The sequence below is a fragment of the Nocardiopsis sp. RV163 genome (assembly GCF_001029525.1).
Lineage (GTDB): Bacteria > Actinomycetota > Actinomycetes > Streptosporangiales > Streptosporangiaceae > Nocardiopsis > Nocardiopsis dassonvillei.
Genome location: NZ_LEKI01000034.1, coordinates 1 through 40,607 on the forward strand (window position 1 = coordinate 1; position 40,607 = coordinate 40,607).

Genomic DNA, 40,607 nt, shown 5'->3' on the forward strand with positions numbered 1-40,607 from the left:
GGGGCACGAGCAGCTCGTAGTAGGTCGGGGGCAGGTCGACCTCCTCCTGGAGGTCCTGCTCCACGCGCTGGTCCAGCAGGCGGAAGGCCAGGGCGGCGGCGCCCAGCCCGGCGGCGCCAGCCCCGGAGGCCGCGTCGGCGACCGCGACCAGCGCGGCCAGCCCGACCGCTCCGCCGATCTGCTGGGAGGTGGACACCGCGGACGAGCCCACGCCCTGTTCGCCGTCGTCCACGGCCGCCCCGGCGGCGGCGAACACGATCGGGTAGGCGGTCCCGGCGGTGACGCCGAGCAGTACGACGGCCGGGAGCATCGCCCGGTAGGAGTCGGCCGCGACGGCGGCGGCGAAGAGCACAGCGGTGAGACCGGCCCCGGCGGTGCCCGCGAACAGGGCGCGGCGCACGCCCCAGCGGTTGAGCAGCGGGAACGGCAGCAGGGCGGAGCCGAGCAGGACGGCTCCGGTGCTCTGCCACGAGGCCCAGCCCACGCTCTGCCCCTGGGAGGTGCCGAGGACCAGCGGGAGCGATCCGGCGGTGACCGCCGCCGCGCCCGGGGCGTCGAACCCGGTCGGGCTGGGACGCCGCCACGCTGGCCTTCCGCCTGCTGGACCAGCGCGTGGAGCAGGACCTCCAGGAGGAGGTCGACCTGCCCCCGACCTACTACGAGCTGCTCGTGCCCCTGTCCGAGGCCGACCACCGGTCGCTGCGGATGAGCGACCTGGCCGAGCTCACCCGCACCCGGCCCAGCCGCGTCTCGCACGCGGTCAGGAAGATCTCCGGGGCCGGTCTGGTGGAGCGCGTGCACTGCGAGCAGGACCGCCGAAGCTGGTTCGCCGTGCTCACCGACGCCGGACAGCGGATGCTCGACGAGGCGGGGGCGCGGCACGTGCGGAGCATGCGGGACAACCTGTTCGACGTGCTCAGCGCGCGGCAGCAGGCGCAGCTGCTCGACATCGGCCGGACCCTGCTCGCCCGGCTCGCCCCGGAGAGCGTCCCGGCCGGGGAGGAGGCCCCCACCCGCCAGGAGATCCGCGAGCGGGGCTGAACGGGGCGGACGGCGGGTTCGTCCCGACCCCGTGAGACCACCGCGACCGTCCCCGCGCACAGCCCCCCGCGCCGCCCGGGGACGGCTCCCCGGACGGCGCGGCGCCCCCACGGCGGACCGGCTGCGGCCCGAACGCGGGAGTCAGCGGTACGGTCAGGACGCGGGGTCGACCGTACGGTCAGGACGCGTCGGCGTAGGCGTGCGCGTAGGCCAGGACGTCGGCGACGTACTCGTCGGACTGGTTGTACTCCAGGATCGCCGCCTCCCATTCCGCGGCGACGGTCAGGTCCCGCTCCCCAGCGCACAGGTACCGGGCCGCGGCGAGCGCGGCGTCGTCGATGTTGTGCGGGTCGGGGTCGCCGCCGGACGGGGAGTCGCCCCAGCGCTCCCAGGTGTGCGGGATGAACTGCATCGGGCCGATCGCCCGGTCCCACTCGGTGTCGCCGTCGTAGCGGCCGCCGTCGGTGTCCGGAATGGCCCGGGTCCGGTTGGTGCCGTCCAGCGGGATGCCGATGATGTCGACGGTGGTGTTGCCGTCGCCGCCGATCTCGCCCCCTGCGTAGGTGCCGTGGTGCGACTCGATGTAGCCGATCCCGGCCAGGGTGGGCCAGGAGAGCTGGCAGGAGGGCTGGTCCCGGGCGACCGTCAGCTGCGCGCCCGCGTACCCCTCCAGGGCGCGGCGCGGGATGCCGGTCGCCTCCGCCACCTGGTCGAGCCACTCTGCGCTGGGCCGCTCCTCGACGGCGGGGGTCTGGCGCTCGTCGGCGCCCGCCTCCTCGGGGGCGGGATCGCCCTCCGCCGGGGCCACGTCCGCGGGCTCCGGCGGACCCGTGAGCTCGTCGTGGGGCGGGGTCTGGATCGTGCCCGCCGGGGGCTCGACGCCCGAGGCGCTGGGCGGCGGCCACTCGTTGAACGCGTCGGAGACCCGGTTGACCAGGACGACCACTCCGCCGGTCAGCAGCAGGCACACCGCCAGCGTCACGCAGACGGCGGCCAGCGGGCCACGACTCCGGCACCCCTCGGCCCCGGACGCGCGTCGTTCACCCATGGGCTCTCCACATCGTCAAGGAAACGTCAATTCCACATCACGCCGGAACCAAAGTACGCGACCGGCGGCGCCCCGCGCCCGGCGCCCTCGGGCACGGGGGGCGCCGCGCGGCGGGGCCTCGCACGCGAAGGGCCGCGCCGGCCGGGGCCGACGCGGCCCTTTCGGGTCCGTGTCCTGGGCGAACACACCCCTCTAGTGCGGGTTGACCACGACCTCGACCCGCTGGAACTCCTTGAGGTCGGTGTAGCCGGAGGTGGCCATCGTGCGACGAAGAGCACCCATGAGGTTCATGGAACCGTCGCTGGTGGAGGCCGGGCCGTGCAGGATCGACTTCAGGTCGCCGATCGTGCCGACGTGGAGGCGCTCGCCGCGAGGCAACTCGTTGTGGTGCGCCTCGCTGCCCCAGTGGTAGCCGCCGCCGGGCGCCTCGGTGGCGCGTGCGAGCGGCGAGCCCACCATGACCGCGTCGGCGCCGCAGGCCAGGGCCTTGGCGATGTCGCCGCTGCCGGTCATGCCGCCGTCGGCGATGACGTGCACGTACCGGCCGCCGGACTCGTCCAGGTAGTCGCGGCGGGCCGCGGCCACGTCGCCGATGGCGCTGGCCATCGGCACGGCCACGCCCAGCACGGAGCGGGTGGTGTGGCCCGATCCGCCGCCGAAGCCGACCAGCACGCCCGCGGCGCCGGTGCGCATCAGGTGCAGCGCCGCCGTGTAGGTTGCGCAGCCGCCGACCACGACCGGCACGTCCAGCTCGTGGATGAACTGCTTGAGGTTGAGCGGCTCGGCGCGGCCGGACACGTGCTCGGCCGACACCGTGGTGCCGCGGATCACGAAGATGTCCACGCCCGCGTCCACGACCGCCTTGTGGTACTGGGCGGTGCGCTGCGGCGACAGCCGGGCGGCGGTGACCAGGCCCGCGTCGCGGATCTCCTCGATCCGGCGGCCGATCAGCTCCTCCTGGATGGGCGCCGCGTAGATCTCCTGGAGCCGCTGGGTGGCGGCGACGTCGTCGAGCTCGCGGATCTCCTGGAGCAGCGGCTCCGGGTCCTCGTAGCGGGTCCAGAGCCCTTCGAGGTCGAGCACGCCGAGGCCGCCCTGCTCGCCCACGGCCACGACGGTCCGGGGCGAGGACACGCTGTCCATGGGGCTGACCACGAGCGGAGTCTCGAACCGGTAGGCGTCGATCTGCCAGGCGATGGACACCTCCTCCGGGTCCCGCGTCCGCCGGGCGGGCACGATCCCGATCTCGTCGAGCTCGTAGGCCCGGCGTCCGTTCTTGCCCAGCCCGATCTCCACCTGAGCCAACGTTTCGATCCCCTCTGACGTGCCTCGCCGGACGGTCTACCGGCGCGTTTCCTGCCGCCGTGAGTCTATCGACCCCGGAGGCGGGCGGAGCCGGGCCGCCCGGCCACCGCGTCAGCGGGCGTTGTAGTTGGGCGCCTCGACCGTCATCTTGATGTCGTGCGGGTGGCTCTCGCGCAGACCGGCGCTGGTGATGCGCATCAACTGGCCGCGCTCGCGCAGTTCGGACACAGTGCGGGTCCCGGCGTACCACATGGACTGGTGCAGACCGCCGACGAGCTGGTGGGCGACCGCCTGGAGCGGGCCGCGGAAGGGCACCTGGCCCTCGATGCCCTCGGGGACCAGCTTGTCCTCGGCGGCCACTTCGGCCTGCGCGTAGCGGTCCTTGGAGAAGGAGCGGCCGCGCATGGCGCCGAGCGATCCCATACCGCGGTAGGCCTTGAACTGCTTGCCGTTGATGAAGATCAGCTCGCCGGGGCTCTCCTCCACGCCCGCGAGCAGGCTGCCGAGCATCACGGTGCTGGCCCCGGCCGCGATGGCCTTGGCGATCTCGCCGGAGTACTGGAGCCCGCCGTCGGCGATGAGCGGGACGCCCGCCGGGCCGCACGCCTTGCCGGCCTCCAGGATGGCGGTGAGCTGCGGTGCGCCCACACCGGCCACGACCCGCGTGGTGCAGATGGAGCCCGGGCCCACGCCGACCTTGACGGCGTCGGCTCCGGCGTCGATGAGCAGCTGCGCCCCGGCGCGGGTGGCGATGTTGCCCGCGACGATGTCGGCGCGCGAGTTGGCCTTGAGCTTGGCGATCATGTCCGCGAGCCCCGAGGAGTGGCCGTGGGCGGTGTCCACGACGATGAAGTCGACGCCCGCCTCCACGAGCCGCTTGGCGCGCTCCTCGGCCTCGGCGCCCACGCCCACGGCGCCGCCGACGACGAGGCGGCCGTCGGCGTCCTTGGTGGCGTCGGGGTACTGCTCGCTCTTGATGAAGTCCTTGACGGTGATCAGGCCGCGCAGCCGGTTCTGGCCGTCGACCAGCGGCAGCTTCTCTACCTTGTGCCTGCGCAGCAGGTCGAAGGCCTGCTCGCGGCTGACGCCGACGGGAGCGGTGACCAGGTTCTCCGTGGTCATCACGTCGCGGACCAGACGGCCGCGGTCGCTCTCGAAGCGCATGTCCCGGTTGGTGACGATGCCGACCAGGGTCCCGGCGCCGTCGGTGACGGGCACGCCGGAGATCCGGTAGTGGGCGCACAGGCGCTCGACCTCGGCGAGGGTGTCCTCGGGCTGACAGGTGACCGGGTCGGTGACCATGCCCGCCTCGGAGCGCTTGACCAGGTCGACCTGGCTGGCCTGGTCCTCGACGGAGAGGTTGCGGTGCAGGACGCCCGCGCCGCCCTGGCGGGCCATCGCCACGGCCATGCGGGCCTCGGTGACGGTGTCCATCGCCGCGGAGAGCAGCGGGATGCGCAGGGTGAGATTGCGGGACAGGCGGGTGGTGGTGTCGACCTCGCCCGGCTGGAGATCGGAGTAGGCCGGGACCAGCAGGACGTCGTCGTAGGTCAGCCCGGGGGGAAGGAGTTTGTCCCCGTAGTCGCTGTACTCCTGGCTCTGGCCCATGACACAACCTCCGCTTTCCCGGCACACCTGCGCGGTCTCGCCCTCGCGTGTCGTCTCATCCTAGGTCGTGGTCCCGTGCGCCCCCGGTGGAACGGGGTGTTTGACCCGTCACCACGGGCCGAAAGTGACCAGCCTCACGGTTTGCACGGCCCCCTCCGCGCCCCCGCTCCGCACGCGGGACCTCCTGCGGCCCGGGGGTTCCGGGATCCTCCCCCGCCTCCGCCGCACCCGGGAGAGGGGAGACGGCGGTCGGAGCCGTTCCGGGACGCCGCCGTGGCCCCGGGGGCGGTCGCCGCGCACCGGGTCACATGAGGTGGTCACCCCATGACCCGATCCGTGGAGCGCACCCCCGGAAAACGGGCGCCCCTAGGGGCGGAGGTGGCCCGACGGCCCGAGGGCGCGGCAGTAGCCGCGTACGCGGGGGCGGTCGGGGCACCGGCGGCGGCCGGGCCGGGGGCGTCCGGAGTGCTCAGGGGACGAGGCGGTTCGCCACGGCCACCTGCCGAAGCCGAGCAATAGCTCGGTGCTGGGCAACCCGTACCGCTCCCGCCGACATTCCAAGGACATGTCCCGTCTCATCCGCCGTAAGTCCTGCGATCACCCTCATGACCAGCAGTTTTCGCTGTTGTTCGGGCAGCTCGTCGAGAAGCTCCCGGGCCCGTTGGGCCTCGATCGCCCGCACGGCCGCCTCCTCGGGCCCCGGGCCCTCGTCGGGGCGCTCGGGCACGGAGTCGGTGGGCACCGTCTCGACCCTGCCCGCGCCGCGCAGGGTGTCGGCCACCTTGTGGGCCGCTATGCCGAACACGAAGGCCGCGAAGGGGCGGCCGCGGTCCTGGTAGCGCGGTATCGCCGAGAGCAGGGCGATGCACACCTCCTGGGCCACGTCGTCGGAGTAGTGGGCCAGCCCCGAGACCCTGGCCAGGCGGGCACGGCAGTACCTGACCACCATGGGGCGGACCTCTCGCAGCAGAGAGTCCATCGCCCCGTCGTCCCCCCGGACCGCCAGCGATCCCAGATGGTTCAACCCCGTGTGGTCCCGCTGCCCCCGGGCGCCTGCATCCGTCACCGTCACGCTAGGAATGATGCCCCCACCGCCGGACTGAACCACTCGGATCGGCAACTACAGAATGGTCACGTTTCGGAAAAATCACCCGAAAACATCTGCGTCGCCGGGGGAAACCTGTGACGTGCGTGATAGTGAGCGGGGGGCGGAGCAAGCGCTCCGCCCCCCGAAGGCCCCCGGCCCCGCGGGCCCTGACGGCCCGGGCGCCGGGCCGCCGTGCCTAGTGGCTGTGGCCGTGCCCGTCGTCCTCCTCGTCCTCGGGCTTGTCCGCCACCAGAACCTCGGTGGTCAGCAGCATGCCCGCGATGGAGGCGGCGTTCTGCACTGCGGAGCGGGACACCTTGACCGGGTCGAGGATGCCCTGCGAGGTCAGGTCGCCGTAGGTGCCGGTCGCGGCGTTGTAGCCGTGGCCGACCTCCAGCTCCGACACGCGGTGGGTGACCACGTAGCCCTCGGCGCCCGCGTTCTCCGCGATCCACCGGGCGGGCTCGACCAGGGCGCGGCGCACGATCGCCGCACCGGTGGCCTCGTCGCCCTCCAGGCCGAGGCCGTCCGAGTCCAGCACCTTGGAGGCGTGCACCAGGGAGGCGCCGCCACCGGCGACGATGCCCTCCTCGATGGCCGCGCGGGTCGCCGAGATGGCGTCCTCCAGGCGGTGCTTCTTCTCCTTGAGCTCCACCTCGGTGGCGGCGCCCACGCGCAGGACGGAGACGCCGCCCGCGAGCTTGGCCAGACGCTCCTGGAGCTTCTCGCGGTCCCAGTCGGAGTCGCTCGCCTCGATCTCCTTGCGGATCTGGCGGACGCGGTCCTCGACCTCGGACTGCTCCCCGGCGCCGTCCACGATGGTGGTGGCGTCCTTGGTGATCGTGACGCGGCGGGCACCGCCCAGCACGTCGAGGTCCACGTTCTCCAGGGTCAGGCCGACCTCCTCGGCGACGACCTGGCCGCCGGTGAGGACCGCGATGTCCTGGAGCATGGCCTTGCGGCGCTCGCCGAAGCCGGGCGCCTTGACCGCGGCGACGTTGAGGGTGCCGCGGATCTTGTTGAGCACCAGGGCGCCCAGCGCGTCACCGTCGATGTCCTCGGCGATGATGAGCAGGGGCTTCTTGCTCTGGACGACCTTCTCCAGCACGGGCAGCAGGTCGTTGAGGCTGCTGATCTTGCCCTGGTTGATCAGGATCAGCGCGTCCTCCAGCACCGCCTCCTGGCGGTCGCCGTCGGTGACGAAGTAGGGCGAGACGTAGCCCTTGTCGAACTGGAGGCCCTCGGTGAAGTCCAGGTCCAGACCGAAGGTCGGGGCCTCCTCAACCGTGATGACGCCGTCCTTGCCGACCTTGTCGAACGCCTCGGCGATCAGGTCGCCGATCTGGGCGTCCTGGGCGGAGTTGGTGGCGACGTAGGCGATGTCCTCGCGCTCCTCGACGGGGCGGGCGCGCTCCAGGAGGACCTCCGACACCTTGGCGGCCGCGGCGTCGATGCCCTTCTTCAGGGACATCGGGGAGGCGCCGGCGGCCACGCTGCGCAGACCCTCGCGGACGAGCGCCTGGGCCAGGACGGTCGCGGTGGTGGTTCCGTCACCGGCGGCGTCGTTGGTCTTGGTGGCGACCTCCTTGACCAGCTGGGCGCCCAGGTTCTCGTAGGGGTCGTCCAGCTCGACCTCACGGGCGACGGTCACGCCGTCGTTCGTGATGGTGGGGGCGCCGAACTTCTTGTCGATGACGACGTTGCGACCGCGCGGGCCGAGCGTCACCTTGACGGCGTTGGCGAGGCGGTCGACGCCCCGCTCGAGGGCGCGACGGGCGTCGTCCTCGAACTCCAGGATCTTCGGCATGTGGGTGCTTCCTCTTCAGGCCGGTCGAAAGAGAGCATCCCGCCCGCCCGGCTGTGCGCCGACCGGTGCGGGATGCGGATGGCTCCGGGCCCGTCGGAGCGGGCCCCGCGGAGGCCTACTTCTCGACGACGGCGAGAAGGTCGCGGGCGGAGAGCACCAGGTACTCCTCGCCGTCGTACTTGACCTCGGTGCCGCCGTACTTGCTGTACAGGACGACGTCGCCGACCTTCACGTCCAGCGGGATGCGGTTCTCGCCCTCGTCGTCCCAGCGGCCCGGGCCCACGGCCAGGACCTCGCCCTCCTGGGGCTTCTCCTTGGCGGTGTCCGGGATGACCAGACCGGAAGCGGTGGTCTGCTCGGCCTCCAGCGTCCGGACCACGACGCGGTCCTCGAGCGGCTTCAGCACGGTCTTGGTGGCGGTCGACACGGTGTGACCTCCCCCTTCAAGGTTTCGGTGTACTGATTTCGGCCCGCACTGGTGCACGGACCGGCTACGAAAAAGGGGCGACCACGGCGGCCTGTCGTCGCGGGTGCCAGACCGGCCTCGTCGCGGTTAGCACTCTACCCCCGAGAGTGCCAGAATGGAAATGTGACCGTGACACCGGTCGGGAAGTCCCGCGAGGGGCTCCCCCGCCGGGGCGGGGCGCGGTCGCGCCCGCACACCGCTCCTTCGACGCCCGGGGGGAACCCATGCGCCTGCCCGCCTTCGAGGCCCTGCTCACCGACGCGGGCCGGGAGGTCCTGGCGGGGGTGGACCCGAAGGCCGCCGCCGGGGACCAGCTCGCCGCGGCCTCGCTGCTGCGCGGTGACCCGCGCGTGGCCGCCCTCGACCCCGGTCTACCCGTCTCCGAGCTGGTAAACGCCGTCCTGACCCAGGTCTCCCTGCGCGAACGCGGAAAGGCCAAGTTCGGCGAACTCGCGCGGCGGATGTTCTTCACGCCCGACGGGCTGGAGCAGTCCACCCGGCGCGTGGTGGCCGACTACCGCGCGGAGCGCATGGCCGGGGCGTCCGGATCGCCCGGACCGCAGGGACGGGGTCCGGACGGCGCCACCGCGGGCGACCTGTGCTGCGGGGTCGGCGCGGACCTGCTGGCCCTGGCCGCGCGCGGCGTTCCGGTCGAGGGCGTGGACGCCGACCCCCTCACCGTCGCGGTGGCCCGCGCCAACATCGCCGCCCTGGGCCTGTCCGGGCTGGCCCGGGTCCGCGAGGGCGACGCCTCCGCGGCCGCGCCCGGCCGGTACCCGCTGCTGTTCTGCGACCCCGCCCGGCGGGGCGGGCGCGGCCGGGTGTTCGACCCCTCGGCCTACTCCCCGCCGTGGGGCACGGCCGTGGACCTGGCAGAGGGGGCGGAGGCGGCCTGCCTCAAGGCCGCGCCGGGCATCCCGCACGAGGCGCTGCCCGGGAACGCGGCGGCCGAGTGGATCTCGGTGGACGGGGAGCTGAAGGAGACCGCCCTGTGGTTCGGCGCGCTGGCCGACGGGCCGCGGCGCCGGGCGACGGTGCTGCACGAGCGCGAGGGGCTGCTCGCCCGCGAGGGCGCGGTGGCGCACCTGGACGCCGACCCCGGCCTGGGCCCGGCGCCGGTGGCGGCGGCCCGGCGCTATCTGTACGACCCGGACCCGGCCGTGGTGCGCTCGCACCTGGTGGCGGAGGCGGCGGCGCGGGTGGACGGCGCCCTGCTGGACGAGCGGATCGCCTACTTCACGGCGGACGGGGCGGTGCTCTCGCCGCTGTGGCGGGTGCTGGAGGTGGTGGAGGTGCTGCCGTTCTCGCTGAAGCGGCTGCGCTCGGCGGTGCGCGGCCTCGGGGCGGGGACGGTGACCGTCAAGAAGCGGGGCTCGGCGGTGGACACCGAGAAGCTGCGCCGGGACCTGCGCGCCTCGGGTCCGGAGTCGGTGACGGTCGTGCTCACCCGGATCGGCGAGCGGCCCTTCTGCCTGCTGTGCCGTGAGGTCGACGCCCCGGCCCGGGGGTAGGGGTCCGTTCCGGAGGAGCGCGCGCCGGCGCTGCCAGGCCCGGTCGCCCACGGAGCCGGTCGTCCACAGGCCCGGCGCGGGGCTGGCGGGCCCCGGCGGCTCCGCCCTAGGCTGGAATCCGGGGGCGCCGCGCGTCCCCGTGGGGCGGGCGCGCCGCCCCCGTATCCGAGTGTCCACCGCACCGTGACCGGCTCGCAAGGGCCCGCTCCCGCCCGTGGACAACCGTGGACGAGGTGGCTGGAGTGCACACCGGGGCCGCGGATCACGACATCGGGCCAGATCGTTACCTTCCCCACCCAGATCTTTGGCGGTCCCCTGGGGGAGGAGCGGCGCGTGTCGTTAAACTGGCGGCGCGAATTCTTTCCCTTCTCATGGATTCACCCGGAAGGCCGTGATCGTCGATCCGCCCCCCGCGGTTCAGCCGGAGCACGGGCCTTGCCTCACGTGTACACACTCAGTCACACTCCAGTCACGATGAGGCCGTATTGGTACAAAAACACCACCCACCCGGGGACCATCGAGAACCCGAGCCGTCCGGAACCCACCGTCCACTCCTCCCGGACGGGTACGGGAGCGCCAGAAGAATAAGGAGCACCTCGGTGGAACAGACCAATCACAACTTCCTCAACGGAGGAGGTCAGGCGGGGATCTCCGACCGCATGCGTGACCTGCTCTCCCAGGCCGCCCAGGAGCACGTCTCCGAGCAGAAGTCGCAGGGCGCCGTCAGCGAGGAGATGCGCCAGCGCCTGGAGGGCATGGAGTGGCTGCTCCGCGAGCTGCGCGAGCGCGAGCTCACCGCCCTCACCGAGTCGGTCGCCACGGTCAACGGCCGCGTCGACGAGTTCCTGGCCCGGCCGCCAGAGTGGGCGGAGACCCTCGCCGAGCACATCGAGGTCGTCGCCCAGCAGGTCAAGCCCCTGTCGGACCTGCCCTCCCTGCGCGCGGACACCCACCGCATCGCCGGTCACCTGGACACCGCGCTCACCCGCCTCCAGCGGATGGCCGAGACGGGCAACCGCACCTCCGAACAGGCCAACGAGCTGGGCGAGCGCCTCAACGGACTGGACGAGAGCCTCGACACCCGCCTGAACGGACTCGGCGAGACCCTCGGCGCCCGTCTGGACGGGCTGAGCGAGACGTTCGGCTCCCGTCTGGACGCCCTCGACACCGCGCTGGCCTCCCTGACCGCCAGGACCGAGGCCGTGCAGGCGTCGCTGTCCGCGCTCTCGGAGTCGGCGGAGAGCCGCCACGAGACCCTCACCGCCGCGGTCGGCGAGAGCCGCGCCGAACTGGCGGAGGCGCTCGCCGGCGGACGGACCGAAATCTCCGAGGCCCTGGCCGAGGGCCGCACCGAGCTGGCCGAGGCCGTGGCCGCGAGCCGCGAGAGCCTCACCGCCACCGTCAACGAGAGCCGTGAGGCCCTGGCAGCAGCCGACGCCCGGCTGGGCGAGACCGTCGCGGCCAGGGCCGAGGAGGCCGCCGCCAAGGCCGAGCAGGCCAACGGCGAGCTGCGCACGCTCGTGGAGGAGCGCACCGAGCGCCTGCGCACCTCGATGGAGGAGCGCACCGCCGAACAGCACGAGACGCTGCTGTCGCGCCTCCAGGAGAACACCGGAGAGCTGGGCGAGCGCACCGCCGCCCTGGCCGAGGATCTGGGCGCCCTGTCCGCCTCCTCCACCGAGCGCCATGAGGCCCTCGCCGCCAAGCTGACGGAGAGCGTCGGCTACCTCAGCACCCAGGCCGAGGAGAACAACGCCGAGACCACCGCCGCGGTCGCCGACGTCACCGGCGCGCTCGCCAAGCTCCGCGAGGACCACGAGTCCTCGCTCACCGAGCTGCGCACCCACCTGCGCCAGCGCCTGTCCGAGCTCAACGAGCAGATGGAACTGGGCCGCACCGAGTCCCGGGAGCAGGCGGAGGCCGCCTCCGAACGCCTGCGCGAGGCGGTGGCCGAGCGCACCGACGCCCTGGGCGCCCGCATCGCCGAGGACGCCGAGCGCGTCACCTCGGACTTCGCCGAGCTGCGGACGTTCGTCCAGGAGAGCGGCGACCGGCTCTCCACCGAGTCCGAGGAGCGTTCGCGGACGCTGACCGAGTCGCTCACCGAGCGGGTGGAGGCGCACCGGACGGCTCTGGACGAGCGTCTGGAGCGCCAGCGCGAGGCCCTGACCGGCAAGGTCGACACCCACCTGGCGCAGATCACCGGCAAGGTGGACCACGAGCTGGGCCGCCTCACCGACCGCTTCGACACCTTCGAGGGGCACTTCGAGGGAAGCTTCGAGGGGGTCGAGGGCAAGCTCGACCGCATCGACGGCCGCATGGACGGCGTCAACGGCCGCTTGGACGGCCTGGACGGCCGGGTCAACGGTGTCGAGGGCCAGTTCGAGGGCGTGAGCGGGCACTTCGAGGGCGTGGACGGCCGCATGGAGGCCCTCGACGACCGCTTGGAGGCGCTCAACCAGCGGCTCAACCAGCTACCGCAGACCATGGAGGTCAGCGAGCTGCACCGCCGCCTGACCGAGCTGGTGGAGCGGCCGCAGCTCGACCACACCGGCAAGCTGGACGAGATCGACGAGCACGTCACCTCGGCCGTGGCGCCGGTGCTGCGCGAGCTGAAGCAGCGCCCGGACCGGCACGAGCTGGAGGAGACCGTCACCGAGGCGGTCGAGAACTCGCACGACGACATCACCAAGCGGTTCGCCTCCCTGGAGGAGACGGTGCTGGCACTGGCCGAGGCGCTGCTGCGCCCGGGCCGGGACGGCAAGAAGAAGCGCCGCCGCGACGAGGACGAGGACGACGAGTAGCCGGTAGCGCGCGGACCGCGTAGCCGCTCCGCCCGATGGCCGCCCGGCGACCGCCCGGCGACCGCGCGGCGGACGCGGGCCTGCGGACGGAGAAGGGGCCGGGGCGCCTAGGCGGATTCTAGGGTGCCCCGGCCCCCGTTTGTCGGGTCCCTCCCCGGTACACCGTGATCTTGTACTTATAGCGAGGTTGGACGGTCGAGACTCGCTATAAGTACAAGATCACCGCGGGTCAGGACCCGGCGCGCCGCGGCACCGGCCTCCCCGCCGGGCCCGCTCAGACCGTGAAGACGATCTTGCCGAACTGCTCGCCCCCGGCCATCGCCCGGAAGCCCTCCTGGGCCCGTGCCAGGGGCAGCGACCGGTCGATCTCGGGCCGGACGCCGGTGCGCACGCACATCCGGGCCAGGGCGGCCAGCTCCTCGCGGGTGCCCATGGTGGAGCCCAGGACCCGCAACTGGAGGAAGAACACCCGGTTGAGTTCGGCCGGAGGCGCGTCACCGCTGGTCGCGCCGCAGGTGATGACGGCACCGCCCGGCTTCAGCGAGCGCAGCGAGTGCGCCCACGTGGCCTGGCCGACCGAGTCGAAGACGGCGTCGACCTTCTCCGGCAGGCGCTCACCGGTGGGCAGCGCCGCGTGCGCGCCCAGCGAGAGGGCCCTGGTCCGCTTCTCCCCGCTGCGGCTGGTGGCGTAGACCCGGTGGCCCACCTGCGACGCCAGCCGGATGAGCGCCCCGGCCACACCTCCCCCTGCGCCCTGGACGAGCACCGTGGAGCCCGGCCGCAGGTCGGCCTTGCCGAAGAGCATGCTGTAGGCGGTCAGCCACGCGGTGGGCAGGCAGGCGGCCTCCTCGAAGGACAGCTCCTCCGGCTTGGGCACCAGGTTGGCGCGGGGCACCAGGACCTTCTCTGCGAAGGTGCCGTTGTGGATCTCCGAGAGCAGCGACCGGCGGGGGTCGCGCGTCTCGTCCCCTCCCCCGGCGGCCGGGTCGCCGACGACGCCGTGCACGATGACCTCGTTGCCGTCCTCGTCCACCCCGGCCGCGTCGCAGCCGAGGATCATGGGCAGGCGCTGCTCGCTGAGCCCGACGCCGCGCAGGCTCCACAGGTCGTGGTGGTTGAGGGACGCGGCCCTGACGTCGACGGTCGTCCACCCCTCGCGGGGCTCGGGGTCGGGGCGTTCGCCCGCCTCCAGGGCGGAGACGGGGTCGTCGGGCGCGAAGCGTGCTGCGGTGATAGCGAACATACCCCGAAGCCAACCACGGAGACCGAATCCGGTTCCACCCCCGGGGGCCGAAACGCGCGGGGAGCGGACCGGCCGCTACGGGTCGGTCGGCTCCCCGCCCGCCTCGAAGCGCTCCCGGTACCTGCGCTGCGCCTCCTCCATCACGGCCTGGGAGAGGTAGGTGACCGGCCGCACCCCGCCCAGGAGCGGTTCGTGGTCCGGGCCCGCCGCGGCCCTGCCCGCCACCGTCCCGGCGTTCGTCATCGCCACGGTCATGCGCGTGGCCCCGGGGCCCGAGACGGTCGCGATCGCCACCACCGCACCGATCGTGGCCCAGCTCATCGCGGAGGCCGGAACGTACCGGCCCGAGATCGCGCTCGCGGTCATCGCGATCGCGGCGGTCGGGACGGTGCTCTCGCACGTCGACGACCCCGGCTTCTGGCTGACGAACCGCTGCCTGGACGTCGACGTCAAGACCACGCCCAAGCGCTGGACCGTGACGGGGGCCCACGGGGTCCGTCGCGTTCCTGATCGCCGCCATCGGCGCGGCCCTGGCCCTGGCCGGGCGGGGGGGCGGCAACGCGACCGCCCCGGCCCCGAAGCGTTCGCGGGCCGGGGCGGTCGCGTGTCGGGCTACACCGCCAGCGGGGAGCTGACCGGCAGGGAGGTGTCCGTGGCCAGGTCCAGCGCGGACGCGGGCAGGCCCGCCGCCACGACCTCGGCTCCCAGGGCGGCGATCATCGCGCCGTTGTCGGTGCACAGGCGCGGGCGCGGGACGCGCAGTTCGACGCCCGCCTCCCGGCAGCGCTGCTCGGCCAGCGCGCGCAGCGCCGAGTTCGCCGCCACACCCCCGCTGATGACCAGCGTGGTCACGCCGTGCTCCACGCAGGCGTCCACGGCCTTGCGGGTGAGCACGTCCACCACCGACTCCTGGAAGGCGGCGGCGATGTCGGCGACCACCAGGGGCTCGCCCCGGCGGTCGGTGTCCTCCACGTGGCGGGCCACGGCGGTCTTCAGGCCCGAGAACGAGAAGTCGTAGGTGCCGTCGCCCCACTTGCCGCGCGGGAAGCGGATCGCCCCGGGGTCGCCCCGCTGCGCCGCCTTGTCGATGGGCGGACCGCCCGGGTAGGGCAGGTCGAGCAGGCGTGCCACCTTGTCGTAGGCTTCGCCGGCGGCGTCGTCGACGGTGTCGCCGAGCGAGACCACCTCGGTGGCCAGGTCGTTGACCAGCAGCAGCGAGGTGTGGCCACCCGACACCAGCAGGGCGATCGAGGGCTTGGGCAGCGGGCCGTGCTCCAGTTGGTCCACGGCCACGTGGCCCACCAGGTGGTTCACACCGTAGAGCGGCTTGCCCAGGGCCATCGCGTACGCCTTGGCGGCGGACACGCCCACGAGCAGGGCGCCCGCCAGGCCCGGGCCCGCGGTGACGGCGACGGCGTCCACGTCCGACAGCTTGGCCCCGGCCTGGTCCAGCGCCCGGTGCACGGTCGGGGTCATCGCCTCCAGGTGCGCGCGGCTGGCCACCTCGGGGACCACGCCGCCGAACCGGACGTGCTGGTCCACGCTGGAGGCCACGGCGTCGCCGAGCAGCTCGCAGCCGCGCACCAGGGCCACGCCGGTCTCGTCGCAGGACGTCTCGATCCCCATGACCAGCGGCAGGTCACTCATGGTTCCCCTCCTCGGCGACGCGCCGCATGACGAGCGCGTCCGCCCCGTTGTAGTAGCCGCGCCGCACACCGATCTGCACGAAGCCGAACCGGCCGTAGAGCCTCTGTGCGCGCGGGTTGTCCGAGCGCACCTCCAGGAACACGTGGGTGACGCCGCGCCGCGCCGCCTCGGTGAGGAGTTCGGTGAGCAGCGCGCTGCCCACGCCCCGGCCCCAGACCTGCTCGGACACGGCCATGGTCTGCACGTCGCCCTCGGGCGGGACGGCGCGCAGCCCCGCGTAGCCGACGACGGCGTCCCCGGACACCGCGACCAGGTAGTGGCGCGTGGGCTCGGCCAGCTCGTCCCTGAGCATGCCCTCGCTCCAGGCGTCGAGGGGGAACAGGGCGTGTTCGAGGTCCATGACGGCCGCGACGTCGTCGGAGGTCATCGCGCGCAGGTCCACGCCGTCGGGACCGGGCGGCGGGGTCACCTCACCCACTGGCGCACCTTCTTCGGGGCACCGGGCTCCACCGCGTCCGGGCGGCGCAGGTAGAGGGGATCGGGCGCGGGCAGTTCCTCGCCTCGGCCGAGGCGCAGCAGGGCCAGCTCCGCCATGGCGGCGGCGTCCGGGTGCAGCGGGTCCGGCGCGGCCGAACCGGCGCCGAGCACGTCGGCGTACATGCGGGCGCCGTCGCCGACCAGAGCGAGCCCGCCGGTGTCCACCTCGGCGGGGCGGTCGACGCGCACCTCGCCCACGCGGGTGAGCCGGTCGTCGTAGCGGGCCCAGAACACCTCCTTGCGGCGGGCGTCGGTCATCGCGGCGAAGGGCTCGGTCCGGCCGGTGGCGAAGGCCAGCGCGTCCAGGGTGGTGACACCGTGGCAGGGGACGCCCAGGGCGTCGGCCAGGGCGTGCGCGGTGGCCAGCCCGACCCGCAGGCCGGTGTAGGGCCCGGGGCCGATGCCGACGGCGATGCGGTCGAGGTCGGCCAGGACGATCCCGGCCTCCTCGGTGATCCGGGAGATCGTGGGGCCGAGCAGTTCGCCGTGGCGGCGGGCGTCCACGGAACCGGCGCTGGCGCGCAGCGTGAAGGAGCCGTCGGCGCCGGTCTCGCCGATGGCGGCGGTGACCGCCGGGGTGGCGGTGTCGAAGGCCAGGAGGAGCACGGGTGACCGCCTATCGGGGCCCGGCGGCGGTGCCGGGCAGGTCGGCGCCGGCCCACCGGGCGCCGACGGCGCGCAGGTGGACGGAGCGGGTGTCGTCGGGGTGGCGTTCGATGCGGATCTCCAACCGGTCGTCGGAGAGCCCCTCCGCCACGCCCTCGCCCCACTCCACCACGGTGACGGAGTCGGGGAGGGTCATGTCCAGGTCGATGTCGTCGATCTCGTCGGGCCCGCCGAGCCGGTAGGCGTCCACGTGGACGAGGTCGGGGCCTCCGGTCAGGGAGGGGTGGATCCGGGAGATGACGAAGGTCGGGGAGGTGACCGATCCGCGCACGCCAAGGCCCTCGCCCAGACCCTTGGTGAGGGTGGTCTTCCCCGCGCCGAGCGGCCCGGACAGGATCAGCAGGTCGCCGGGTCGGACGAGGGCGGCGAGGTCGCGGCCGAGGGTGCGCATGGCGTCGTCGGTGTCCGCGGTGACCTCGCGGACGGTGGCCGCACCTGGAGTGGTTGCTGTCGCGTCTGTCATCAGCTTCGCTGCTCGTGGTCTGGGTGGATGGTGGATCGCGGCGCGCCGGGTCGGGGCGTGTGCGGGCGGGGACGGCTGGAGCGCCCCCTTCCACCCAGGTTAGGCCGGATGGAGGAGGTCTGTGACCGGATCGCGGTGACCGGTCGGACTCCCGCCGCCGCTCAGGCCTCCCCGCCGACGTACTCGCGCGGGACCCGGGGCCCCACCCGGGTGACGATCTCGTACGGGATGGTGTCCAGGATCCGGGCCCAGTCCTCGGCGGTCGGGGTGTCCGGGTGGTCCCCGGGGTCGCCGAAGAGCACCGCGTACTCGTCGGCCTCCACGGCGTCGTCGCCGACGTCCACGACGAACTGGTCCATGCAGACTGTTCCCGCGATGGCGCGGCGGCGTCCGCCCAGGAGGACGGGCCCCCGGTTGGTGGCGGCGCGGGGGACCCCGTCGGCGTAGCCCAGCGGCACCAGGGCCAGGGTGGTCTCCCCGTCGGTCACGTAGCGGTGGCCGTAGGAGACTCCGCTGCCCTCGGGGACGCGCTTGGTGAGGGCGAGCCGGGAGCGCAGCGTCATCGCGGGGCGCAGCCCCGTCCCCGTGAGGCCGGGGATCGGGGACAGGCCGTAGCTGGCGATCCCGCCCCGGACGAGGTCGAAGCGGGCCTCGGGGAGGGTGAGCAGCGCGGCCGAGTTGGCGATGTGCCGGACCTCGGGGGTCAGGCCGACCTTGTCCGCGGTCTCCAGGGCCTCGTGGAAGCGGGAGAGCTGGCGCGCGACGGAGGGGTGGCCCGGCTCGTCGGCGCAGGCGAAGTGCGACCACACGCCCGTGACGCGCAGGTGCCCCTCGTCCTCGGCGCGGGCGGCGGCCTCGGTCAGGGCGCCCCAGTCGGTGGGGCCGGCGCCGCCGCGGTTGAGACCGGTGTCGGCCTTGAGCTGCACACGGGCGGTGCGGCCGAGGCGGCGGGCCTCGGAGATCACGGTGTCCAGGACCGCGCGGTCGCTCACCCCGAGGTCGACGTCGGCCTCGACGGCCTCCGCGACCGGCTCGCCGGGCGGGATGATCCAGGCCAGGACGGGCAGGGTCAGTCCGGCGCGGCGCAGCCGGAGTGCCTCGTCGATGAAGGCCGTGCCCAGCCAGGTCGCGCCGCCCGCGATCAGGGCGCGGGCGGCCGGGAGCATGCCGTGCCCGTAGCCGTCGGCCTTGACCACACCCATGAGCGGGGTGCCCCCTGCGGACTCGCGGAGCACCCGCGCGTTGTGGGAGATCGCGTCGAGGTCGACGCGAGCGTGCGCGAAGTGAGACATGTACTCAGTGTTCCACGTGCGCGGGACCGGAGCGGAGCGGCGCCGGAACACGCCCGGGAGGGCGTGTCCGTTTTCCCCGGCGCCCCAAGGCCTCCCGCGTGACCAGGCACGACGCGGGTTTTCTCGATCACCCGTAGTACACGGGTGGATGCGGGGTAGGGGATCGGCCCAGAGGCACAGTATCTGGGGGTACTGGCATGACCGAGATAGGTAGCGAACGACCCGTCAACACCACGAGGCTGTGGTACGGGGGGATGGCCACCGCCGTGGTGGCGGCGCTGGTGGTCTTCGCGGGCGCCCTGGTGTTCCGTGGGGTGTTCGGAGTTCCGGTGCTCGCACCGGAGGACGCGGGGGCGCTGGGCGACGCGAGCACGGTGGTCTACGCGCTGATGGCCGCCGTGGCGGCGCTGCTGGCCACGGGGCTGATGCACATGCTGCTGCTCAGCGCCCCGCGGGCGATGAAGTTCTTCGGGTGGATCCTGGGGCTGGTCACGGCGATCGCGGCCGTCGCCCCGTTCAGCGAGCCCGTGGACGCGTCGAGCCAGGTCGGCACGTCCGTGATCAACCTGGTCACGGGCATCGCGATCATCACCCTGCTGCGGAGCGTGGGGCGCGCGTCCGCGCTGAGCGGCCGGGCCCCGGGTGAGGCCCGGACGGCGTACACGGCGCACGAGGCGACCGTGAGGCCGGTCGGGGAACCCGGGCCGGAGCCCGGGGGCGAGACGCGGGCCGTGGATACCGGGGAGCCGGTGCAGGGCGAGGAGCCCGCCTTGCGGCACGAGGGCATCCTGCCCGACGTGAAGCAGGGCGAGTACCGCAGGAAGCAGGTCCGCGCCCAGGAGATGGACACGGAGGCGGAGGAGGCCGGGCCGGACCGGCACGGCCGCCAGGCTCCGGGAGACCGGTAGGCCGGGTGACCGTCAGGCCGGGAGCGGCCGACGCACAGTCGGGTCGGCCCGTTGTACGGCCCCGGCGGGCGACCGGACCGGGTGGCCCGTGACACCGGGCGCCGACCCGAGGCGCACGAGGGGGCGGAGCCGAGCGGCTCCGCCCCCTTCAGCGTGGCCTGGGCCAGGCTGGGAGGCGGGCCCGGCGGGGGCGGGAGCCGACGCGGGGAAGCACCGCCAAGCGGGTCGCATGACCGCGTCAGGCCCGAAAACGCCACCCGACCCGCACGACTCATCATCCGAACTTTTGCGGCAAAAAAGGAGGACAATTCCCATCGGGGCGGAGCGGTAGCGCACACAAGAGACCACCGGAGAAAACAGAGGAGGGCGTTTCGGGGCGCGCGCGCACGGGAAAAAAGAAAACAGGAAAGGCGGGGAAAGAAAAGGGAAACGCCGGATCCGCCCTCCGTGGGCTCCGCGCCCGCCCGCGCGCCTCGAAGTCCGGAAACCCCGCCCCTTCTGCCGTTTCTCAGCACTCCCCACTCCCCCGAGGCCCCGGAAGACGCTGTCGGCCAGCGGGTCGGCGCCCGTGCGCGGCACGACCGCGGCGAGCCGTCCGGCGTCGGCCGCCCTCCGGGGCCGCGAAGCGGAGATCCGGCCGCGTCCCCGCCCTCCAGGACCGGCCGGATCTCCTTTTCCGCAAAAGGCCGAAAAGGGACACCAAGGGCTCCGGCGCCTCCGCCCGGGAATCTGCGTCCCGACCGCCGCGCGGCAGAACCGACGGGCGTCCGCGCCCTGGCGGGGCGTCCGCGCTCCAACGCCCCGCGCCCCGAGGCGGCTCAGCCGTTGATCAGCGCGTCGGCGTGCTCGGGGCTCAGGCAGTGCTCGATCACCATGACCGCCGCGCCGATCACGCCCGCGCTCTCACCCGCCACGGACGAGACGATGCTCAGGTGCTCGGTGGCCAGCGGCAGCGACCGCTGGTAGATGATCTCCCGCACCCCGGCGAGCAGGTGGTCCCCGGCCAGGGCGAGCGCGCCGCCGATGACGATGACCGACGGGTTGAACATGTTCACCGACGCGGCGAGCACCTCGCCGATGTCGCGGCCCGCCTGGCGCAGCGCGCGCAGGGCGGGCACCGACCCGTTGCGGGAGAGCTCGACCACTGCGCGGGCGCCGCTCGCGGGAACCCCCTCGGCGGTGAGCGCGGCGGCCAGGGCGGCGCCGCTGGCCACGGCCTCCAGGCAGCCGGTGTTGCCGCAGCGGCAGGGCCGCTCGTCGCCGCTGGGGACGTGGATGTGCCCCATGTCCCCGGCCGCGCCCTGCGCGCCCCGGTAGACGCTGCCCTCGCTGACGATGCCGCAGCCGATGCCCGTGGCGACCTTGACGAACATCAGGTGGCTGGCCTCGGGCCAGGCCGTGTGGTGCTCCCCGATCGCCATGATGTTGACGTCGTTGTCCACCAGGACCGGCACGTCGAGCCGGTCGTGGACGTAGCCGGGCACGTCGAAGTTGTCCCACCCCGGCATGATCGGCGGGTTCACCGCGCGCCCGGTGGTGTGCTGGACGGGGCCGGGCAGGCCGATGCCCAGGCCGAGCAGTTCGTCCACACGCCGGTCCGCGCCCTCCAACAGCCCCCGGCCCCGCTCCACTACCCAGTCCAGGACGTGCTCGGGGCCCAGGGCGATGTCCAGGTCCGCGCGCTCCTCGGCGAGCACGGTCCCCGACATGTCGGTGAGGGCCAGGCGGGCGTGGGTGGCTCCCAGGTCGGCGCCCAGGACCACGCGGGCGTCCGGCTGGAACGAGAAGGTCGTGGGCGGCCTGCCCCCGGTGGAGACGGCCTCGCCGGCGGGTCCGATGAGCCCGCTGGCGAGCAGGGCGTCCACGCGCTGGGTGACGGTCGAGCGGGCCAGACCGGTGACCGATGCCAGCTCCGAGCGGGTGCGCGGTCGGCCGTCGCGCAGTAGTCGGAGCAGGGTGCCCGCACCGGGCGCGGCGGTCGGAGCGACGGCCGTACCGGGTCGTCCCTCCGTGTGGGTCAGCGCGTCTTCCGTCATGCGAACAGTGAAGCACAGGATCTATTGACTGTCCGTCATCCGTCTATTGCAGATAGATCCTACGACTTTTGCTTGACGATCGACAGAAGTCCCGCGTACCGTTCGGTGCATGTCAGTGAGTAAGGTCACAAGCCTGGGTGAGGCGGCCGACCCCGGGTCGACCGCCCCCAACGCCTACCGCGCCGCGGTGATCGGCACCGGCTTCATGGGACGGGTCCATTCCCACGCCGTCCGCGCCGCGGGAGGCGAGGTCGTCGGGGTCGCGGGCTCCTCCCAAGGCAAGGCCGAGCGGTTCCGCACCGCGCACGGCCTCGCCCGGGCCCACGCCGACGCCCTCGAACTCGTCCGCAGCGACGACGTGGACGTGGTCCACGTGTGCACGCCCAACCACCTGCACGCGCCGCTGAGCCTGGCCGCCCTGGCCGCGGGCAAGCACGTCGTGTGCGAGAAACCCCTGGCCACCGACGCCGACACGGCCCGCGAACTGGTCCGGGCCGCGGAGGAGGCCGACCGGGTCGCCGTCGTCCCCTTCGCCTACCGCTTCCACCCGATGGCCCGCGAGGCGCGCGCCCGCGTGGCCTCGGGCTCCATCGGCCGCGTCAGCCTCGCCCACGGCGGCTACCTCCAGGACTGGCTCCTGTACCCCGACGAGGACAACTGGCGGGTGGACCCCGAACTGGGCGGCCCCACCCGCGCTTTCGGGGACATCGGCTCGCACTGGTGCGACATGCTGGAGTTCGTCACCGGCGACCGCATCACCTCGGTCAGCGCCCAGACCTCACGGGTCAACGACACCCGCGCCGGGCGCTCGGTGGCCACCGAGGACCTGGTGGCCTTCCAGTTCTCCACCACGGGGGGCGTGGTCGGCAGCGCCGTCATCAGCCAGGTCTCCCCCGGCCGCAAGAACCGGCTCGTGCTGGAGGTCTCCGGCACCGAGGGCACCCTGCTGTTCGACCAGGAGCGGCCCGAGACCCTCTGGGCGGGCGGCCGGGGCCGCACCTGCACCATCAGCCGCGACGACCCGGAGCTGAGTGCCGACGCCGCGCGCCTGTCCACGACCCCCGTCGGCCACCCGCAGGGCTACCAGGACTGCTTCAACGCGCTCGTGGCCGACACCGGGGCCGCCATCGCCGGGCGGGCCCCCGAGGGCCTGCCGGTGTTCGCCGACGGCCTGCGCGCCGCCGTGCTGGCCGAGGCCGTCCTGACCTCGGCGCGGGAACGCCGCTGGGTCGACGTGCCGGAGGTGGACGGGGCATGAGCGGCCCGCCCCTGCTCCGCATGAGCGGCATCACCAAGTCCTTCCTGGGCGTGCGCGTCCTGCACGGGATCGACCTGGAACTCCACCCCGGCGAGCTGCACGCCCTGGTCGGTGAGAACGGGGCGGGCAAGTCCACCCTGATGAAGGTGCTGGCCGGGGTGCACCGGGCGGACGGGGGCACAATCGAGCTGGAGGGCGGTGCCGTCTCCTTCGAGCACCCCGTCCAGGCCCAGCGCGCGGGCGTGACCACGGTCTTCCAGGAGTTCAACCTCCTACCCGACCGCACCGTCGCCGAGAACGTCTTCCTCGGCCGCGAGATCCGCCGCCGCGGCCTGGTGGACGGCCGGGCCATGGAGCGGGCCACCGCCGAACTGCTCGCCGAACTCGGCCTGGAGGGCATCGACCCCCGGGCCCGGGTGCGGTCGCTGTCGGTGGCCGAGCAGCAGATCGTGGAGATCGTCAAGGCGCTCTCGCACGACGCGCGCATCATCTCCATGGACGAGCCGACCGCCGCGCTGGCCGACCACGAGGTGGAGGTCCTCTACCGGATCATCGGGCGCCTGCGCGAACGCGGCGTGGCGGTGCTGTACGTGTCGCACCGCATGCGGGAGATCTTCGACCTGGCCGACACCATCACCGTGCTCAAGGACGGCCACCTCGTGGACACCGTCCCCGCCGGTGGGATCGGTCCGGCCGAGCTGGTCCGCAAGATGGTCGGACGCCCGGTCTCGGCGGTCTTCCCCGAGCCCGTGGAGCCGCACGGCGAGCATGTGGGACGGGTGCAGCTGTCGGTCACCGGAGGCGGCAACACCCAGCTGGACGGGATCGGGTTCGAGGTGCGCGGCGGCGAGGTCCTGGGCCTGGGCGGGCTCCAGGGCAGCGGGCGCACCGAGGTGGCCCACGCCCTCTTCGGCGTCGATCGCTTCACCCGGGGCGAGGTCCGCGTGGACGGACGCCGGGTGGACCCGCGCTCGCCGCGCACGGCGGTGCGCGCGGGCCTGGTGCTGGTCACCGAGGACCGCAAGGCGCAGGGGCTGGCGCTGAACCAGTCGGTGGCGGCCAACGGCCGCCTGGTCCTGGACGCGGTCTGGCCACTGGGCTCGGCGCGCGGGGCCCGGCGGCTGCCCGGCATCCTCTCCTCCCTGGAGCTGGTGGCGCGCGGCGGCCAGGACCAGGAGGTCCGGTACCTGTCCGGCGGCAACCAGCAGAAGGTCGTGCTGGCCAAGTGGCTGGCCGCCGAACCCGGCGTGATGGTGCTCGACGAGCCCACGCGCGGCATCGACGTGGGCGCCAAGCAGGCCGTCTACCGGCTCATGCGCGAGCTGGCCGCGGCCGGGGTGGCGATCGTGCTCATCTCCTCCGAGCTGCCCGAGCTGATCGGCATGTCCGACCGGCTGGTCGTCCTGCGGGACGGCCGGGTCGCGGGCGAGCTGCCCGGCGGGGCCGCCGAGGAGGCGGTCATGGCGATGGCCACCGGATCGCCGCACCCGGGCGGGGCCGCCGCGCCGGTCCCCGAGGAGGGCCCGGACGCCGGATCGGCCTCCGAGCGGGACCCGGCCGCCGCTCGACCGCGCCCGGGCGGTCCCAACCCACCGGCCTCCGAGGGCGGCCCGGCCGCCGGGGCCGACAACGGAGGCTCCCCCGCACGGCACGAGGAGGCCGCCCCGTGACACGCCCACCGACCTCCCCCTTCCGGAGCCTGCGCGCCCGGACGGGCACCACCGGGCTGGTCTACCTGGCCCTGGTGCTGCTGCTCGCGGTCAGCGCGGCCTTCGTCGCCGCCCGGGGCGGCAACCTGTTCACCACCGCCAACACCGTCGACCTGCTCACCCGCAGCAGCCTGCTGGGGTTCCTGGCCATCGGGATGACCCTCGTCATCCTGTGCCGCTCCCTGGACCTGTCGGTCGGCTACGTGGCCGCCCTGTCCACCGTGGTCGCGGCCACCACCATGGCGGGCGAACCCTCCCGGATCGTGCTCGGCGTGGCCGCCGCCCTCGGCCTGGCCGCGCTGATCGGCCTGGTGAACGGGCTGGTGGTCACGGGACTGCGGGTCAACCCCTTCATCGCCACCCTGGGCATGGGGCTGGTGATCAAGGGCTACCTGGACACGAACTTCCAGGGCCCGGCCGGGGCGGTGCCCGCCGCCTTCCAGGCCTTCGGCTACACCCGGATCGGCGTGCTGCCCGTCTCCACCCTGGTCATGCTGGGCGTGGCGGTGGCGGCGATGCTGTTCCTGAGCCGCACACGGATGGGCTACCACATCTACGCCGTCGGCGGCGACGCCGACGTGGCCCGGCTCTCCGGGGTCCGCTCCGGGGTGCCCACGGTCACCGCGCACGTGCTGTGCTCGGTCACCGCCGGTGTGGCCGGTCTGCTGCTGGCCGCCCGGTTCGGCACCGGCAGCGCCACCGTCTACTCCGGGGGCTACGAACTGGAGGCCATCGCGGCCGTGGTGCTGGGCGGGACCTACCTGCTCGGCGGGCGCGGCGGCGTGGCCGGGACCGTGGCGGGTGTGCTCATCCTCGCCACGCTCGACACCGTGTTCAACGTGCTGGCGGTCGACCCGTTCGTCAAGGACGTGCTGCGCGGCGTCATCGTCATCGCCGCCGTGGCCGTCTACGCCCGCGGCGGGCGCTCCGCCGTGCGGACGCGCTTCCCCTCCGGCGGCGCGCCGCCGTCCTCCCCCGTGCCGAGGCCCGCCCCGGACACCGGGACCGCCCCCGATCCGGACCCCGGGACGGGGTCCGCACCGCAACCCCTCGGAGGCCGCCGATGACCCCGACCCCCACCCAGGACGAGCGCGGCCCGGCGGGGCCGCGCGGGTCCGAGTCGCGCGGTCCGGGCCCGCTGGCGGCGCTGGCCGCGCTGGGCCGGGGCGGCACGGCGACCGTCGCGCTGCTGCTGGCGCTGATCTTCGTGGTGATCGCCACCCAGAACCCCTCCTTCTTCGAGGGGCCGCCGCTGATGGCCTTCGCCAAGAAGGCCGCGCCGCTGGTGATCCTGGCCATCGGCCAGTACCTGGTGATCGTCTCCGGGGAGTTCGACCTGTCGGTCGGGTCCCTGGTGGGCGCGCAGGTGGTGATCGCGGCCCGCCTCATCGACGGCGACGAGGCCATGACCTGGCCGGTGATCGGCCTCATGCTGGCATTCGGCCTGTTCGTGGGCCTGGTCAACGGCCTGGTGACCACGCTGCTGCGGGTGCCGTCGATCATCACCACGCTCGGCACGATGCTCATCCTGTTCGGCGCGGTGCGCTACTGGACCGGCGGAGCGCCCACCGGAGCGCTGACGGAGTCCTTCCGCGTGTTCGGGCGGCAGGGGATCGAGGGCGTGCCCGTCCTCGGCCAGATCCCGTGGGCGCTGCTCATCGCCCTGGCGCTGGCGGCGGTCGCGGTGGTGCTCATGCGCTCGCCCTACGGCCGCTCCCTCGTGGCGACGGGCGACAACGACGTCGCCGCCGCCTTCTCGGGGGTGCGGGTGTGGCGGGTGCGCACGATGGCCTTCGTCGGCTCCTCCCTCATGGCCACCGTCGCAGCCGTCCTCATCGGCGGCTACGCCGGGGTCACCGCGCAGGTCGGCGACGGGCTGGAGTTCACCGCGATCACCGCCGTGGTCCTGGGCGGGGTGGTGCTGGGCGGCGGGCGCGGCACCGTGGTCGCCGCCGTCCTGGGCGCCCTGACCGTGGAGGCACTGTTCACGCTGTTCAACCAGCTTTACCTGCCCTCGACGCTCCAGCCCACGGTGCAGGGGCTCATCATCATCGCCGCGGTGGCCTACGCAGCCCGCCGGGGCGACCTTCGACTGCCGGAGCGCCTGCGACGGCGACCGGACCATCCGACCGAGCGGCCGCTCGGCACTTCCAGGAGGTAACCATGCGCGTCCCCCGCGTGCTGCTCGCCGGCGCCGCCGGCCTGACCCTGACGCTCACGGCGTGTACGACGGACGCCCCCGCCGACGCCCCCGAGGAGGCGGGCGGCGAACTCACCCCCGACGGTGAGTGGTTCGACGAGGCCGAGTTCGAGGCGCAGCTCGCACAGCGCGAGATCGCCCCGGAGGGCCCCGGGGACCAGCCCTGGCTCCAGGCGATCGAGCCCGAGTGGATCGACACCTCGGAGTTCGCGCACGACGCGCCCGAGGACGCGACGATGTGCTTCTCCAACGCCTCGGTGTCCAACCCCTGGCGCGTCACCGGCTTCATCACCATGGAGCAGCAGGTGGAGGCGCTCCAGGAGGAGGGGCGCATCGGCGAGTTCCGGGTGTCGGACGCCGCCGACGACGACAACCAGCAGATCTCCGACATCCAGGCCTTCGTGGACTCCGGGGACTGCGACGTCATCGTCATCTCCCCCTCCACCACCGCGACCCTGACCCCGGCGGTGGAGACCGCCTGTGAGAGCGGCGTCCCGGTCGTGGTCTTCGACCGCGGCGTGAACAGCGACTGCATGGTCACGTTCATCCACCCGATCGGCGGCTACGCCTACGGCGCGGACGCGGCCGAGTTCCTGGTCGAGGAGCTGGAGCCCGGCTCGACCGTGCTGGCGCTGCGCATCCTGCCCGGCGTGGACGTGCTCGAACACCGCTGGGCGGCGGCCCAGGAGATCTTCGCCGACAGCGAACTGGAGGTGCTCGGCCACGAGTTCACCGAGGGCGACGGCGCCATGATCAAGGACCTGGTCTCCCAGCACCTCCAGCGCGGCGAGGTCGACGGCATCTGGATGGACGCCGGGGACGGCGCCGTGGCCGCACTGGAGGCCTTCGAGGACGCGGGCCAGCCCTACCCGGTGATCTCCGGGGAGGACGAGCTGAGCTTCATGCGCAAATGGCAGGAGGAGGACCTCACCGCGATCGCACCCGTCTACTCCAACTTCCAGTGGCGGACCCCGGTACTGGCCGCCGGCATGATCCTCGCCGGCGAGGAGGTCCCCTCGGAGTGGGTCCTGCCCCAGGAGCCGGTCCGCCAGGACGAGCTGGACGAGTACCTGGAGCGCAACGCGGAGATGCCGTCCCTGCACTACGCGAAGTTCGGCGGCGAGGACCTGCCGGGCTTCCCCGAGGCCTGGACGGACAGGTAGATGCGCGCGCTGGGGGTCAACACCTGGGTGTGGACGTCGCCGCTGACCGACGCCGCGCTGGAGCGGATCGCGCCACGCGTGGCGGAGTGGGGGTTCGACGTGATCGAACTCCCCGTGGAGAACGCGGGCGACTGGGACCCCCGGCGCGCCCGGACCCTGCTGGACGGGCTGGGCCTGACGGCCACCGTCGTGCTGGTCATGGGGCCGGGCCGGGAACTGGTCGCGACCGACGCGGCCACCCGCTCGGCGACGCAGGACTACCTCAGGCGGGTCGTGGACGCGGCCGCGGCGGTGGGCTCCCCCGTCGCCGCCGGTCCGGCCTACTCCTCGGTCGGCCGCACGTGGCGGATGTCCCCGCGTGAGCGGGCGGGGATCGGCGCGGAGCTGACCGAGGCGCTGGCCTCCGTGGTCGGGCACTGCTCGGGCGCGGGGGTCCGGCTGGCGGTGGAGCCGCTCAACCGGTACGAGACGAGCGTGCTCAACACGGTGGACCAGGGGCTGGAGATGCTGGCCGACCTGCCCGCGGAGCACTGCGGGCTGGCCCTGGACGTCTACCACATGAACATCGAGGAGCGGGACGTGGCGGCGGCCGTGCGGCGCGCCGCGGGCAAGGTCGCGCACGTACAGGTGTGCGCGAACGACCGGGGCACCCCCGGGGCCGACCACCTGGACTGGGGCGCGATCCTCGGCGCGCTCGACGACGCGGGGTACGGAGGACCCCTGGTGATCGAGTCGTTCACGGCGGACAATGCCAGCATCGCCACGGCGGCCTCCGTCTGGCGACCGCTGGCGGCGACCCAGGACGCGATCGCCGTCGACGGCCTGGCCTTCCTTCGCGCCCTGAGCCGACGAGAGGAGCCGCCGTGCAGGTAGGCAGCGCTCCTCGGGGCCCCCGGTCCGCGCCTGCGGGCGCGGCCGGGCCCCGCGGGGGACGGGAGCCGAACGCCGTGTCCGCACCACGGCCGCCGGTGCCCCCGGGCCAGGAGGAAACGTCCACCACCCCCGCTCGGTACCGCGCTCGCCGGAAAGCGCTGACTGAGGTAGGGCGGCTCCACCCCCACGAGGAGACGTCACCATGCCCGCTCACAAGACCCCCTCCACCGCCGGTTCCGAGTTCCCGGACCCGGTGGCGGACACCCCCGCCACCTGGTGGCTGACCGGGGTGTCGTTCGCGGTGGCCGGTGCCGCCGTCGCCTCCGCCGTGTTCCTCGGAGGTGACAGCGCGAACGGCGCCTCCGCCGCGCCGCGGGCCTCCGCGGACCACCCCGACGCGGACCAGGTCGGCTCGCTGCTCACCCACACCCGCACGGCCCACGAGGGACTAGTCCCCGTGGTGGAGGACATGGAGGAGTTCCTGCCCACCGACGGATCACACCCGCCCCTGGAGTTGACCGAGGCCTCGGTGGTCAACTCCTGGCGCACCGAGGTGCAGGCCGCCTCGGTGCACCTCGGCGAGGTACCCGAATCCGGCGGCGCCGACCGGACCGCGCACGCGGGCCTGGTGTCCTCCGTCCGGCTGCTGTCCATGTCGGTGGACACCTACGCCAAGGCCGCCCTGGTCGAGGACGAGGACCTGCGCATGGACGTCCTGCACATCGCCATGGAACTGCGCGACGAGGCGGTCGTGTCGTGGTCGGTGGCGGCCACGCACCTGGACGCGGTGAGCGTGGACGCCGGGCACGGCCACGTCCACCTGTACCTGCCCGCCGCCAACGACAGCGGCGCCCTCGCGCCCGACGGCGCCGGGGCGGACGCGGGGCCGGAGGGCGCCGGGGAGGGCCCCGGCGACGGACACGACCACTGACCACGAAACCCCCCTACTCCAGGAGGAGACGAACATGCCGCGACCAGTCACCCTGTTCACCGGGCAGTGGGCCGACCTGCCCTTCGAGGAGGTGTGCTCCCTAGCCGCCTCGTGGGGCTACGACGGCCTGGAGGTCGCCTGCTGGGGCGACCACCTCGACGTCACCCGGGCCGCCGTGGACGACGACTACGTGCGCGACCGGCTGGACACGCTCAAACGCCACGGGCTGGGCCTGTGGGCGATCTCCAACCACCTGCTGGGCCAAGCCGTCTGCGACGACCCGATCGACCACCGCCACCGCGACATCCTGCCCGCGCGGGTGTGGGGCGACGGCGAGCCCGAGGGCGTGCGTCAGCGGGCCGCCGAGGAGATGAAGGCCACCGCCCGCGCCGCCGCCAGGCTCGGAGTGTCCACCGTGGTGGGCTTCACCGGATCGGCCGTCTGGAAGTACGTGGCGATGTTCCCGCCGGTGGGCGAGGACGTCATCGAGGCCGGGTACCGCGACTTCGCCGACCGGTGGAACCCGATCCTGGACGTGTTCGACGAGGTGGGGGTGCGTTTCGCGCACGAGGTGCACCCCTCCGAGATCGCCTACGACTACTGGTCCACGCAGAGGGCGCTGGAGGCGGTGGGTCACCGCCCGGCCTTCGGCCTGAACTGGGACCCCAGCCACATGGTGTGGCAGGACATCGACCCGGTCGGGTTCCTGTGGGACTTCCGGGACCGGATCTACCACGTGGACTGCAAGGACGCCCGCAAGCGGGTGGGCAACGGCCGCAACGGGCGCCTGGGCTCCCACCTGCCGTGGGGTGATCCGCGCCGGGGCTGGGACTTCGTCTCGACCGGGCACGGCGACGTGCCCTGGGAGGACTGCTTCCGCACGCTGAACGCGATCGGCTACCAGGGGCCGATCTCGGTGGAGTGGGAGGACGCGGGCATGGACCGGCTGGTCGGGGCGGCCGAGGCGGTGGAGTTCGTGCGCTCCCACGCCTACGACCCGCCGGAGTCGTCGTTCGACTCCGCCTTCGGGTCGGACTGACCCGGCTCCGGACGCGGCGGCGGGGCGGCGCGTACCGGGGGACCCCCTCGACCGGGAGGCGGGGTCAGATCATCGGGGCGATGACCACCCGGTAGTGCCCCCCGTCGGCGGTCGAGACGTCGCAGCGGAAGTCGTTGACACGGTTGACGGAGCCGTGCACCGCGCTGTCGCCGAAGGCCGCGGTGTCCACCCCGGGCAGGTGCTTGCGGATGAAGGACACCGCCTCCTGGACGGACATGGCGGTGTCCTTCTGCTCTGGGGTGACGCGCAGTCCGTCGTCGGTCAGACGACTGATAACGACCCGGAACATGTGCTGTCTCCCTAGGGTGCCGGGGGGCGGACACCGGCATTCTGCCCCATCGCCTCCCCGGCTGGGAATCCTCCGGGCGGGCGGGGGCGCCGGCGCGGCCCGTCCGGTCAGACCTCCAGGTCCGCCTCGATGCCCTTGAGGCGGTGCCTGGCCAGGGCGAGGTTGCCCCGGGAGCGGTCCAGGGCCAGGTAGAGGAAGAGGCCCTGCCCCTTGCGGCTGGTGAGGGGACGGATGATGTGGTACTGCCCGGACAGCGTGATGAGGATGTCCTCGATCACGTCGTTGAGTCCCAACTGGTCCATGGTGCGCATCTTCGCGCGGACCACCTCGGTGTTCCCGGCGGCGGCCACGGTGAGGTCGAGGGCGTTGGTGGAGGCGAGGGTGCCCAGCGCCATCCCGCTGCTGTAGTCGACGACGGCGGCGCCCACAGCCCCCTCGATCTCCATCATCTCCTTGAGCCCGGCTTCGATGTTCGGCATGTCCTTCTCTCTCCTTGACGTGGGTCGGCGCGGCGCCCTGCGGTCGGCGATCCAGCGGCGCAGGCCGGAGGCGCCTCGGCGGGGCTGCCCACCGGTCACGCGGCCACCGGCCGGGGGCGCTCGACGGACAGCGTCCGCAGCGCGGTGAGCACGCGTTCCAGCACCTTGCGGTCCACGGACGCGACCGCCGGCGCGGCGGGTCGGGGCACGTCCCGCCGGGGCGGGCGGTCCGTGTCGTCTCGGGGAGGCGGCACCCTCGCCGTGCGCACCAGGTCGCGCAGCCGCCGCAGGGTGAAGCCGAGGCTGCCCTCCGTGCGGCCCATCCGGACCCGTACGCACAGGTCGGAGCCGTCCAGGACGGCGAACAGCACGTGGTGGTCGGTGTCGGTGACGACGACGTCCTCCACCCGCTGGTCGGCGCACAGGGGGCCCTCCCTGACGGCCCTGAGGATCGCCGCCGCGTCCGCGGCCGGATCGTCGGCGCCGACGTGGGCGAGGACGCGCCCGCGCCGCCAGTCGACGAGGCAGGCACTGCGCACCCCCGGCGTCTGGAGCATCTCCCGCAACTGCTGGTCGAAGCGCACGTCGGTCCTTTGCGAAGGCTGGGGCCGGATCTTGCGTCGGCCCGCGACGAATCAGGCTAACTGTCCTTTGCGGACATCACGAGAATAGGCGTCATGAGTTCTCACCGCAGCCTTTTCAGTGATTTATTATGTTATGCCTGACCGGAGGGGGTGGCGGAAAACCGAAAGGAGGGCGAGGAGGCTCCGACGCGTGTTTCGCCCCGCGGAGAAAGGAGAACGGCCCCGGTGTCGCACGGGGTCACCTTTTCTCCCTTTCGGGGGCTTCGGGACCTCGGACCCGGGCGGCGTCGCCACGGGGGGCGGGCGGCGCGGCCGCACGGGGAGGAGCGGAGAAGGGCTGGGCGGGACCGACCGGGGGCACGGGTCCGTGATCGGGCGAGCGCGGGACGGCGCCGGGTCAGAGCCAGACGACCTCGGAGGTCTCCAGGTCGTAGCGGGCGGGGACCACGTCCAGGCGGCCGGACTCGACCAGCTCGCGCAGGTCGGCGTCCCCCCGGAGCTGGTCGGCGATGTACTCGGCGTTGGCCCGGACGCAGGCGTCCACGAAGTCGCCGCCGTCGTCGGGGGTGGCCTCGACCACCGGCAGGATACCCTCCACCAGGTAGCCGACGTGGCCGTGCGGGACCTCTCCGGTCTCGTGGGCCTCCACGGCCGCGGTGACCGCGCCGCACGAGGAGTGCCCGAGGACGACGATGAGCGGGACCGCCAGGTGCGCGGCGGCGTAGCTGATGCTGCCCAGGACGGACTCGTCCAGGACCTGGCCCGCGGAGCGGACGGTGAACAGGTCGCCGAGCCCGCGGTCGAAGACCAGCTCGGGCGCCACACGGGAGTCACCGCAGGCCAGGACCACGGCGAAGGGGCTCTGTCCGCCCGCGACCTCCTCCCTGCGGGCGGGGCCCTCGTTGGGGTGGCGGGAGTCGTACCGGCGCCAGCGCCTGTTGCCCCGTTCGAGGAGGCGCAGCGCCTCCGCGGCGTCCCCCGGCTGGGGCGCGGGCATGGGAGCCGACCGGGCTGGGGCGGAGGCGGCGGTGACGACCGCGGCCCCGACCCCTCCGGCGAGGGAAACGCGCAGGGCGTTACGACGGGTGATGGCCATGTGGGGTCTCATCCTTGACGTCGACAAATATGGACTTTTGCCGCCAAACGAGGGCCAAATTACTCTTGCCCCATGAACCAGATCAAGGGTTTTTAACGCGCCCCTAACGCCCTTCGCGGGGCGCGCACCCTGAACGGGCGCGAAGAAATCCCTTTCCGCGCCGCTGAACTCGCACAACGCCGAACGCGGACGTTTTCCCCGATTCGCCCGGCCCTCTCCGGCCGTTACGGAAAGCGCCCTCCCGGGCGCTCCGAGCGACCGGGAGGCGGACTCGGTCCGGGGACGCCCCGGACCCGGGATAGGATGTGCCACCAACCGACCGTTCGTTAGGAAATCCTCGTGGGGTCCGGAGACGGAGGACGCGCCCGCGGCCGCCCCCGCCCACGGGGCCGCTCCCACCAGGTAGATTCGACAACCGTGTCCAGATCTTCCCCTGTCGAACCAGCGCCCTCCCGCCGCGCGGCGGCGGGACGGCGACGCTCCGGCCGCCCCGGCCACGACGCCGACTCCGTCCTGCGCGTGGCCGCGCGCGTGTTCAACGAACGCGGGTACGACGGCACGAGCATGGAGGACCTGGCGCGCGCCCTGGGCGTGACCAAGTCGGCCATCTACCACCACGTCACCGGCAAGACCGAGCTGCTGCGCCGCTCCCTGGATCTGGCCATGGACGCCCTGTTCGCGGTCACCCGCGAGGAGGCCTCGACCACCGGCCCGGCCATCGACCGCCTGGAGCACGTGCTGCGCGGCAGCGTCCGGGTGCTGGTGGACGAACTGCCCCACGTGACCCTGCTGCTGCGGGTGCGCGGCAACACCGAGGTGGAGAAGCGCGCCCTGGAGCGGCGCCGGGCGTTCGACCACCTGATCGCCGACCTGGTGCGCGAGGGCGCGGCCGACGGCGACATCCGCCCGGACGTGGACCCCGCGGTCGCGGCGCGCCTGCTGTTCGGCATGGTCAACTCGATCTCGGAGTGGTACAAACCGGACCGAGGGCTGGACTCCGACGAGATCGCCGACACCCTGGCGGGGATCGCCTTCGCGGGCCTGCGCGCCTGAGGACCGGAGAGCCCGGACGGAGCCGCCGACGACGTGTGGATCAGGCGGCGCTGAGCAGCGCCGGGACACGCGACCGCGCGCCCCGGGTCAGAACCCGAACGCGCGCCCCGCGTTGTCCGCGATGATCCCGGCGAGTTCGTCCTCGTCCACGCCCTTGACCCCAGCCAGCGTCCGCAGCGTGTGCGGGATCAGGTAGGGGGCGTTGGGGCGACCCCGGTAGGGCTTGGGGGTGAGGAAGGGCGCGTCGGTCTCCACCAGCATCAGCTCCGGCGGCGCCGCGGCGGCGGCCTCGCGCAGGGACTCGGCGCTGGCGAAGGTGACGTTGCCCGCGAAGCTCATGAAGTACCCGTGCTCGGCGCACACCTTGGCCATGGCCGCGTCGCCGGAGAAGCAGTGGAAGACGACCCTGTCAGGCGCGCCCTCCTCCTCCAGGATGCGCAGCACGTCCTCGTGGGCGTCGCGGTCGTGGATCATGACGGCCTTGCCGCGGCGCTTGGCGATGTCGATGTGGCGGCGGAAGGACTCCTCCTGGGCCCGCGCGCCCTCGGGGCCGGTGCGGAAGGTGTCCATGCCGGTCTCACCGACCGCCACCACGCGGGGCAGCGCGGCCAACTCGTCGATGGCGGCCAGTTGCGCCTCCAGCTCCGCCGTCCCGCCGGGCTCGCGGAGCTTGCCCGCCCAGTCGGTGTCGTCCACCTCCACGCCCGGGGCCCCGTCACCGTGCACGATGCGCGGCGCCTCGTTGGGGTGCAGGGCCACCGCCGCCCACACCTTGCCCGGGTGCGCGGCTGCCACCTCGGCCGCCCACCGCGAGGAGGCCAGGTCCACGCCCACCTGGACGAGCGGGGTCACCCCGACGCCCTCGGCGGCGGCGATGATCTCCTCGACCTCCGGGGTCTGCATGTCCATGTGGGTGTGGCTGTCGGCCACCGGTACGCGCAGGGGCTCGGGTACCGGAGGGGGCGTCTGGTCGTTGCGCTCCCTGACCGCTCTGCCGCTGCGCTTTCCCATGCTCACGTTCCTCCACGAAGAAGCGCCGGCGGGCGGTGCCCGCCGGCGCGGTCGTCCTTCCCTCCGCCGCGGCCGGAGCCTACCCGGCGGCGCCCTCCAGGCGGGCCAACTCCTCGTCCACGACCGACTGGTCGAGCTTGGCGAACAGCGGCTCCGGGCGCCCGAGGGGGGTGCCCACCGCGATCGGCCGTGACTCCCAGCGCGCCTCGTTGTCGGCGTAGTCCCCGGTGATGACCGGGTACTCCACCTCCTCCTCCGAGCCGCCGATCGTGTCGCGCCCCGCGTCGATGCGGGGCATGCCCGTCCAGGTGCCGGTGCCGCCGAGCATCGCGTACACCTTGTTGGCCGACTCGGGCAGGTACGGGGTGAGCAGCGTGTTGGCGTCCTGGACCAGTTGGAGGGCCACGTGCAGCACGGTGGCCATCCGCTCGGGGTCGGTCTTCTTCAGCGCCCACGGAGCCTGGTCGGAGATGTACTTGTTGGCCTCGGCCACGGTGCGCATGGCCTCCTGCAGGCCCGCCTTGAACTGGGACCGCTCCAGCCGCCCGCCCACCCGGGCGAACGCGGCCCGCGAGTCCTCCAGCACCCGGCGGTCCTCGTCGGTCAGCTCACCGGCCGCCGGGATCTCGCCCAGGTTCTTGGCCGCCATCGAGATGGAGCGGTTGACCAGGTTGCCCCAGGCCGCCACCAGCTCGTCGTTGTTGCGGCGCACGAACTCGGCCCAGGTGAAGTCGGTGTCCTGCGTCTCGGGACCGGCGGCCATGATGTAGTAGCGCAGCGCGTCGGCGGAGTAGCGCTCCAGGAAGTCGCGCACGTAGATCACCACGCGCCGCGAGGAGGAGAACTTGCGCCCCTCCATGGTGAGGAACTCGCTGGAGACCACCTCCGTGGGCACGTTCAGCTCGCCCAGCGGGCCGGGCTCGCCGCCCCGGTCGCCCTCGCCGTTGTGGCCCAGCAGGATCGCGGGCCAGACCACCGAGTGGAAGACGATGTTGTCCTTGCCCATGAAGTAGTAGGACCGGACCTCTTCGCCCTGCCACCAGCGGCGCCAGGCCTCGGGCTCACCGACGCGCCGGGCCCACTCCACCGACGCCGACAGGTAGCCGATGACCGCGTCGAACCACACGTACAGGCGCTTGTTGGCGTTGTCGCTCCAGCCCTCCAGCGGGACGGGCACGCCCCAGTTGAGGTCGCGCGTGACCGCGCGCGGCTGGAGGTCCTCCACCAGGTTCAGGGAGAACTTGAGGACGTTGGGCCGCCACTGCCCCTCCTTGCCCTTGAGCCAGGTGGTCAGGGCGTCGGCGAAGGCGGGCAGGTCGAGCATGAAGTGCTCGGTGTCCACGAACTCCGGCTTCTCGCCGTTGATCCGCGAACGGGGCGAGATGAGGTCGATCGGGTCGAGCTGGTTGCCGCAGTTGTCGCACTGGTCGCCGCGCGCGCCGTCGTAACCGCAGATGGGGCAGATGCCCTCGATGTAGCGGTCGGGCAGCGTACGGCCGGTGGACGGCGACACCGCGCCCTTGGTGGTGTGGGCGAACACGTACCCGTTCTCGTGCAGCGCGGTGAACAGCTGCTGCGCGACGGCGTAGTGGTTGCCGGTGGTGGTGCGGGTGAACAGGTCGTAGGACAGGCCCAGCCCCACCAGGTCCTCGGCGATGATCCGGTTGTAGCGGTCGGCCAGCTCGCGGGGGGTCACGCCCTCCTGGTCGGCCAGGACCTGCACCGGGGTGCCGTGCTCGTCGGTCCCGCTGACCATCAGCACGTGGTTGCCCGACATTCGCTGGAAGCGGGAGAAGACGTCGGAGGGGACTCCGAAGCCGGACACGTGACCGATGTGGCGCGGTCCGTTGGCATAGGGCCAGGCGACCGCGGTCAGGATGTGACGATTCGACGACATGACCCAAGCCTAAAGGCGGCGGCGGCCTGCCGTGCACCCCTTCTCCCCCGCTCGCGGGCCCGGCCCGGCGCGCGCCGGGCCGGGCCCGGTCTCCCCCGCGCGGTCCGCAGCACGTCCGGCCCGCGATCCGGGGCACGGTCGGCCCGGCGGTGCGACAGGGGCCGAAAGGACATTCCCCGGGGCTTGCCGCTACCCGTATGCTCTGCTGGACGAGCCGTGCACCACCGGGACGCACGGTCGGGCAGCACTTCCCTCCCGGTCCTTCCCCGAGGCGGTGGTCACCATGGTTACCGGTGCCCTACCCCGTCCTGCCCGGCACACGACCGCGCTGCTGACCAGCGTGGTCCTGCTCGTCATCCTGTCCTTCCCCGTCGCCTCCGGGGGCGGGCAGCCGGCCGGACCGCCCCTGCCGCCGCACGGCCTGCTCAGCGCCCCCGAGGGCGCTGCGGCCGAGGCGGCGGACCGGGAGCGGGTGACCCCGCGCGAACGCACGGACCTGGCCGAGAACCCGATGGTCACCGTCGGGCCGCCCGCCTCCACGTGCGACCACCGGTCGGTGCTGCGCGACCTGCCCGACACCGTGCCCAGCAGCGCACTGCGTCTGGCGGTGTGGGACCAGCCCTGGTGGCCGCTCTCTCCCCCCGCGCCCGTTCCCGTCCCGGACCTGGACGCTCCCGGGGAGCTGCCGCCGACACGGGCTCCCCCTCCCACCGCGAACACCGCCATCTGACCATCCCCGCGCGTACCCCCCTGTCTCCGGCGTGCGTCGGGATCACCCGTATTCGCAGTGAAGAGGTACCAGGTCCTTGTCCAGTCAAACGGGAGCGGGCGCGCGTTGGACACGCGCCCTCATCTCCCTTCTCGTCATCCTCGTCGCGTTCGGCGCGGCGTGGTTCATCCCGCCGCGACTGGGGCTCGACCTCAGCGGCGGCACGCAGATCGTCCTGGAGACCCAGGACGGCCCCGAGGGCACACCCGCCAACTCCGAGAACACCGACCAGGTCGTCGAGGTGCTGCGCCAGCGCATCGACCGCCTGGGCGTGTCCGAGGCGACCATGTCGCGCTCGGGCGAGAACCGGATCATCGTCGAACTGCCCGGTGTGCAGGACCCGGCGGAGGCCGCGCAGATCATCGGCCAGACCGCCCAGCTGTCCTTCCACCCGGTGCTGGGCGTGGGCCAGGCCGGCGGCCAGGGCGTGCAGGCGCCCGCCCCGGGCGACTCCGCCAACGCCCCGCAGGCCACCGCGGACGAGGCGCGCGCCCCGTCCGACGCCGCGGCCGAGGGCGGTGACGAGGCCGCCGAGGGCGGCGGGGAGATGACCCAGGAGCAGCTCGAAGAGCTCATGGCGCAGCAGGGCGGCATGGGGGGCCAGCAGCCCCCCGCCGGTCCCAGCGCGGAGAACCCCGAGGACGTCGTGATGACGCTCCCCGACGCGGACGGCACCCAGCTCCAGCTCGGCGAGACCGCCATCAAGGGCGACCAGGTGGCCAGCGCAGAGGCCGCGCTGGACAGCGTCAACCGCGCGCAGTGGACGGTCAACGTCAACTTCCGCGGCGAGGGCGCCGACCAGTGGACCGCGCTGACCGCCGACGCCGCCTGCTACGACCAGGGCGACCCGCGCCGCCGCGTGGCCATCGTGCTGGACGGGCAGATCATCTCCGCCCCGGAGGTGAACCCGGAGTTCGCCTGCGACGTGGGCATGCCCGGCAACACCACCACCATCACCAGCCCCGACTTCACCAGTGAGACCGCCAACGACCTGGCCGTGCTGATCGAGGGCGGATCGCTGCCGCTCCCGGTCACCGAGGTCCAGCGCCAGACGGTGGGCCCGACCCTGGGCGCCGAGGCCATCCAGGCCAGCGCCGTCGCCGCGCTCCTGGGCCTGGCCTTCACCACGCTCTACATCACGCTGGTCTACCGGCTGGTCGGCTTCCTGGCCGCCCTGGCCCTGGGCTTCTACACGCTCATCGCCTACGGCGCCCTGGTCGCCATCAACGCCACACTGACACTGCCGGGCCTGGCGGGCTTCGTGCTGGCGATCGGCATGGCCATCGACGCCAACGTGCTGATCTTCGAACGCACGCGCGAGGAGCACCAGCGCCAGGCGAAGGTGTACGAGGCCAACAAGTCCGCCGGGCTGCGGGACGCCACCGAGGACGAGGCCGCCAGGGCCGAGTCCGGGGCGCTCACCCGCAAGCGGCGCCGGGCGGTGCCGCCGAGCCTGGAGAAGGCGTTCGTCGTGGGCTCCCGCAAGGCGTGGAGCGCGGTCATCGACACGAACATCACCACGCTCATCGCCGCCGCCCTGCTGTTCTTCTTCGCCTCGGGCACCGTGCAGGGCTTCGGCGTGACCCTGAGCATCGGTACCCTCGTCTCGATGTTCTCCGCGCTGGTCATCGCGCGCGTGTTCGTCGAGTGGGCGGTGCGGCGCGCGGTCGTGCGAAAGCACCCGGCCGTCAGCGGCCTGAACCGCATCGGCGGCGTCCGGGCCTGGCTGGTCGCCAAGAACCCCGACCTCATGGGCCACCGCGCCAAGGGCCTGATCGTGGCGGGCCTGATCGTGGCGGCCGCGGTCGCCGCTCCGCTGATCCGCGACACCAACCTCGGTGTGGAGTTCACCGGCGGCCGCGTGCTGGAGTACGAGGTCAGCAGCGGGGAGGGCGTCTCGGTCGACGAGGCCCGCTCCGTGATCTCCGCGCTGGACTTCCCCGGCTCGGACACGGCCGTGGTCCAGGAGTCCGGTGACGGCGACATCTCGGTGCGCACCGGCAGCATCTCCGACGACGACGCGGCCCGGATCGCGGACGCCCTGAGTGAGCAGACCGGCGGCGTGGAGCTGGTCAGCGACGAGCTGATCGGCCCGAGCATGGGCGACGAGCTGCGCAACCGGGCGCTGATCGCCCTGGGCGCGGCCCTCGCGCTCCAGATGGTCTACCTGGCCTGGCGCTTCCGCTGGTCGTTCGGCGTGTCCACCATGCTGTCGCTGGCCTTCAACCTGCTCCTGGTGATCGGGCTGTTCATCTGGCTGGGCAAGCCGATCGACGGCGTGTTCCTCGCCGCGCTCCTGAGCGTCATCGGCTTCTCCGTCAACGACACGGTGGTGGTGTTCGACCGGGTGCGCGACGAGTGGGCCCGCGACGAGAAGTCGAAGTTCTCCGAGATCGCCAACCGCGCGGTGCTCAACACCCTGCCGCGTACCGTCAACACCTCCATCGGCGCGCTGATCATCCTGGTCTTCCTGACCTTCCTCGGCGGGTCCTCGCTCCAGGACTTCTCGATCGCCATGCTGGTGGGTCTGACGACGGGCGTCCTCTCGACGATCTTCGTGGCCGTCCCGCTGGCCGTCTGGCTCCAGAGGTGGGACAAGACCGACCCGCCCCACGTGGTCAAGGAGCGCAAGGCCAAGCAGAAGGTGGCCGCCAAGGCCGCACGCGAGGCCGACGACGGAGCCGTCGTCTAGGGAAGGAACACGGCCCGCCGCGCTGAACACGGCCCGCCGCGCCGCCCCCGGGTGGCGCGGCGGGCCGTGTTCAG

The 40,607-nt window shown here is 73.1% G+C and carries 36 protein-coding genes and 1 pseudogene; 16 read left to right on the forward strand and 21 right to left on the reverse strand.

Features of this window, described 5'->3' with window-relative positions; genetic code table 11:
• A partial coding sequence (locus ABD54_RS08920) for an MFS transporter (RefSeq protein WP_047868963.1) occupies positions 1-484 on the reverse strand: 484 nt, incomplete at its 3' end.
• A 128-nt stretch (positions 485-612) separates the two neighbouring features.
• Between ABD54_RS08920 and ABD54_RS08925 the strand changes: the two genes are divergently transcribed.
• Positions 613-1,041: a MarR family winged helix-turn-helix transcriptional regulator gene (locus ABD54_RS08925; RefSeq protein WP_235432016.1), complete on the forward strand. Its 429-nt coding sequence runs from the start codon at positions 613-615 to the stop codon at positions 1,039-1,041.
• A gap of 178 nt (positions 1,042-1,219) precedes the next feature.
• On the opposite strand, the gene ABD54_RS08930 is transcribed toward ABD54_RS08925, so the two are convergent.
• The 6 genes from ABD54_RS08930 to groES form a co-directional block, all read right to left on the reverse strand.
• Entirely contained in the window at positions 1,220-2,089 is an 870-nt protein-coding gene (locus ABD54_RS08930; RefSeq protein ID WP_047868965.1) for a murein transglycosylase, read from the reverse strand.
• Positions 2,090-2,281: 192 nt separating this feature from the next.
• On the reverse strand, positions 2,282-3,385 hold the full coding sequence (locus ABD54_RS08935) for a GuaB3 family IMP dehydrogenase-related protein (protein WP_047868966.1): 1,104 nt from the start codon (positions 3,383-3,385) through the stop codon (positions 2,282-2,284).
• A gap of 120 nt (positions 3,386-3,505) precedes the next feature.
• Positions 3,506-5,002, reverse strand: a complete 1,497-nt coding sequence (gene guaB, locus ABD54_RS08940) for an IMP dehydrogenase (protein ID WP_047868967.1) — start codon at positions 5,000-5,002, stop codon at positions 3,506-3,508.
• A 469-nt stretch (positions 5,003-5,471) separates the two neighbouring features.
• On the reverse strand, positions 5,472-6,068 hold the full coding sequence (locus ABD54_RS08945; RefSeq protein WP_082166748.1) for a sigma-70 family RNA polymerase sigma factor: 597 nt from the start codon (positions 6,066-6,068) through the stop codon (positions 5,472-5,474).
• 217 nt (positions 6,069-6,285) lie between these two features.
• Positions 6,286-7,896, reverse strand: coding sequence for a chaperonin GroEL (groL, locus tag ABD54_RS08950; protein ID WP_047868968.1), 1,611 nt, complete (start codon positions 7,894-7,896; stop codon positions 6,286-6,288).
• A 115-nt stretch (positions 7,897-8,011) separates the two neighbouring features.
• Positions 8,012-8,323: a co-chaperone GroES gene (gene groES / locus ABD54_RS08955; protein WP_013155030.1), complete on the reverse strand. Its 312-nt coding sequence runs from the start codon at positions 8,321-8,323 to the stop codon at positions 8,012-8,014.
• Between the two features lie 263 nt (positions 8,324-8,586).
• Here groES and ABD54_RS08960 point away from each other — a divergent pair, with 263 nt between their 5' ends.
• Positions 8,587-9,873: a class I SAM-dependent methyltransferase gene (locus ABD54_RS08960; RefSeq protein ID WP_047868969.1), complete on the forward strand. Its 1,287-nt coding sequence runs from the start codon at positions 8,587-8,589 to the stop codon at positions 9,871-9,873.
• A 599-nt stretch (positions 9,874-10,472) separates the two neighbouring features.
• The gene (locus tag ABD54_RS08965; RefSeq protein ID WP_047868970.1) at positions 10,473-12,677 is read left to right on the forward strand and encodes a hypothetical protein; all 2,205 of its coding nucleotides are present in this window, start codon (positions 10,473-10,475) and stop codon (positions 12,675-12,677) included.
• Positions 12,678-12,951: 274 nt separating this feature from the next.
• On the opposite strand, the gene ABD54_RS08970 is transcribed toward ABD54_RS08965, so the two are convergent.
• Both ABD54_RS08970 and ABD54_RS29580 read right to left on the reverse strand, forming a co-directional pair.
• Positions 12,952-13,920: a zinc-binding dehydrogenase gene (locus ABD54_RS08970; protein WP_047868971.1), complete on the reverse strand. Its 969-nt coding sequence runs from the start codon at positions 13,918-13,920 to the stop codon at positions 12,952-12,954.
• Between the two features lie 75 nt (positions 13,921-13,995).
• Positions 13,996-14,241 (reverse strand): DUF6098 family protein, encoded by a 246-nt coding sequence (locus ABD54_RS29580; RefSeq protein WP_394324537.1) that lies wholly within the window; start codon positions 14,239-14,241, stop codon positions 13,996-13,998.
• Between ABD54_RS29580 and ABD54_RS28925 the strand changes: the two are divergent.
• Positions 14,174-14,341, forward strand: a pseudogene (locus ABD54_RS28925) (GntP family permease); the annotation flags it as partial. The gene ABD54_RS29580 and the pseudogene ABD54_RS28925 overlap by 68 nt on opposite strands.
• Before the next feature lie 191 nt (positions 14,342-14,532).
• Here ABD54_RS28925 and tsaD read toward each other — a convergent pair.
• From tsaD to alr, 5 genes are all read right to left on the reverse strand, one after another.
• Positions 14,533-15,567 carry a tRNA (adenosine(37)-N6)-threonylcarbamoyltransferase complex transferase subunit TsaD gene (tsaD, locus tag ABD54_RS08980; RefSeq protein ID WP_047868973.1) on the reverse strand — a complete coding sequence of 345 codons (1,035 nt, stop codon included), beginning with the start codon at positions 15,565-15,567 and terminating at the stop codon, positions 14,533-14,535.
• Complete coding sequence (gene rimI, locus ABD54_RS08985; RefSeq protein WP_200904071.1) at positions 15,560-15,994, reverse strand: ribosomal protein S18-alanine N-acetyltransferase; 435 nt, start codon at positions 15,992-15,994, stop codon at positions 15,560-15,562. Before rimI ends, tsaD begins: the two co-directional genes overlap by 8 nt.
• 38 nt (positions 15,995-16,032) lie before the next feature.
• The gene (gene tsaB, locus ABD54_RS08990; protein WP_047868974.1) at positions 16,033-16,710 is read right to left on the reverse strand and encodes a tRNA (adenosine(37)-N6)-threonylcarbamoyltransferase complex dimerization subunit type 1 TsaB; all 678 of its coding nucleotides are present in this window, start codon (positions 16,708-16,710) and stop codon (positions 16,033-16,035) included.
• 10 nt (positions 16,711-16,720) lie between these two features.
• Positions 16,721-17,233 (reverse strand): tRNA (adenosine(37)-N6)-threonylcarbamoyltransferase complex ATPase subunit type 1 TsaE, encoded by a 513-nt coding sequence (tsaE, locus tag ABD54_RS08995; protein ID WP_047868975.1) that lies wholly within the window; start codon positions 17,231-17,233, stop codon positions 16,721-16,723.
• Positions 17,234-17,394: 161 nt separating this feature from the next.
• On the reverse strand, positions 17,395-18,525 hold the full coding sequence (gene alr, locus ABD54_RS09000) for an alanine racemase (RefSeq protein ID WP_047868976.1): 1,131 nt from the start codon (positions 18,523-18,525) through the stop codon (positions 17,395-17,397).
• Between the two features lie 197 nt (positions 18,526-18,722).
• Here alr and ABD54_RS09005 point away from each other — a divergent pair, with 197 nt between their 5' ends.
• A complete protein-coding gene (locus tag ABD54_RS09005; protein ID WP_047868977.1) occupies positions 18,723-19,433 on the forward strand; it encodes a DUF6069 family protein in 711 nt (236 codons plus the stop codon).
• Positions 19,434-20,251: 818 nt separating this feature from the next.
• Here ABD54_RS09005 and ABD54_RS09010 read toward each other — a convergent pair.
• Positions 20,252-21,469, reverse strand: a complete 1,218-nt coding sequence (locus tag ABD54_RS09010; RefSeq protein WP_047868978.1) for an ROK family transcriptional regulator — start codon at positions 21,467-21,469, stop codon at positions 20,252-20,254.
• Between the two features lie 115 nt (positions 21,470-21,584).
• Here ABD54_RS09010 and ABD54_RS09015 point away from each other — a divergent pair, with 115 nt between their 5' ends.
• From ABD54_RS09015 to ABD54_RS09050, 8 genes are all read left to right on the forward strand, one after another.
• Complete coding sequence (locus ABD54_RS09015; RefSeq protein ID WP_047868979.1) at positions 21,585-22,727, forward strand: Gfo/Idh/MocA family protein; 1,143 nt, start codon at positions 21,585-21,587, stop codon at positions 22,725-22,727.
• Positions 22,724-24,397, forward strand: coding sequence for a sugar ABC transporter ATP-binding protein (locus ABD54_RS09020; RefSeq protein ID WP_047868980.1), 1,674 nt, complete (start codon positions 22,724-22,726; stop codon positions 24,395-24,397). The genes ABD54_RS09015 and ABD54_RS09020 overlap by 4 nt, the downstream gene beginning before the upstream one ends.
• Complete coding sequence (locus ABD54_RS09025) at positions 24,394-25,503, forward strand: ABC transporter permease (protein ID WP_047868981.1); 1,110 nt, start codon at positions 24,394-24,396, stop codon at positions 25,501-25,503. The genes ABD54_RS09020 and ABD54_RS09025 overlap by 4 nt, the downstream gene beginning before the upstream one ends.
• Positions 25,500-26,597, forward strand: a complete 1,098-nt coding sequence (locus ABD54_RS09030) for an ABC transporter permease (RefSeq protein WP_082166747.1) — start codon at positions 25,500-25,502, stop codon at positions 26,595-26,597. The genes ABD54_RS09025 and ABD54_RS09030 overlap by 4 nt, the downstream gene beginning before the upstream one ends.
• Before the next feature lie 2 nt (positions 26,598-26,599).
• Positions 26,600-27,799 carry a substrate-binding domain-containing protein gene (locus ABD54_RS09035; protein WP_047868982.1) on the forward strand — a complete coding sequence of 400 codons (1,200 nt, stop codon included), beginning with the start codon at positions 26,600-26,602 and terminating at the stop codon, positions 27,797-27,799.
• Positions 27,800-28,672, forward strand: coding sequence for a sugar phosphate isomerase/epimerase (locus ABD54_RS09040; protein WP_047868983.1), 873 nt, complete (start codon positions 27,800-27,802; stop codon positions 28,670-28,672).
• A gap of 202 nt (positions 28,673-28,874) precedes the next feature.
• Complete coding sequence (locus ABD54_RS09045; protein WP_047868984.1) at positions 28,875-29,603, forward strand: hypothetical protein; 729 nt, start codon at positions 28,875-28,877, stop codon at positions 29,601-29,603.
• A gap of 34 nt (positions 29,604-29,637) precedes the next feature.
• The gene (locus tag ABD54_RS09050; protein ID WP_047868985.1) at positions 29,638-30,642 is read left to right on the forward strand and encodes a sugar phosphate isomerase/epimerase; all 1,005 of its coding nucleotides are present in this window, start codon (positions 29,638-29,640) and stop codon (positions 30,640-30,642) included.
• A 64-nt stretch (positions 30,643-30,706) separates the two neighbouring features.
• Here the strand turns inward: ABD54_RS09050 and ABD54_RS09055 are convergent, their stop codons facing one another.
• The 4 genes from ABD54_RS09055 to ABD54_RS09070 form a co-directional block, all read right to left on the reverse strand.
• Positions 30,707-30,952: a hypothetical protein gene (locus ABD54_RS09055; RefSeq protein WP_047868986.1), complete on the reverse strand. Its 246-nt coding sequence runs from the start codon at positions 30,950-30,952 to the stop codon at positions 30,707-30,709.
• A gap of 107 nt (positions 30,953-31,059) precedes the next feature.
• Positions 31,060-31,431, reverse strand: a complete 372-nt coding sequence (locus ABD54_RS09060; protein ID WP_047868987.1) for a hypothetical protein — start codon at positions 31,429-31,431, stop codon at positions 31,060-31,062.
• A 95-nt stretch (positions 31,432-31,526) separates the two neighbouring features.
• Positions 31,527-32,015, reverse strand: a complete 489-nt coding sequence (locus tag ABD54_RS09065; protein WP_047868988.1) for a hypothetical protein — start codon at positions 32,013-32,015, stop codon at positions 31,527-31,529.
• A gap of 397 nt (positions 32,016-32,412) precedes the next feature.
• Positions 32,413-33,111, reverse strand: coding sequence for a carbonic anhydrase (locus ABD54_RS09070; RefSeq protein ID WP_047868989.1), 699 nt, complete (start codon positions 33,109-33,111; stop codon positions 32,413-32,415).
• Between the two features lie 519 nt (positions 33,112-33,630).
• Here ABD54_RS09070 and ABD54_RS09075 point away from each other — a divergent pair.
• Positions 33,631-34,164, forward strand: a complete 534-nt coding sequence (locus ABD54_RS09075) for a TetR/AcrR family transcriptional regulator (RefSeq protein ID WP_047868990.1) — start codon at positions 33,631-33,633, stop codon at positions 34,162-34,164.
• Between the two features lie 87 nt (positions 34,165-34,251).
• Here ABD54_RS09075 and ABD54_RS09080 read toward each other — a convergent pair whose 3' ends face one another.
• On the reverse strand, positions 34,252-35,175 hold the full coding sequence (locus tag ABD54_RS09080; RefSeq protein ID WP_047868991.1) for a TatD family hydrolase: 924 nt from the start codon (positions 35,173-35,175) through the stop codon (positions 34,252-34,254).
• Positions 35,176-35,254: 79 nt separating this feature from the next.
• The gene (metG, locus tag ABD54_RS09085; RefSeq protein WP_047868992.1) at positions 35,255-37,072 is read right to left on the reverse strand and encodes a methionine--tRNA ligase; all 1,818 of its coding nucleotides are present in this window, start codon (positions 37,070-37,072) and stop codon (positions 35,255-35,257) included.
• A 283-nt stretch (positions 37,073-37,355) separates the two neighbouring features.
• Here metG and ABD54_RS09090 point away from each other — a divergent pair, with 283 nt between their 5' ends.
• Together ABD54_RS09090 and secD are read left to right on the forward strand one after the other, a co-directional pair.
• Positions 37,356-37,802 (forward strand): hypothetical protein, encoded by a 447-nt coding sequence (locus tag ABD54_RS09090; protein WP_047868997.1) that lies wholly within the window; start codon positions 37,356-37,358, stop codon positions 37,800-37,802.
• A 76-nt stretch (positions 37,803-37,878) separates the two neighbouring features.
• Positions 37,879-40,533, forward strand: a complete 2,655-nt coding sequence (secD, locus tag ABD54_RS09095; RefSeq protein WP_047868993.1) for a protein translocase subunit SecD — start codon at positions 37,879-37,881, stop codon at positions 40,531-40,533.
• The last annotated feature ends 74 nt before the right edge of the window (positions 40,534-40,607 follow it).

Bases quoted from the DNA above. Each gene is read 5' to 3' on its own strand.
- ABD54_RS08930 (WP_047868965.1), bottom strand. From the start codon at position 2,089: ATGGGTGAACGACGCGCGTCCGGGGCCGAGGGGTGCCGGAGTCGTGGC.
- guaB (WP_047868967.1), bottom strand. From the start codon at position 5,002: ATGGGCCAGAGCCAGGAGTACAGCGACTACGGGGACAAACTCCTTCCC.
- groL (WP_047868968.1), bottom strand. From the start codon at position 7,896: ATGCCGAAGATCCTGGAGTTCGAGGACGACGCCCGTCGCGCCCTCGAG.
- ABD54_RS08960 (WP_047868969.1), top strand. From the start codon at position 8,587: ATGCGCCTGCCCGCCTTCGAGGCCCTGCTCACCGACGCGGGCCGGGAG.
- ABD54_RS08970 (WP_047868971.1), bottom strand. From the start codon at position 13,920: ATGTTCGCTATCACCGCAGCACGCTTCGCGCCCGACGACCCCGTCTCC.
- ABD54_RS29580 (WP_394324537.1), bottom strand. From the start codon at position 14,241: ATGAGCTGGGCCACGATCGGTGCGGTGGTGGCGATCGCGACCGTCTCG.
- tsaD (WP_047868973.1), bottom strand. From the start codon at position 15,567: ATGAGTGACCTGCCGCTGGTCATGGGGATCGAGACGTCCTGCGACGAG.
- rimI (WP_200904071.1), bottom strand. From the start codon at position 15,994: ATGACCTCCGACGACGTCGCGGCCGTCATGGACCTCGAACACGCCCTG.
- tsaE (WP_047868975.1), bottom strand. From the start codon at position 17,233: ATGACAGACGCGACAGCAACCACTCCAGGTGCGGCCACCGTCCGCGAG.
- alr (WP_047868976.1), bottom strand. From the start codon at position 18,525: ATGTCTCACTTCGCGCACGCTCGCGTCGACCTCGACGCGATCTCCCAC.
- ABD54_RS09005 (WP_047868977.1), top strand. From the start codon at position 18,723: ATGACCGAGATAGGTAGCGAACGACCCGTCAACACCACGAGGCTGTGG.
- ABD54_RS09010 (WP_047868978.1), bottom strand. From the start codon at position 21,469: ATGACGGAAGACGCGCTGACCCACACGGAGGGACGACCCGGTACGGCC.
- ABD54_RS09020 (WP_047868980.1), top strand. From the start codon at position 22,724: ATGAGCGGCCCGCCCCTGCTCCGCATGAGCGGCATCACCAAGTCCTTC.
- ABD54_RS09030 (WP_082166747.1), top strand. From the start codon at position 25,500: ATGACCCCGACCCCCACCCAGGACGAGCGCGGCCCGGCGGGGCCGCGC.
- ABD54_RS09035 (WP_047868982.1), top strand. From the start codon at position 26,600: ATGCGCGTCCCCCGCGTGCTGCTCGCCGGCGCCGCCGGCCTGACCCTG.
- ABD54_RS09040 (WP_047868983.1), top strand. From the start codon at position 27,800: ATGCGCGCGCTGGGGGTCAACACCTGGGTGTGGACGTCGCCGCTGACC.
- ABD54_RS09045 (WP_047868984.1), top strand. From the start codon at position 28,875: ATGCCCGCTCACAAGACCCCCTCCACCGCCGGTTCCGAGTTCCCGGAC.
- ABD54_RS09050 (WP_047868985.1), top strand. From the start codon at position 29,638: ATGCCGCGACCAGTCACCCTGTTCACCGGGCAGTGGGCCGACCTGCCC.
- ABD54_RS09055 (WP_047868986.1), bottom strand. From the start codon at position 30,952: ATGTTCCGGGTCGTTATCAGTCGTCTGACCGACGACGGACTGCGCGTC.
- ABD54_RS09060 (WP_047868987.1), bottom strand. From the start codon at position 31,431: ATGCCGAACATCGAAGCCGGGCTCAAGGAGATGATGGAGATCGAGGGG.
- ABD54_RS09070 (WP_047868989.1), bottom strand. From the start codon at position 33,111: ATGGCCATCACCCGTCGTAACGCCCTGCGCGTTTCCCTCGCCGGAGGG.
- ABD54_RS09080 (WP_047868991.1), bottom strand. From the start codon at position 35,175: ATGGGAAAGCGCAGCGGCAGAGCGGTCAGGGAGCGCAACGACCAGACG.
- metG (WP_047868992.1), bottom strand. From the start codon at position 37,072: ATGTCGTCGAATCGTCACATCCTGACCGCGGTCGCCTGGCCCTATGCC.
- ABD54_RS09090 (WP_047868997.1), top strand. From the start codon at position 37,356: ATGGTTACCGGTGCCCTACCCCGTCCTGCCCGGCACACGACCGCGCTG.